This is a genomic window from Cytobacillus stercorigallinarum (assembly GCF_014836495.1).
In the GTDB taxonomy this organism is placed as follows: Bacteria; Bacillota; Bacilli; order Bacillales; family Cytobacillaceae; genus Cytobacillus; species Cytobacillus stercorigallinarum.
On the sequence record NZ_JACSQT010000002.1, the window covers coordinates 115,344 to 173,014 of the forward strand.

Consider the following 57,671-nt stretch of genomic DNA (forward strand, 5'->3'; position numbering starts at 1 on the left):
GTATTTATTTACTTGTAGGCTGTGTTCAGACAAAAACAATTGAAGATCTTCAGATTGCGGAAGGCATCGGTTATGATTCTGCTGACAAAAAAAAATACGAATTAACTTTGGATGTTGCTATTTTCAGTACAGGTAAGGAAAAGAAAGTGACTAACACAACCCTCAGCGATGTGAATTTTACTGGATATGGAGCTGCAAGAAGTGCTCAAAATGAGTCGCCTAAACCTGTTACAGTGGGTAAAGTGTTGGTTGCTGTCTACGGGGAAGAATTAGCGAAAGAAGGTGTTATTAAGATTCTTGATGGTCTTAAAAGACATCCATCTATTGGAAGAATGGTTGACTTTTGTGTAATTGAAGGAAACGCCAAGGAATTATTAGAAGGGACATACGCATTTGAAGAAACACCTTCCCGTTATTTAAAGAATCTTCTTGAACATCATAAAACAGGAAATTTACCTTCAACAAATTATCATGAGTTTATGTACAATTATTCAGCTAAAGGTCAAGATCCCTTTATGGTGCTTGTCCAAAAACAAAACGATAAAATTAAGCTCACTGGTCTAGCCTTATTTAAAGAAGATAAATACATAGATGCTATACGGGGGGATAAGCTTTTCTTATTTAAAATGTTATATGAACATATAGATTATGGGACGTACGAGGCCTCTTTTCCTGAAGAGGATACTTATATAGCATTGGAAACTATAAAATCGAAAGTGGATTATCAAATAAAGAAGGGGATGACCAGTCCAGAAATTGAGATCACTGTTAAAGCTAAAGCTTTTATTAATGAAGTTATCTCTGACATTAAGTTGCAGAATGCAGCTGATGAAATGAAGATTGAAAAAATGTTAGAGGCACAATTAAAGGAAAGAAGTTTACAAATGATTAAAGATTTTCAAGAAAAGGGCATTGATCCACTTGGTTTTGGAGATAGAGTTAGAAGCCAAACAAGGGGATGGAAAGCAGATAAATGGCGGGAACTGTATCCAGATGCCTCCGTAGATGTCAAAATTAAATTCGATATTATAGAAAAGGGCATTACTGAGTAAAAAAACAGAAACGAATAGATTTAAAGTTATTTTTAAATTTTTGTGAGGGGGTATTCATACTTTATTTACCCCCTCTCAGCTTCAATATAAGCCTTTGTAAAATAAACAAGATAGGGATGTAACCATATACAAAAAAGAAAGTAACTTCTCCTGAAAATCTTCTAAGTGCTTCGATACTTGTCCGATCTTCAATTAATCCTGAAGCAGCTACTAAAATGATTATGATCACACTCAAAATAAGTTTTTTGTTAAATGAAAATATCTCTACAATTCCACGGTGTGCTCCCCAGTATGTCAAACAAATATTTGGCAATACAATAAATATCCATGCAGCTATTCCTAAATGTTCAAAACGCTCAAAGAATGGAAATTCGATAATTTTCCAAATTGTGATTGTTCCCCATAATATTTCTTGCAGCTGACCTTGATTATAAAAAACGAAAGTAACTAGGGCTATAAAGACATAAACAAGTGTTGTGACTATGACTGCTAAATGAGCCCATTTTTCAGATTTTTTCGGATGCTTAATAAACGGGTAATACATAAATAATAATTCAAATCCGCTCAAACCTAATGTGGCATTTCTTGCTGAATCAATCAATTCTCTAAAACTATGGTCCATTACAGGAAGCAAGTTACTGAAATGAGCAAATTTCAGCGGGAAAAGAAATGTCAGTAAAATTGGTATCGAGTATAGGGTACTTAAAAAACATATCCCAGTTACAACTCGAAGTCCGTTAATCACAAAATAACCTGCAGCTATTAAAAGTACTAAGCTAAAAAACCATGGAGTTAATTGCGGAAATACCCATAATTGTATGATTTCGATATATGAACGTAATACAGTGAAACAAAGCATTAATAAATATAAAATAAACAGCAGACTAAGAAAACCACCAACCCATTTGCCAAACAACTCCTTGTGAATAGCAATTAAATCTCCTTGTCCTTTGTTTAAAATACGATATAAGATGAAGATTAGAAGATGTATACTTAACCCAGATATTATTATTGAGATCCAAGAATCGTGTCCAGCAGACTTACTTATTCCTCTTAAGTCGAGGACAGAGATACCTGTCTGCATTGAATGAATCAGATAAAAGACAAGGAAGGGTGAAATAAGTAAGTTTTCTTTTAAAAGATTTCGCATAAACCTCACCAAATTTCCATAGTAGTTGTTCAAGATTCATTTGCTGTTAAGTTAAAAAGCTCTATGCTCCTTATTTATTTTTATTCTTATCATGTTTTTGATTTAAGCGAGCTGAGTTTGCACGATTCGAGTCTTCAGGTCTTTGGTAGATTGGACGCTTAGCCTGACGATTGAAAGGCATACGAAAAAAGGCATCTTTTAAATCCGTTAAACGTGGCGGAAATATAGGTTCAATAAATGGCCTACCTAAAGAGGTCAATCCTAATAGGTGGCAAATTGTAATTGCAAATAAAATAGCGATTCCGACAAATCCCCACAAATGTGCAAATAATATAAAAGGAAAGCGAATGAAGCGAATGGTGTTGCTCATTTGGTAGACTGGTGTTGTAAAAGATGCAAGTGCTGCAAGTGCTACAATAATTAGTAATACGCTGCTAGTTAAACCAGCATCTACAGAAGCTGTTCCAATTACAATACCGCCAACGATACCAATTGTCTGTCCGACTTTACTAGGCAATCGAGCACCAGCTTCACGCAATAGTTCGATAACAAATTCCATTATTAGCACCTCTAGCACTGGTGGAAATGGGACATTTCCTCTTGATGAATAAATGGTGGCTAAAAGATTTATCGGTAACATTTCAAAGTGATATGTCAATATCGCGATATAAAAAGGAGTAGAAAAAACTGAAAAAGCTACAGCGAATAGACGAATCAATCGAAAGAAAGATGCCATATGCCAAATAAGAAAATAATCTTCAAATGCCGAGAAAAATTCAACTATTGTTATAGGAGCATATAGGGCATGCGGTGAACCATCAACTAGAATCACAATTTTCCCTTCTGTTAATACTGCACAAACACGATCAGGACGTTCCGTATCGAGCAGCTGTGGAAAAGGTGAATTTTTATTATCAGAAATCATTTGAGTTATATATGAACTATCAATTATATTGTCATATTCAATATCAGATAATCGCTGTATTACTGTATTAACATTTTCCTGATTAGCGATGCCATCAATAAAAAGAACAGCGATTCGTGTATTTGATATTTTTCCAACCTCAATCTCTCTTAAATGTAACTGCGGAAGTGGAAGTCTCTTTCTGATTAAGTTAATATTTATATCAAGTGTTTCCACAAATGCTTCCTTCGGTCCAACTACACTAAACTCTACTTCTGGTATTGTTACTTGTCGCGATTCAACAGTAACAGCAGGTATCAGTAAACAGTTCGAATCATGTTCACTAAATTGAATCATAATTGAACCAGTCATTATTTTCTTTTGGATTTCTTTTACATCATCAGTTATTAATTTCTGTTCTATTGGAAGTAATTTTTCTATTTCTTTTAGGCTAGTAAAGGCGTTCTCTGTTAAATGCGACAAAACATCACGATGTATAAACTCCGGGTTCACTAAAGTATTCATATAGCTAATAATGCAACTAGTACTTTCAGTTTTGAATTCAAACCGTTGAAAGTCTTTCGATGGTTTTAACGCTTTAATTAAATCATCTATCTTAAATTCTGTTTCAGTATCGTCATTATTCTTATTAAATAATGTCTTTTTCGATTGGTTAAGCCATTTTAGCAAGGGTAAAGCCCTCCTTATATATTTGCATTGAAATAGAAGGTTTTTTTCCGATACTGATTCTTTGGTTATTTGTATTTATAGGTTATCCAATAAATTGATTAATATTAGGGGAAGAGCAGAGGAAAAATTAAATTAAAGGGGTAGGTTCTCCAGAAGCGCCTCATGCAGCAATCAAACGTTTACGTATGGAAAATGAGGATGTAAAAAAGAAGTTGGTAAAATTGCCCCAAATATTTTAAATCATTTTTTCACTGCAGATGCCCCAAATGAAAAAAAGATCACAGATATTACTGAATTTAAGTTTTGTGAGAAGCTTTATTTATCGCCTGTATTAAACTTGTTTAACTGAGTAATTATTACGTATAAAATTGGCTCTTGGCCAACTTATTCCCCTCTTGAATCAAAAGGAATTGATAATTATTATTTGAATTCGTATCACTGTCAAATCGAACAGGATTGATATTTTACTTCATCTTGATTATTATAGTCTTTTTTACCCTTATTACATGCTGAAAGAAAACTTACTAGAAGAGGCTGAAAAAATGGTAATTTCCCATTTTGTCTTCCATCCTTAAAACCCCCGAATTTTAGTATCACCCTTTATATGCTGAAGAAACTACTTAATTACAAAAAACACATATATCAAATCTAGTATGTAGGATTTAAAAGTAAAAGTATGTTTAATTTGCTATTTTCCATTTTTAATGGTTCAGCAACTTTGAATGGGTATCCCTTAGAATACATGGTTTCCAAGTAGTAGTTGGAATTTCCATGCTACGCCAACCCTTCAATAGTCACTTTCTCAACTGTTCCTCCCAACAAAACTACAAAGATCAATGTAAGCTTAAAACCATTCAACTAGTCCTCAAATATAACGGAACATCTTCCAGGTGGCTCACACATGAAGAAATATCAGCTGGTACAATTGACAGCATGCAATCAGAGAGGGATTTCACAATCATTGGCTCACTTAAGCCTTGGGATGCGCGACCTTAATTCACCTTTATATAATATAAAAGGATGTTTATTTTTCATAAGGTTCATTTAAAGTGAAATTGATCTAAATGCGTCAATATACCAATGGGACATCTCGATTATTTGTTATAATAACTTTAATCTCAGTAAAAGTGGTGATCCTGTTGTTATCTGAATTATACAAAAGTGAAATAACGACGATTGCTATAAGGTTCTTTCGCCACTATTCTTGTAAGATACATATCTATTTTGAGAATTGTGATAGGCAGAATTCAACCTTTGGTGTCCTTATTGAAGAAAAACTCCGGAAAAATAGGAACCCAATTGGACAATTATTTAAAGAATCGTGTAGCATTTGTACTGACTTATGTACATTAACTAAATACCCTGATGAAGAAATAAGTATGACCCCAATTAGGATAGCGGATCAAATAGTGGCATATCTTGTTATTCAAAGTGGCATGAAAAATGAACAGCGATATGAAACATTAGAACTCATTGACTCTCAATTGGACTTATGTAAATCGACGATCGAAATAAAATTACAAAGTCTAGAACTAGAACGTCTTTATCATGAAACATTAGATGAACTGCAAATCTTTTTACAAACTACAAGCGATGTATTTGTCCTTATTAACAAAGAAGACGTCATTGAAACGACCAGTCAAACATTCTCCTCTATTAATGAGGAAAGATTAAATGTAGTAGGCTTAAATATTTCAACTTTAATGTACAGTAAAGATTGGGAAAGACTCAAAAAAGATAAAGTCATTGAAGAGGTTGAATTATTGGTGAATAAAGGAAAAGCTACGGTTTCTTTAAGAACGATCAAATCAAATGATGTAACAATATCCTATTTAATACAAATATTAATGGATAAAGGAACTGTTAAAAAACCGATTGCTAAACAAACGCTCTATTCTTTTCAACAAATTAAGGGGACTAGCCATAGTATTCAAAAAACGATTGAAAAAGCACAGAGAGTAGCTAATAGTGATTCATCTATTCTATTAAGAGGTGAAAGTGGTACGGGAAAGGAAATATTTGCCCAAGCTATTCACCATGGAAGCAATCGAAGTAAGAGGCCATTTATTGCGCTAAATTGTGCAGCCATACCAGAATCACTATTAGAAAGTGAATTATTTGGTCATGTAAAAGGTGCATTTACTGGTTCACATACTACAAGGGTTGGGCGCTTTGAGCTCGCAAATGGCGGTACGCTTTTTTTAGATGAGATTGGTGATTTGTCTCCTTCTCTTCAAGCGAAGTTATTAAGGGTTGTTCAAGAAAGAAGAATAGAAAAAGTAGGTGATAATCAATCAACCCCAGTAGATGTAAGGATCATTACTGCTACTCATCAAAACTTGGAGCAATTGGTTCAAGTAGGGAAGTTCAGAAAAGATTTATATTACCGTTTAAATGTTATACCGATTGTCATCCCACCTTTAAGAGATAGAAGGGAGGATATCCCTATATTGATTGAATATTTTATGAAAAACTTATCAAAACAAGCTGGAAAAAAACCGAAAAGAATTTCTAAAGAAGTATTGGAGATTTTATTGAATAACAATTGGAGTGGAAATATTAGAGAGTTACAAAATGTCGTTCACCACTTTGTTCAATTAGAAATCGGTGAATTAGTGACTCAAAAAAGTTTGCCAACGTATCTTAAAGATGAAATACAATCTCAAATACAATTACAATCAAATCATAAGCGTATATATAGAACACAACCCAATGAAAACAAAGAGGAAATCCTCCGACTATTAGATGAATTTGGAAGGGATACCATAGGTAAAAAAAGAGTAGCAAAATCCTTGAATATAAGTTTACCAACTTTATACCGCAAACTGAATAAATTAAGAATTAAGTAATTTGAGAATCAAAGAGAAAAGTTGAGAAAAAATGAGAAATCAATGTATTTAACCTGTTTTTCTCAATTATCATTCTCAAGTTTATATTTAAAAATCCTCTCACTTGAGAGGATTTTCACGTTTAACCTAGATACATAAAGTTGCGAGATTCGTGGTTTTTTAAGTTATTATTTTATTTTTTTGAATATTGGTATAGAACTTGCAACTAGTAAAGAAAGGAGAGAAAAAAATGCCTTGGAAAATAACTAAAGAAGACATTCGATTCATTTCCCTTGGTGCAAGGATATTATCTTGTGGAGGTGGTGGTAATACAAGATCAATGGAAGCTTTAATATTGTCGGTGATGAAAGACGATGATGTGATAGAGGTGATACCCATTCATGTAGTGAGGGATGATTGGTGGGTAACTGCTATTGGAATTATGGGTTCCACAGTCCTCTTTAATGAAGATTTACCGACAGGCGAAGAAATGGAAATTGGACTTAGTTTATATGAAAAGGAATATAACAAAAATGTAGATGCCCTCATTTCTATCGAAATAGGTGGTGTGAATGCTTTGGCTCCCCTTTTACTTGCTCTAAAGCGGCGCCTTCCTGTGATTGATGGAGATGGAATGGGAAGAGCATTTCCAGAGCTTTATATGACTACTCTGCATTTAAATGGTATTCCACTTGCCCCTCTTTCACTAGTAACGCAAGATAATATGAAGTTCATTCCTTCTTCATACACTTCCGATCAGGCAGTACATGAAGCTAAATCATTTGCTAATAATAATGGAGGGCATAGTCACGTAGTCGGCTATGGTGCAAGTGGAGATGAGATCAAAACTTCGATGTTGTCAGGGACACTTTATTTAGCATATCGTTTAGGGAAAATTATTACGTCTTATGGCGACGGAATCATCCGATTAAAGCAAATAAAGAACGCATTTGAAAATTCGATCTACGGAGAATTATCTCTCGTTATTAAAGGGTATGTAACAGAGGTCTCTCGTTGGTTTGAAAATGAAGTGATTGTTGGAAAACTATTTATTGAAAGTTATACAAAACAACATAACCAGAAAATTGAAATCCAATTTATGAATGAATTTTTTACCATTCATAATGGCGAAAGCATTTATCGTGTGCCAGATTTAATTGTGTTTCTCCATATAGATTCACTTGAACCAATCAGTGTTGTAGACATTCAAAGGGCTCAATCAGTCATCGTTTTAGTGATACCTGCTCCTAACATATTGCATACTACAGATATGTTAACACTCATACACATGAAAGAATCTTATCAACTTTTAAAGAAAGAGGAAGACCAATGAGGTTAGGAATTGATGTAGGTGGAACAAATACTGATGCAGTTATCATTGATGACTCAGGCAATATAAAAGCCTGGTCAAAGCAATTGACGACAAGTAACTTGGGAGAAACCATCTATGAAACCGCAAAAATAGTATTAAATGAGGCCAATGTAAAGCCAGAATCGATGAAAGGGGTCTTCTTAGGCACTACACATGTACTAAATGAATTGTATTATCCAAAAAATTTAGCCAAGACAGCTTTGATTCGCTTAACCAAGAAACCATCAAAAATCAAACCTGGTTTATTTTGGCCAAGTCATTTAAGTAAATACATTATAAAAGAGTTTCATTTAGAAACAAAATATGATTTTACAAGGCAAATACCTCATTATGATGAAATCGATCATGAAAGTGTATTTAAGATGATTAAGGAATTGGAAAAAGCAAAAGTAGAGTCAGTTTGTATTGTAGGTGCCTTTTCTTCCTTTTATGAGGATGAAGAAAACAACTTAAAAAAAGTGATCGCCTCTCATATGCCTTCTCTTTCTGTCACTGTATCTAATGAAATAGGAAGTATAGGCTTTTTGGATCGTGAGAATGCCTCTTTACTTAACTCAATGTTGTCATTTGTGATGAAGGATGCGTTAAGCTCCATTAATGATATCTTTAAAAACTTAGGTCTGCATTGCCCTTATTGGATAACGCAAAATGATGGATCATTGATGAAAGTAGAAGAAGCGATTAAGTTACCTATTTTCACAATCGGTTCTGGCATAACTAATAGTTTACGTGGCGCTTCCAAACTTACTGGTTTAAAGAACTTCATAGGGATTGATGTTGGAGGCAGCACAATTGATATTGGTATGGTAAGTCATGGTCATCCACAAACAGAAGAAGGACCAGTAAAAGTATTGGATATTCCAGTGAATGTTAGGCTGCCAAAAGTACACTCACTTTCAACAGGTGGAGGCAATTTAGTCAATACTCATAATGGTGATTTATTAATTGAAGATACAATTGCAAGTGATATAACAAAAGATGGGCTTGCATGGGGAGGAGAACTATGGACAATATCCGACTCGTTTTTAAAAATTTTTCCTCATTCATTCAAGGATAAACACATTAAATATGAAAATCTAGAAGGTATTTCAACAGAAGACTGTTTAAAAGTAGTAAATACGGTATCAAGCAGGATAAGAGAAAAAATTAGACAATTACAACCTAAAGATCAATACGTCCCACTCGTTCTAGTTGGAGGTGGAAGTCCTTTACTTCTAAATAATATTTTCACTAAATTTGATAAAGCTATCCAGCCTGTAGGTTATCAAATATGTAATGCCGTAGGAGCTTGTTATGCTCCCCTAAGCTCAAGTCTAGACAAAGTTTTTTGGCTAAATGATCGTACAAAAGAGGAAATTGTAGAAAGAGAGAAAGAGAGGGTAATTACAGAGTTAATTCATAAAGGAGCAAAACCAGAAACGATCAAAATTAATAGAGTGGAGGAATTTCCATTCGATTATTTAAAAGGTGAAATGTTTCGTTTAAAAATAATGGCATTTGGTGATTTATAATCTTATTTTAAAAAAGAGAGGGCGAAATATGAAAATTAAAGTGATTGCACCCATTATCTCAGACACATTTATGGATGAAATGAAAAAAGAATTTACTGGATTTTCCTATCCTCAAACAACCATTGATGTAACAAACCTAGATTACGGGCCTGCTTCTATAGAAAGTGAGTACGATGAAGCCTTATGTGTACCTGATTTTATCGAAAAAGTAAAACAAGCGGAAGCAGACGGATACGACGGTGTGATTAGTAATTGTTTTGGAGATCCAGGAGTGAAGCCAGCTAGAGAGGTCGTTGATATTCCAGTGATAGGACCTTGCGAGGCTTCTATGCTGTTTACAAGCACACTGGCAAAACGTTTCTCTGTTGTAACTGTTCTCCCCAATGTCGTTTCAATGATTAGTAACATTAGTAAAGTAACAGGTGTTTATCATAATCTTGCCTCTATTCGTTATGTAAACATCCCCGTTTTAGAAGTACATGAGAAAGCGAAGTTAAAGAGTGCTCTTTTAGATGAAATGTTAAAAGCGATTAAAGAAGACCAAGCAGAAGCACTAATTTTGGGCTGTACTGGATTTATGGGGGTAGCTAGCGAACTCCAAATGAAGCTAACTGAAAAAGGCTATGACATTCCAGTTGTAGATCCTGGCTTTGCAGCGACAAAATTATTAGAAGCCACAATAAGTATGGGAGTGAAGCAAAGTCGCATTACTTATATGAAGCCGCCAAGTAAACAAAGAGTGATGAATACGAATTGAATGGAGGGATAGGACGTTGGCAAATCATTCTACTATTGGGGACGATTATTCATTAACAAGGGTGCCTCAGGAGGCTAGGCGATCACTGTGGAGTATTACGATCATTCGTGTCGGGGCATTAGCAACCATTTCACAATTTATTTTAGGAGCATCTTTAGGATACGGGATGACTTTTTGGCAGGCATTTTGGGCTACGTTTCTAGGTAGTGTGATTCTTCAAGTGGTTGGTTTCCTTTTAGGGTATGCAGGCGCGAAAGAAGGGTTATCTACAAGTCTTTTAGCTAGGTGGACAGGATTTGGGCGCCATGGTTCGAGCATAATTGGGGCAGTTATAGCTATTTCTTGTATTGGTTGGTTTGGTGTACAAAATTCCGTGTTTGCTGAAGGAATTGTACAATCTACCAATGGAGCGGTTTCTTTACCCTTAGCAGCAACATTAACAGGAATTGGTGTAACCATTTTGGTTATTTTCGGTTTTAAACTTTTAAGTATTACAGCTTCAATCACTGTACCCTTATTTCTAATAGCTGTCAGTATAGGTATTTATCAAACACTAAAAGGACAGAGTTTTTCTGATTTACTAGCAACACAGCCAGCAGGTGAGCCTTTATCATTTGGCGTTGCTGCGACCATGGTTGCGGGTGGATTTATTATAGGTGCGGTGATTACCCCGGATTTTAGTAGGTTTGCTAAGAGTGGAAAAGATGTTTTCTGGATGACTACCATCGGATTATTAGTAGGAGAATTAGGGATTAATATGATTGCTGTCTTAATGGCTTTAGCGGCAAGAACAAATGATGTAGCTAATATTATGATGACAACAGTTGGCTGGTTAGGGGTTATGGTTGTGGTCCTTTCCACTGTTAAAATCAATAATTTAAACTTGTACTCATCATCCCTCGGTTTTACTAATATTTTTGACTCACTATTTCGAATTCAATTAAATCGTGGAATGGTTACGTTACTTATTGGTATTATTGGTACGCTATTATCTGTATTAGGGATATTAGAACGTTTCACTGATTTTCTCGTTTTACTTGGGATACTTGTTCCACCTGTTGCGGGAATTATGGTTATTGACTATTTCATTTTAAAGACACATAGGAAAATACTAGATGAAAGTCGCCAGAAGGGCCAATTGCCTGCAAATACCGAGAAACTTGGCTGGCCTACGATTTTAGCCTGGGGATGCGGAGGATTAGCTGGTTATTTTATTACAATAGGTATACCATCTATTAACTCGTTAGTGATTAGTGCGATCATTTATTATGTTGCAAAAAAAATGGAGCGATTATATAAAACTGATATTCATGCAGATGTAGCATAAATATTTAGAAACTTCAAAGGAGTGTGTCAAATGAGAAAAATAGGAAAACAAGAAATTGAGGATCTGGCAATTGGTGCAGCTTTACTTGGAACGGGCGGAGGTGGAGATCCGTACATCGGTAAGTTAATGGCGCTTCAAGCAATTGAAGAATATGGAGAGGTAATATTATTAGACCCGGAGGAAGTACCTGACGATGCATTGGTTGTCCCATCATCAATGATGGGTGCACCCACTGTTATGTTAGAAAAAGCACCAAGTGGTGAGGAAGCTATTCGTGCTTTTAATCAATTAGAGGAATATTTAGGTGAAAAGATATACGGGACTTTTCCTATTGAAGCGGGTGGTGTAAATAGTATGTTACCTTTTGCATTAGCTGCAAGATTAGGAATTCCAGTAATAGATGCTGATGGGATGGGACGAGCATTTCCAGAACTCCAAATGGTAACCTTTTATTTAGACGGGATATCAGCAACTCCTGCAATAATAGCTGATGAAAAGGGAAATACAGCGCTATTGTCTACAATTGATAATGTATGGACAGAGAGGATTGCTAGATCTGCAACTATACAAATGGGTGGTTCTGTCATGTGTGCGATGTATTCAATGACAGCTAAAGACCTTAAGAAAAGTGGGATTACAAATATTCTTAAGCTTGAAGAGGAAATTGGTAAAAGTATTAGATTAGCCAAAATAAATAATGTGAATCCTATCGAAAAAATTTTAGAAACAGTCAATGGCTTTGAATTATTTAAAGGGAAAGTCATTGATATAGATAGGAAAACTGAATCAGGTTTTGCAAAGGGTGTCGCTACTTTTGAGGGGCTTGAACAAAATAAAGGTGAAAATTTAAAACTCCGCTTTCAAAATGAACATCTTATTGCTCAAACGAATGAAAAGGTTTTATGTATGACGCCGGATTTAATAGCTGTACTCGATTCAGAAACAGGTTTACCTATAACAACAGAAGGCATACGCTATGGATCTAGATGTGTTGTAATTGGCATCCCTTGTCATCCAAAATGGAGAACAGAAAAAGGCATAGCAACAGTAGGGCCAAACTACTTTGGCTATGATATGGCATATACACCTGTAGAGGGACTTGTAAAAAAAGGAGTGACACAATGATGGCAACATATAGAATTGGAATTGATGTAGGTGGTACTCATACTGACGCGGTCTTGTTAAATGACAAGAATGAAGTCATATCAGAAACAAAAGCTTCAACTACTGAAGATGTAGCTACAGGCATATATCATGCAATGCACAAAATTGTTTCTCATGCGAATGTGCCAAAAGAAAATATAAAATATGCAATGTTAGGAACAACTCATTGCACGAATGCGATTGTTGAAAGAAAGAGACTAAATCAAGTGGCGGTAGTACGAATTGGTGCGCCAGCGACACTGGCAGTCAAACCTTTAATAGGTGTCCCAAATGACCTTAGGGAATTACTAGGTGAACATGTCTTCTTAGTGCGAGGGGGTCATGAATTTGATGGAAGAGAAATAGTTGATCTTGATGAAAATCACTTATATGAAATCGCAAATGAATTAAAGGAAAAAGTGGATTCCATAGCAATTACTTCTGTTTTCTCTCCGGTATCAAAGGCACATGAAGAAAGAGCAGCCGAGATTTTTCAAGAAGTATTGGGAGACTCTATCGCATTATCGTTATCTTCTGAGATTGGTTCTGTAGGGCTATTAGAAAGGGAGAATGCGACCATATTAAACGCTTCAGTTATTAATGTCGCAAAGATGGCTGCAGAAGGGTTTATCGATGCATTAAAAAATGAAGGGATTCAAGCGAAAGTATTCTTTGGACAAAATGACGGAACATTGATGTCTGTAAAATATGCAATGAAATACCCTATTTTCACAGTTGCATGCGGACCTACTAATTCTTTGAGAGGTGCTTCATATTTAAGTGAATTATCTGATGCCATAGTCGTAGATGTAGGAGGAACAACATCTGATGTAGGTGTGTTAGTGCAATCATTTCCACGAGAATCTTCTCTTGCAGTTGAGATTGGTGGAGCAAGAACGAACTTCCGTATGCCGGATTTAGTTTCTATAGGCTTAGGGGGAGGAACAATTATAAAGATAGAAGACGAACACTCTTTTACAATCGGTCCTGAAAGTGTGGGATATCGATTACCAGAGAAAGGATTGGTCTTCGGTGGAGATACATTAACTACTACTGATGTTGTTGTGGCACTTGGAAAAAGTAATTTAGGAGACGTTAAAAAAGTGTCACATCTTGATAAAAATTTATTAGAAAAAATATACGTAAGAATGGTTGAGATGGTCGAAGAAGCAATAGACAGAATGAAAACAAGTGCTGATCCAGTTCCCGTTATTCTTGTTGGAGGAGGTAGTATTTTACTACCAGAAACCCTTAAAGGTGCCTCACATGTTATCCGCCCGAACCATTCAGGAGTAGCAAATGCTATTGGCTCAGCCATTGCTCAAGTAAGCGGGCAAGTAGAAAAGATATTTGTACTAGATAAGATTGGCAGAGCTGCTGCGTTACAAAGCGCAAAAGAACAAGCAATAAAAGAAGCTGTGCAAGCTGGGGCTGAACCAAGTAGTATAGAAATTGTAGATATTGAGGATGTCCCATTGGCCTACTTGCCAGGAAATGCAACTAGAGTAAGGGTGAAAGCAGCAGGGGACTTAAAATATCAAAGCGAGGTTGCTATCCATTAATAGCAAAAGTTAGAAATAGTAGGTAAAACACAGACTGATGCTTTTAACAGAGTCAAATTCAAAACCAGTCATCTATAGTGTTGATGACTGGTTTTGTTGATTCTTTATACCCTAATTAGATATGAACTGCAAGTCCCGCTCTAATAGAGCTGAAGTATAATAGTTAAATTCATTGCGGTAAAAAAATTGAGATGATTTAGCTATGCTACCTAATGATATACTGATTAATAGGGGATTCTTAAATGCATTAAGTGAAGTAACCTTAACTACTTTTGTTGTTTCGATTCTACCACAGAACGCTTATTCCCTTTAAATATGAAATATAAGGCTATTAACATAAATAAAAGAGCAAACCATCGTTTAGTATCTAGTGGAATAATTAAACTATTAAACCATCCAAAGTGATCAATTACAACACTAATGACTAATTGCCCGATTATCACCGTAATACTAGTAGCTATAACGCCAATTTTTGTAACAGCAAAAACATTAAAGAGCAAAAATATAACACCTAAGAAAACGGCACTTAGTTGCCAAAGAGGTGCGTCAAATATGGCAAATATATTTCCTTGACCAAAGAATAATATGATAAGGGCCAATAACATACTGCCTGTTATAAATGTTAAAAACGTAGTTTCAATTGTACCTGCTCTACGGCTGAATGATCCATTTATTGCTGATTGTGCACTTAATGTTATACCACCAATTATAGTAAACAAAATCATAATAATTCCCATAATAAAAACCTCTCCTAGTTAACTAATATGAGTGCTATCATCATTGAAATGACAGCTAAAACTTTCTCTCTATTAATTTTCACTTTATTTGTTCCTAACCATCCAAAATGCTCAATTACCATACTCATAATCAATTGGCCAAGGATTACAGCAACCATAGTGATCCCAACTCCAACAAATGGAATACTAATTACTATTGCTGTTAAGTAAACAACACCTAATACTCCTCCTAAAAGGGACCATTTAGGTGCTTTAACTGCGTATGATAAATTACCTTTTCCAAAAAATAACCATAATAGACCAAGAATGATTGCACCTACAATAAAGTTGTAAAAACTAGTCTCTAATTTTCCAATATTTTCACCTAGTTCACCGTAAATAGCTCCTTCAAAGCTAAGTGCCATTCCGGCCAATAATGCAAAAATATATGCAATAAACCGCATGATTAAATCCTCCTGTCATAAATTTAAATATCTAGAATTATCGATATACGCATTAAAAAAAATACGAAAATCATAAAAACTTAGATTTCCGTTTTAAAATATTCAGCAAATTGACTAATAGCTTCCTCATTTCTTCGATAATAAGTCCATTGACCATAACGAACAGATTCTAATAATCCTGCTTTCTGCATCATATTTAAGTAGTGTGACACTGTAGATTGGGAAACTTTAGCCTTTTCTTGTATATCTCCAACACATACTCCGCCTTTGTAACTCACTTCCTTAGGTAGGTGAGCACCCTGTTTTGGAAAGTGCTTCTCTGGATCTTTTAACCACAGTAAGATATTTAGTCTCGTTTCATTAGATAATGCTTTAAAAATATCGATAGGTTCCATATTGCTATTATATCGATACTTCTATATATGTCAAATTGCTAAACTAAACGTTGTTAACAAAGGCAGAAGAAGGGAGGGAGAATTATACGTAAAACTAAAGATATGCAAATTTACTCTATTAACAAAATCACCAGCTGTGTATAAACACATTAACTTAACCGACTAAGTAATTTTAGTTATCACTATGTAAGATTGACTTAATAGTTGATGTTTTTACTTTATATTCACGAGCCAAATTTCTAATTAGTAGGCTTGGATCTTTGATGTAATTAGGGGTATTTTTCAATAAATTGTAAGTAATATTTATCTCTTTCTCATCATAAATAGTTAATTTGGTTGTAACAGGATGAGAAATACCAAATTCAACTAATATTTTACTGATAGTAAGTTTACTCATTTGAAGTATTTTGGAAATATCAAAAATTGTTATATTTTCATGATGATATAAGTGGAGAATTATTTCTAGGTTATCTATTGTTTTGTAAGTAAATCTTGTTCCATTCGGATTAATAATTGCTTCATCAATATTTTTTGAAAACGGAAATTTCTTAAGACAATATTTACAAACCATTTTTTCACACCTCATTATTTATTGGATTATTTGAACAGGAAGACATTCTCTTAATAACTTAAAAAGGTAAGATGATGCACTATGATAAATAATATCTTAATTATTCAAATTTTTATTTTCAAAAAAAGTTATTATACTAGTAATTTCTGAAAAAATATATTAATGAAGTAATATCTGATATTATTTTGCTTAGTGTATAAACCAAAACCACACACGAATTGTAAGTGTTTTATTTTTCATTTTTTTAAATGCTGTATAGTATCCTGTTATAAATATATTCACATTAAGTTAAGTTTCATATATTGAAATAGTCTAATTTGGCATACTCGATGGTTTATATCAAATTTTATTTTAGTAATATTAGTTATCCGTAAATAATATATATCCAAAATCATAAAATAATGTGATATCAACGGTAAAATTTCATCAACTTCGTTAAATCACTTAACAGCTCGACTACGTGTTATAGCATATAGAAATGAACGATTTGTGCCTCCACGATGAGTAAACTTCTACACCCAATTATTGAGTAAATTAGTTTAAACGTCCCCCCTCATTTTTTTACAACATTTTCTATTTCTCCTCATAATTTATATAGACCGTTTCTTCTACTCTTCGAACCCACACTTAGGAGGAGCTTCTATTATGTCCTAATCCTTTTATAAGAAAGAAAACAAGAAGAATTTACCGATTCAAAAAATACTATTCTTTCTCTATGAGCTTCTTATTGACTTATGTACCACATGTCTCATCTGTTTACATTTTGATGATTGTTTGTAGAGCATTTTAGTATTCCTGTTTTATCCACAAGGACATACATCCATAGAGGCGCATAAAATAAAAAAGAAAACGCCCCTTACATAGAAGAAGGTAAATAATTGCATTTTCAAAAATGGTTCTATATTAAGTAAAAGTTGAATGGCAGGTTTCAAGAATATTAGTTTAGAATATTATTATTCAGTTTGAAAATCGAATAAAGGGAAGAGGTGAAAAAAGAAAAAATGAGAAAAAGACGTTTGACAAGTAAGGCAAGAAGAAAAAAAAACTATGTAAGAGCAGGCTTAAGTATATTTATTATTGCTATATTGATAACATCTATGAACATACAAAACTTCTTCACAATTCATTCTGTAAATGCTTCTAATGGTTTACTACTTGAGGTAGAAGAGAAAAAAATTGAACTTCACGAAACTTTCAAAATAACGGTATCAACTACTATTGAGGAAACCAATTCAAAAGCAGTAGTCATTCAACTTCATATTCCCGGTGGATTAAAATATGCACTCGATCAAACAAAACAATCATTAGAAAATATAACCAATCCACCTAAGATTGAATATGACTCTTCTACCAATTTGATTAATATTACATATGATAATTCTCAAATGGGTAGTCAATTATTAGATTTATATTTACTAGCTGAGGATGTGGGACAATTTCCTATAGTTGCTAGTAAAGATGGTCAAACTACTCATATAGTTAATATCAATGTTGAAGAAAGTCAAATTTCTGAAGAAGAGTATGAAAAAAGCAACCAAGAATCCGGAGCAGATAATGACACTGTTGAAGAAAACCAAGATGTTAAAGTCAGTGAAGTTGTAGATGAAGATACAGAAAGTGAGCAAGAAATTATACCGGAAAATGACACTGTTGAAGAAAGTCAAGGTGTTACAGTAGATAAAGATGTAGGAAGCAAACCAAATACAGAAAATGAAGGTGATTATGCTAAAGAAAATTTTAGAATAGAAAACAACAAAGAAGCGGATTATGATCATTTTAATTCTGTAAGCAATTTAGACGTTATAGACCTAGTTGCTAATGAAATAGATGTGAACACTTGGAATGAATTTGTTAACGCAGTGAGAAATCCAGCAATCAACAAAATTAATATTATGGAAAATTTGGATGCATCCACAGAAACATCTGCTAATAGAACTAGATTATCTACTTATCAGGTAAGAAGGGATTTAGAAATTAACGGAAATGGTAACAAAGTGAATTTTGACTACTCTTCTATTTACCTCGGTAATCCTACTAGTGGAGAGGGAAATTTCCATATGCATGATATCACATTAGCTCAAAGATATGCAGGAGCGTATGCAGAGGACATTGTAGGTTCTAGATTAGTTGGGAGTTACACTGGTAAGTGGAAGTATAAGTTTGGAAATATTATAGCTGAACCTACAGTGCAAAGACTTGCAAGAGCTCAGTATGCTGAAGTAACCGTATATGGTGAAATGAATATAAATACACGTGCTGAAAATTTTTATTTAGGTAGTTTTATTATGGAAGAGGGGACCACATATAAAGGAAATGTTAATTATTATAATTTTTCTATTATGTGGTTTAATCTTGCAGCTAGAGAAGGTGATACTGGAGCTTCTCGAGAATTTACAATTGGTCAAAATTGCGCCGTTCAACTTACTCAATCACAAACTTCTGGAACCACCTATCCTGCGATATATCATCATTATGATAGTATCACTGTAGGAGAGGATTCTAAACTAGATATTAATATGCCTGGTTATGCAGTAGCCTTTAGTCGTGATAATTCAATTTTTACAGTTAAATCTGGAGCATACGTGAATCTAACAAGTAAATCAAATGGGTCTGTAATAAACTTTAGGTCAATCGTAAACACTCCCGATAATAGCAAGTTTATTGTTGAGGAAAATGCAGAGCTTTATGTTATTGGTAATAGTTCAACAGGATTAATAAATATGGATGAAGGCTCAGGGCATTCATTTATTCTTAATGAACCAGCTTCTTATGATATAAGAAATGCAGGTACAGGTACTAATTCGACTGCAGTAAGAATGGGAGATGATACAACCTTTCAAATCAGCGATTCCGATATAGATTTATGGAAGAAAAAATCAGAATTACTTGGACCATCAGATTTTAACTATGTAAAAGTCAGCGACTTCTTAATTGAGGCAACTAGATATAATAATATGACAGTTACTTCAACAAATGAAACTATCATGGTTGATTTTAGTTCAACCCAAGATTTTAGAAGAATATCGGGATTAAACAGCCTACCAGATATCATCTATGAAAAGGTACATACAGATGCGGATTATACACTTCAAGCACGAGTGAAAATAGGAGAAGTACCTGATGGTAAAGGTTTGGATGAAAATGGAAACGTAAACTATATTCCGGTATATGCTTCGGAAAAACAGGCATATGTTGATCTTATAGACACATTTGGTGATACACATAAATTATATACGAATCGTGAAGGGTATGTTGAATATACAGATACGAAATTTAATTTAGCAGGAGAAAAAATTTCAGCGATGGCGACAAGGGGGCCCTGGATTCAGGGACAACCTAAAACAACTGAGGTAATGGATGTTACACCTCCCAATCCAGCTAATGTTGATTTGGAAGTAATAGATGAAAAAACAAACAAAATCATAGGAACTGCAGATGAAATTGGTTCGACGGTGATAGTTGAAATAGATGGTGAACCTATAAAGGATACTCAGGGCAACCTGATTACTGCCAGAGTGAATGAAAAGGGTAACTGGTCATTTGAAATACCGGATAACTTATTGCCCTTACAAGTTGGATCTAATCTCCAAATTATATTAAACGATAATAGTGGGCTTTTAGATGTAGAAGGGTTAATTAATCCTCCAACAAATAACCCAATGGGAAATCAAAACCCAAATACGAGCATAAGTTATAAAGATGCTATTTTTAAAGCTGGACCCATTTTTAAGATTGTTGAATATTCAGGTAGTTTATCATTGGTTGCTCCAAATATAATTTCATTTGGAAGTCAATTAGAAATTTCCCCGAATGATCAGTTATATGAAGTTGTTTCTTTAAATGAAAAGCTAGGTGTAATAGATACTCGAAAAGAAAAATCATCATGGAAATTATCAAGTTCACTAGTAGAACCTCTTTATAATCAAGAACGTGATTCAACCTTACCGATTGTATATATAAAAGATGGAGTAGTTACTGAACTGAATAATTTTTCGACAACCATTTTTGAGCATTTAAATACTGATGATGAACCATTCTATATTTCTGATTTGTGGAATGGTAAATTTGAAAATGGTCTATATGTACAAGCCCAATCTGGCGAAGCGAGAATTGGAAAATATGAAGCAGTGATTAAATGGACCTTAGAAGATACTCCATCAAATCAATAGAAGTAAGGGTGAATTCTAATTGAAGAAACAAATTATTATTCTTAGTATACTCATAAGTTTACTCATTTTTTTACCCACTCTCTCAAATGCTGAAAGTAATGGTGAATATAACTCAAAATCAAGAGTTGGCTTTTATGGTGAATATATTTATGAACATGATAAAAATCCTTCACCTGAAACATCGGGGTTAGAAAAGCATAGTAGTCCGTCTACACTAAAAGAGTTTAATCGATTACCACAGACAGGTGAACAAACAGGATTTTTACATGTTTTATTTGGTTTTTGCATAATCTCATTAGCAATTCTTCTATTAAGAATGAATTATAGTCAATAGATAAAATAAACAGAGAAGGAAGTATATTATGAAAAAATCTATTAAAGTACTATCAAGTACAGCCTTAGCGTCAGTTCTTTTAATCGGAGGGGCACTTTCTGCAGTTGCGGATGGTGCTGAGTATGAATCAATAGGTACAGTAAAATTTAAACCTTATACAGGAATAACAGAGCCAGTTGACCCTAATAATCCAGACGAGGAAGTAAAACCAGAAAATCCAGATGGATCTGATCCAAACGCAGGTACGAATGGGCCACTTAGCATAGACTTTGCCTCAAGCATACACTTTGGTGAAAATGAAATTTCAAACATAGACCAAACATATTATGCTGATCCACAAAAAATTAACATCACTGACACTGAGGGAAATGTAACACAAGAATTACGCTCAAATTATGTCCAAATTTCCGATAACCGTGGTAGTAATGCTGGATGGACATTAAAAGTTAAACAAGAAGGTCAATTTACAAATGATAATACCCTAAATGCCACATTAACTGGGGCACAAATTTCCATGATTGATGGGAACGCATTTACAAATATGACTAACGTAACAGCTCCAGTTACAACTGATATTATATTAGATCCAAATGGTGCAGAATCATTAGTAATGACAGCTACATACAAAGCAGGAGCGGGAAAATGGCTAGATGTGTTTGGTCAAGTTGAAGAGGTGAATGGTGAACTGAAAAATACAGCAATTACCCTTTCAATTCCCGGTAGTACACCAAAAGATGCTGTTGAATACAGTACAAAATTAACTTGGATTTTAACTGATTCACCTACAAATTAATTTTAAGAATTATTTATTTATAGAATTATATAGGAGGATAAATATCATGAAAAAACCTTTGAAAATAGTAACAAGTATAGCGTTCACATCTACCTTATTAATAGGAGGATCTCTAATAGCATCAGCTGATGGGGGAGAGTACGATACAACAGGTACAATCAGTTTTACACCATATACCGGTATAACAGATCCTATTGATCCAGATAATCCTGATGAAAAAGTAGAACCAAAAAATCCAGATGGAACCGATCCAATCCCAGGAACTACCGGACCATTAAGTATTGACTTTGCGTCATCTTTTGATTTTGGCGAACAAGCGATTACCTCTGAAGACCAGACCTATTTTGCTACTCCACAAACTATATTAATTGATGGAATAGAGGAAGAAAGAGCAAACTATGTACAGGTGAGTGATAACAGGGGGCTTGAGACAGGATGGACTCTACAAGTAAGGCAAGAAGAGCAATTTAAAACAGAAGAAGCTGAAGAATTGACTGGAGCAGCTATTTTAATTTCAAATGTTAATGTTCAAACTTCATCTGCTTCCTCTCTTCCAAGTACTGTCTCAAGTGAAATAGACTTAACAGCAGGTGTATTATCTGATGTAATGTCTGCTGAAGCAGGTGAAGGAGCCGGTACATATGTGGCTCGCTTTGGTGGAGATGCAGGGGACGAAAATATATCAACTAGTGTATCACTAACTGTTCCTGGTAGCACAACTAAATACGCTAAGGAATATTCCACAAATCTTACTTGGGTCTTAACAGATGCACCTGGAAATAGCTAATAAATTGTGATGTAAATACTAGAATGTAATAAAAAGTAATACATCATTTAAACTTTTGATGTATTACTTTTAATGGAGGTCTGTAAAATGAGAAGACAACGTATGACATTCATCCTTTTATTATCCATGTCTATTCTTTTAATTGATTTCTCTCTTAATGACCCATGGAAAATAACAGCATCAGAATTTAATTTCGCAGTTGAGACAGAGATACCTGAGAATCAAATTAATAAAGACAAAACGTATTTTGATTTAATGATGGATCCTGGAAGTAAACAAGACTTAATTATTAATTTGAGAAATGATACTGATTCAGATGTGAAAATTCATCCCATTATCCAAAGTGCTACGACAAACATAAATGGAGTAGTTGAATATGGGTTAAATGATATTGAAAAAGATCCAACTCTAAAATATAAAATGGATGACATAGTAAAAGTAGAAAATGAAATTATAATTCCTGCAAATGGAACCTATGAATTAAAGTTAACGGTAGAAATGCCTAAAGAAGAATTTGATGGAATTCTAGCAGGAGGAATAACGCTTCAAGAAGTAGTAGAGGAAACCAATACAACAAATAAGAATAATAAAGGCATGTCTATAAAGAATAATTTTGCCTATGTAATTGCTATCCTTTTAAGAGAAAATAATAATGACATTTCACCTAAACTAAAACTAAATGATGTATTTCCTGATCAAGTAAATTCTAGAAACGTTATTATGGCAAATATCCAAAATATAAAATCCATCTATATAAATAAAATGGCTATAAAAGCTACAATTACAGAAAAAGGGAAAGCAGAAGTATTATACGAAGCAAACAAAGAAAACCTGCAAATGGCACCAAACACAAACTTTAACTTTCCGATTGCGCTAAATGGGGAAAGGTTAGCAGCGGGTGATTATATTTTAGATATAACAGTTCAATCCAATGGGGAAAAATGGCACTGGAAAAGGGAATTTAAGATTGATGGAGAAACTGCTAAAAAACTAAACGAAAGTGATGTTACTATTCAAAATGATTTTACATGGTTATATGTTTTATGCGGTGCTCTTATTCTATTATCTACCTTGATTATATTGATTGTATTTTTAAAAAGAAAGAAGAATAAAGTGATAAGGAAATGAAATTGAATGGGCAAATTATTAGAAAGAAGTTCGAGTGAAATTATAAAAAAAAAAGCCAATTGATATAATCATTTATAATTTATTGGTTTTTCTTTTTCTAGTAGGTTTGATTTTAATAATTTCACCTTGGATTAAAGATGAAATTATTAAAATTGAGATAAAAAAATACCAATTAGAAAATTTTTCTCATGAAGAACTAAAGAAAAATTATGAAAGAAGAAAAGAGCTTAATACAAATTCAAGTATAGGAACACCAGATTTTTTAAAAGTTATAAAAAATATTTCATCAGTCAATCGAGAGAATGTTTTAGGCGCTATTATAATAGAAGAGCTAGACCTATCTTTACCTATTATTCATGGTACGACTACAGAAAACCTTTTAGTTGGTGCAACAACAGTTTTGAACGAACAGAAAATGGGGGAAGGTAATTATGTATTAGCAGGGCATCATATGAGGGATGATACCCTTTTATTCAGTCCTTTACTAAAAGCAAAAGAAGGAATGGAAATAAATATTACCGATAAAAAAGATGTCTTCACATATAAAGTAACTGATATTAAATTAGTTCATGAAACAAATCTGAACGTTTTAAATTCAACTGAAGTGCCTACCTTAACATTATTAACATGTGATGTATATAATATGAAAACTCAAAAGAGAATAGTAATAGTTGCAGAATTAGTTAAGAGGCTAGACTATAAAATATTTGATACAACTTTTCATGATGGAGAAAAAATAATAAAACCAACTTATTCTTTTAAAGATTTCCTATGGTTAGGATTTATAATAATTAGTTGTATGTGTTTATTATTAATCTTTACTAAAGAGGACAAATATAAGAGATAATTTCTTTTCATAATTTGTAGATACAAAATAAAACTAATGTTGTCTAAAAACCTAAAACTCAATGCGAGTAAAATAGGTTATTACTACCAGTTTAAAAGGTTTATCATTATTAGTGGGTTAATGTATTAATTGATAAAATTCCCTTGTAATAAATCATTTAAATAGTATTCAAATTTTTTAAATAGAAAATGAACATTTCAAAGGTGGTCATTTTTAATAATACGTCTAAAATGTATGTATGTTTAGTGATAATATTTTCATCTAATTGTTTTAATAATATCAAAACTTAATAGTTACTTTAGTTTGTTAGAAGATATTCTAAATAATGAAAACTGCTGTGAATTAAAAATTGAAAGTTAAACATTTGATAGGTACTTTGGTCATTTTTGTTTAATATTAATGCCAAAGTTAACACACACTCCCTATTTATTTTTATAGGAAATGAGTGTAATTTTTTTAAAAAAAATTCTGGTTAATCGTAAGCCCGTATTCAAACAACGCATATAAAAGTAGCAGCACCTCCGGTACTATTAACTTATCAATTTAAGGAGGTGCTTTTCATATGCCACAACAAAAACTTACAATTGTCCCCGTTTCATTACATCCTAAAAACGATATTACGGCTGCAACAATTCCAGCGCACTTTCCTCAAATCCTACTTGTACGATCAAAACGGGCAACACTGAAATCTCCTTCTTTAACGGCATCGATGAGCGCAGCATTCAAACAGTTATGAGGGAGTTGAAAATTCCGTGAAACACGATTATACAAGCGTAAAAAACATTTACATCATATGCGGTAAAACAGATATGAGAAAAGGCATTGATGGATTAGCCACACTGATTCAAGATTCTTTTGAATTGGATCCATATGGTGATTCCATTTTCTTATTTGCAGGGTGGAGTAAGGATTGTTATAAATGTTTGTATTTCGACGGTGATGGCTTCCCCATGCTCTATAAACGTTTGGATAACGGTAAACTCCAATGGCCCAAAGATGAAAAGGAAGTAAGCAATCTTTCACAACAGGAGCTACGCTGGCTCCTTGAAGGGTTATCAATCCAGCAAGCCAAAGGCGATTCAATTCAAAAGGTACAAATTAAGCGTGGTAAAGCACAACAGCCTCCTATTCAACGCAGCATGGCAAGTCCTAGCGTACTTGCCAAAGTCATCTATGATAAATTAGAAGGCGTTGCCTTCGCGAATTGTTGGGCACATGTTCGTCGTTATTGGCTTAAAGCGGACAGTAAGAATGGGCAAATTGGTGTGAGCTATTGTGACGATTTATATCGACTCGAAAGGAAATTTAAACATTTGTCTCCGAGTAAGCGAAGAAAAAAACGTCAAAAATACTCAAAGCCAATAGTAGATCAATTCCTTGAATGGGTTGAAAAGTCACCATTCTACGGTAAAAATGCGTTAGCGAAAGTAGCTGAATACACATTGAACAGGGCAAATGGACTCAAAGCATTCCTGAATGATGGACGTATTGAAATTGATAATAATCCAGCTGAAAACGCCATCCGTCCCAACGTTTTAGGAAGAAAAAATTGCCTATTTAGTGTTAGTGAAGCCGGAGCAAAAGCAAATGCCATATGTTAGAGTATTGCAGAAACTGCCAAAAGTAACGGCGTTGATTTCTACGAATACTTAAAGAAATTTCTGACGGATCTACCGAATTTGGGAATCCATCAGAACCCTAAATTCTAGATCAGTACATGCCCTGGTCAAAATTGATTCAGGAGGAATGTAGAAAATAAATGAAATAAGCCGTAATTCAATTAAAAAAAATTGAATTTATGGCTCTTTGTGATGCGTACCGGAAAGTACGCTTATTTTTATCTAATTCGGGCTTACGGTTAATCAAAAGCAGGTTCCATCTTATGGCCACCGGAGTCTTTAATAAAAAGGTCTACAGAAACATGTAAACTTTCGGGGGTAAGTGGGATTTTTCCTTTTTCTTGGACTTTGTTCCATTGTTTCAGATTCTTTTTATAGAGTCTATTTGATAAGTTATATATATCAATATCACTTTCTAATGCAGTGTTAAAGGTTTTTAGGATGTCCTGTTTTATCACTTCTTCTCCTTTTTGCTTAATTTTATTCAATTGCAGATCAGTTCCCATATGGGTAATAGATCCCTTTGCTTTCACCTCTATTTCAAAACTTGGAGAATTATTTTTTATGTTTGAATTAGGTTTGACTTTAACCTTCATGTCGTTGATTAACAACCCTATATTCTCTGGACCACTTGGTTGAACGATTAATTCTTGATTCGTAAATTCCTCCTTCACCCATCTGTATCCAGCAATTTCATGATTATTGAAAATCCTTTTCATTTCTTTCTCCGACAATACTGCTAGCCCATCGAATTTTATCACAGAATCTTCCCCTTCATTAGATTCCCAAGTATCGTTTGAATAAGTGATTAAGGGAACAAGCGCTCGATATGGTGGTTCGTCCAGAGCAATGGATAAATTGCGTAGGTCCACTGGTGCCACATTAAAGTTTTTATTGGTTGTAACAGAGGGGTTGCTTAATCTTGTAAATTCCATAGACATTCCGAGGATAGAGGTTGTTTTAAGGATTTTTTCTAATGGTTCGTTACAAACATACATCCATACGCGGTAATGCGCTTCAAAATAACGTTCAATATAATCAACTACTGGCTTTAAAGAATCCTGATCAATGAGAGACGTTGTAAATACAATATAATTCAAGTGTCCCCAGAATACTTTTGATTGTGTAGAACGATAAAGCTTAATAATTGCTTCTTCGACTGAGTTTCCTGAAGCTTTACCAAGTTCATATTTAATTTTTTTATCGCCACCACTTGATTCAGATTTTGCCAATAATGACAAGTTTATAATCTGAACATAAACGGTATATTTATTATCCTTATAATCAACACCTAATCCATGAGCATACATTTGCCTCTCAGGCTCGTGGCTGTCCCAGCATGCCGTAAGCAAAGGAGTAATCATTATGATAAGTATACATATTTTTTTAATCATTTCTTTTTCCGCCTTCTGTATCATCTAAGGGAGACAGGATCTTGGGCCTTGTTTTTTTCTTTTGTGCAGGTAATCTAAAAAGAGTTTTAAGTAATTCTATGGCACTTGAACTACTTAAATTTGATGTGTATGGCACACCAAATGTTTCGATTTTAGTAATATAAGTTAAGAGAACTAAGAAAGAAACCATAAAGCCAAAGAAGCCAAAGATTGTTGAAAATAATAAAATAAAGAATCTTGATAATGCGATATTGCCAATCAGCGATTGATCACCTAATGTAAATGTGGCAACAGTGGACGTTGCGATGACTACAAGCAGAGTTGGACTGGATAATCCAGCGCTAATAGCGGCATCGCCAATAATTAATCCACCAACTACACTCAATATTTGGCCAATAGGGGAAGGAAGCCTACTTCCGGCTTCTTTAAAGAGTTCAAACAATAAAAGCATAAAGAATGCTCCTAGAGATGACGGAAAAGGCACTCCTTTTCTTGCTTCAACAATAGTAGCTAACAAACTTATTGGTAATTGGTCCTGATGAAAGGTAGTCATTGTAATATAGAATCCAGGGAGAAGTGTTGATACTATAATGCTAAAAACTCTAAAGATACGTTCGAGAGAGTTGTATAAATATGGATTCTCTTTGTCTTCACTTGACTTGAATAAATAGTAAAAGTTAACTGGTGTCAGATAGGCGTATGGTACACCATCAATAAGAATGACAAAGCGAGCATCTAATAAGGACTGTACGGCAAAATCCGGCTTGCCGGTATATCGATAGCGAGGAAAGAGTGCGTATGGATTATCATTTATCAGTTCCTCTAGTTGTGTACCACTTAAGAGTCCATCTATATCAATATTGTTTAATTTTTGCTTTATTTTGTCCAGAATTTCTTTGTTCGCCACATCATCTATATATAAAAGCGCCACTTTCGTTTTTGACCTTCGTCCTATTTCTAGCATTTCGGTGATTAAGGATGTTGTCTTGAGCCTTTTTCTAATAAGTGCTATATTGACAGATATTTCTTCAATAAAATTATCTCTAGGGCCCTTTATAGTAACCTCTGTCCTAGTTTCTTCCGGTTGACGTTTAGGAAAATCAGGTATATTCACTTCGAAGAAAATGTTATCAAAACCAAAATCAAGTAATACCATTCCAGAAAAAACATCAGAAATGAGCTGGTCATTCTCAGTAACGACCTTGAAGGAGGGGAGATGTAAACCTGATAGAATTTCTTCAACCGTCCCTACTTGATCACGGTTGGAAAAATATTTCTCCAATGCTCCATACACATCTTTAAATAGCATTTCATTATTAATCATCCCTGGAGAGTAAACCATTATTACTTGATTATTGTTGAAATAGGCGCTCTCAAACTTAACATCTGCACTATTCTTAAACATATCTTTTAATTTGTTGTTTGATGGAGGATTTTCATTTACACCTTTATTATGACTAGACATAATTTTTCTCCTGTTTTCTAAATGGTTTTATAACTACAAGCAAGTACAAAACAAACGAAAATATAAAAATGAGGATACATGTACTTGGGAAATAATAGAAATGCAAAAAATGGATATAAATACTATCGTTTATTGGCAACAAGGCTAGACAGCTAATAACCAAAACAGGTATGAATAACCATTTGCTAGTATGTTTCTTTTTTAAATTCAATTCACGAATAATAAATAAATGAGTGGATATGCGAATAAATGCGCCAGACAACCACTGATATAAAGACAAAAAGTCAAGATGCTCAATAAAATCACCAATGGCAACAAGTCCCCATTGTTCATAAGCTGGAAACCTTTGTCTTCCTGCCTCTATTGGGCCAAATTCTATGATTGATCCTATTAATGGTCCTAATGTTAGCCCTGTTAAAATAATGGATATGTATACAAAATGTTTGAATTGATAGGGCTTGGATACTTTATGTTGAAGCAAAATAAAGAAAATAACCTCTCCCATACCTGATAACTGATATAAGGTACCATTCAAAACAGGTTGAATGCCATTTTCAAGAAAGGGTTGTAATAAGCTAATATCTTTTTCTGGTGTATTTGCTATGGAAACAAAAATACCAAATGCAACAATAAAGATAAGTATGAATACATTTAATGATGCTAAAGAAGAAATATTTGTAGTGGATGTATACCAACAAGCAAGAATTAATATGACAACCAAAAGGAATTTCGGTGTTTCAGGTAAAAATGAAATACTTGTCCACGTTATTGTTTCTCTTAAAGTTACAGCAGCAGTCACGGTACTAAAAAAAGAGATGAAAATATAAATTGCCATACTCATACTTTTACTTATATACTTATCTATCCATTTAATTATATTCATGCCGTTAGTTTTTCGATGAAGAGTAAGCAATAGCCAACTCCAAAGAAGAGTAATGACTAACGCAATGAATATACTTAACCAAGCATCCCTACCTGCTGTTTGTATAAGAGGGGGGATTAATAGTACATGAACAGACAAGCCTATATTAGTAATAGCAATAAATATCAATTGAATGATAGGAATTTTTGTTTGATTCAAAAACAAGACCTCCTAGCCTAGAAGGCGCAATTTTTAGCTTCGAATGTAGCTTATGGTAATTATGGATTAATATACATTGATGAAACAAAGAAAAATGGGTATTGAAAATGTTAAAAACCTAGAGGGTAGATAGTGGTTTAAAATTAAATGTAATAAGTATGCCAAAAAAATTTTTAATGTATGATAGGAAATATATTGAGGAGTAGAATTGTAAAGTATTATAAAGCAAATAAAACTTAATATATATGAACAAACCTAATAAGAATTTTCGGAGGTTTTTTTGCTAATTATAGTTATAAATTAAATGAAAAATGTTTAGAAGATAAACAAAAAAGGGAAGAATCCATAGGTACAAAGGCTTAATTTTTGAAAAATACATAGATTAATCGTATTTAGGTAAAGGGAGATGAAAAATAAAATGTATAACTTTTTGGACAGATCTATTTATCAAAAAGTACGTGTGCTCCTATTTCTATATAACAGTAGAAATAATTGTTCAATAACTGAAATCTCTGAGTATGTAAATATTTCAGAGAAGACAGTTATAAAGTTTCTCGAAGAACTATCGAAAGATTTTGTTGAAATAAATATAGGAGCTGAGATTGAATACAAGAATAATAAAAGTGTTCAATTAAATACAAAAGATAATTTTTCTATCAAAAAGATGGAACGTTTTTATTTAGTACAATCATTGACTTACAAAGCATGTGATGAAATCTTTTATAATACTTTTGATAATATTGGCACTTTTGCTGAAAAAAATTATACTAGCTATGCAACGATGTATAGAAGAATAAATAAAATTAAACCTTTATTAGATCAATTTAATCTTAAATATTCTACTCAAGATATGTCATCTTTTCACGGAACTGAAACACAGTTTCGTTACTTTTATTTTTTATTTTATTGGAATTCATGTTGGGGGGAAGTGTGGCCATTTACATTTGTAACACGTGAACAAATGCTAGAAATACTTTCAAAAGAAAATAAGACGATAACAGAACCTATGCTTTATTGGCTTGCAATTACAATCACAAGAGCAAAATTGGGTTATATAATAGAAAACGATGTATCATACAAATCGTTCACAAAACACAATTATTTGTATCAGTCTTTTTTCTAGTTTAGCTAAACCTTTATTTGATGAACTTACCACGTTAAATGAAGAAGAAATCAATTTGGAAATGATGTTTTCGTTTACAGTTATAAGTTGTTATGAGTTTTATCATCCCAAAGATCAAAATATCGGACATATTTTAAATTTCTCCCATTATCATTATCAAGATTTATTTGTTCAGACAACTATCTATTGGTTAGATACTTTTATGAATTATTTTTCGATCAATATAAGCGGGGAAGAATACAGTGCACTATTTGTTAATCTGATGTACTTACATTATTCTATACAAATATTTAATGGCCCAGCATTCTTATTTAAAGAAGATCTTTTTAAAGTAGCATTTGAGCAAGAACCTACCTATTATGTGAAACTGATGAATGAATTTTATGATGAATTACAAAAAAACACCCAATACTCCACAATATTAAACCAACGTGAAAAGTTAATAGGGAGGTACCACAGTATTCTAAAACAAATTATTAGTTTTAATCCGGACCCGGAACCAATTAAGATAAAATTATTTTCTATTCTTAATGATAACTTTAGACAATTAATCATTGAAAAACTTAATGCATCAGACTTACATATTAAATTATGTAATGATACAGAATCTCCGGATCTAATTATTACAGATCGTCTTTATTTAGATTTAAAAAAATATAATACAAAAATATTTGTATGGAACTCTATTCCAAATAATAAGGACTATGAAAGATTAAAAACCTGTATAGAATATTTACATATGGATCATATAAATTAACCTCATTGCGATTTTTCGGATAGACGGTGGTGTTGTAGACGGAAAATCGCAATAGAATTGATTGATTGACATAAAAGTATTGTCAATTTAATTTTTGGAATTAGAAAAAAATTCAAATGTTATACAGGAAAATCTTGTTACATGATGTAGAGTTACAAAGAGTTAAGCCTTAAAAGGGATCCATACATGTAATAAATATAACTTTAATTTAACGTTGCGATTCAATAATTTGGTATGATTATGCAACTCTTTATAATTTTATTTATAATAAATAGCATGAACCGCGAAACCAATTTCTTGAAGAAAATGAAACTGATTAAAATCAAATGCTAGAGTGCCAGAAAAATTCGCTTATGCCTTAGTCGACTTTATGGTTAAGTACTTACTTTGATTAACTAATATACCATAGATAGGATAAGAAAGAGGGCTATGGAGACGGGAGATAGGACTTTTGAAAAATATTATCCTTTCTATTCCAATACTAACAATAGTAGTACTATTGTTATATTTACCACTAATTGAAAGGAATATTGATGTTGGATTTAGATGTGTTTACGAAGCTTAGGAATGAGGGAGGAAAAAGGTGAATAAATCATTTTATTATTTATGGGCCAGTATCTCTTTTGGAAAGCTTTCCCTATCACTATATACAATGACCGCAACCTTAATCATCTTTTCATTGACTCATTCCGCTACTCTTGCTGCTATGGTAATGCTAATACATGTAATTGGGAAATTTCTTAGTGGATTTGTATTCCCACTAGTTACAGAAAGTACTTCATTGAAGAAAATTTTAAGTATGTCACAACTTACTCAATTCCTTATTATTGCATGCATATTAGGTGTTGTAAGTATGGATATCAATCAGGTTGTGCAATTAACATTTATTTATTCTTTAATCGGACTAGCAGCATTTATGGATGGGTTTATCTCCCCATCTCGCATGTCACTAATACCTGAGCTGGTGGAAGACACAAAGATAGGTAAAGCAAATAGCCTGATTAGTACAACTGATCAATCATTTGCTTTACTTGGATGGTCTGTAGGAACAATAGCTATTAATTATTATGGTGAAAGTAGGGTTTTATTAGTAAGTTTAACTCTTTTGATGCTTTCTTTTTTCTCATCATTACGATTAAAAATTAAAAAGATAAAGGAAGCAAAAAAACTGCCGAAATGGGAAATCATCAAAGCTGGTTGGTTCATTCTTTTTAGTAAAAAAAATCATATGAGAACCATTACAACTATGGATATATTGGAAGGAATTGCTTCTGGAATTTGGATAGGCGGTATAACATTGGTATTCGTAATTGAAGTACTGAATAAAGGGGAACAATGGTGGGGCTTCATTAATACAAGTTATTATGTAGGAAGTATTTTAGGTGGAATCCTGATAACTATTTTCTCCAGAAAGCTTCAAAAACATTTAATAAAAGGGATTATCGTAAGTTCATTTTTAGTGAGTATGTTGATATTTTTTTATGCAGCTAACAGTACTGCCTGGATAGCTCTTGTTTTAGTAGTCATAATGGGCCCTTTTTACCAATTAAGAGATATTTCTCAACAAACCTATATCCAAAAAGTTACTTTAGATGACTCATTATCTAAATTGTATGCCGCAAAGGATAATCTTTATTATTTGGTATTTGCGCTTTCAGTGTTTATTACAGGCCTGATTTCGGACTATATGGGTGTTGTTTATGTCTACTTTTTGGCATTTCTACTGTATTTGATTTCTTCAATTTTTGCCTTAATTACATTCCGAAAGGGAAATCAAAGTCCACAGATTGATAAAGTAATTAATGAGTACCAGTAAAGTCTAGAAAAAAATAAGGATTTTCTTAACATCTAATACTAAAATATGTGGAAAAACTTTTACAGTAAAATTTAAAAAGCCGTTGATTCCTTAGCGTATGTTTTCCACGTTTTGTTGGTAGGACCCCATAATGAAGTTGTTTTTACGGCGATTCATCAAATAAAAGTTTAGACTTTTTCCTTTCAAAAATCGTATAGAGGAAGAAGTTTAGACTTTTTTGTCCTATTAGTTTTGGCATCCTTATGTTTGTACAATTAAACAGGAATGAGGGAGACCTTTAGTAATATAAATTTTTATTAGTTTACATAATATATATTATAGGAAGTTAAATAATCATAATCATTTCTGTCTCAATATCTAAGTATACTTAAAATAATGAGACGGAATAAAATTTTATGATCTTAATCTTTTTTGTTGTCAATAATTAATAATAGCAAATCCATATGGAATCTTTTGAACAACTATAATTTGCATGTTTGTTCAAGTTTTAGTTCGATTCATGAATTTATATTTCACTTTGTTAAAAATAATCCAATTGAAATAACGTAACTCAATGATTTGATTCCATTTGTTTTCGTTCTTTTACTTTTGCTAGTTTATACCATATAATTAATTATCTTTTTAGGCCATGACCATTAATAATATTGTCTCGTTATGATTTTTTAATACTTTTCAATACATCATAATTGGAAAAAGTTATAAACCATTCTTCGATTTATAACTTTTAGTTTACATAATAATATTATTGTCTCTGTAAAGCTTTACTTAAGAACTGTCTTACGTTTCCATAGTATTGTATCTTATTAAACTCAGTATAATCAGATTGAAACTGTACGTAGATTGGTGAATCGAGCAACCAAGGATAATGCTGTAAAAATTGTTGATCCCCATAAACAAGCGCTATTAACCAATTATTGATCTCTCTTTCATAAATAAGGAATCTTATCTTAGCATAAGGTTCAGTGTATTCCCCTTTACTAATTTGAAAACGGCAGAACAATACATATTGCCCCATTTGCGGTATCCACTTCGCTTGGAGCGCATCAGAATGATTGTACTCATTGTCTTGTACGTCCTCAATGGAAATGCTCAAATAAGCTTGTTCATCTCCATAAGGCTGTCGAAAGTAATAATTTCTATATTCAACTGGCTTTACATCTGTTGCAGGAGCAAGAATATCAACCTTTAATTTTGTTAAATCTAACTCTTCATTCATTGTATCCTTCCCCTTCATTATAAAGTGGTGACTTCTATACATCATATGCCTATTAGCTAAAGTTGTGCTAGTTAGACATTTATCCCTTATCCTTTACTACAAGTTAACAAACTTGATGAATATATCATAAAAAATACCTATAGTTTATCTTTACTTTTTTAAGCGAAGATAAACTATAGGCTATAACGGCTTATTTGTTTCTTACATCCAAAATTTCTACGTTCATTAATTGCCATTTTTCATCTTCTCTTATCCAAAAAGATTGCAAAAAAGCAATAGTATCATTATGGTCTATACCTGTGACCCTTTGCATGCCCTTCAAACCCTTTTCTCCCTTTGTATTTTCAAAAGGAGTCAGCATACTGTAAGAGTTAACAGTTAGTTCAAATGGTTCGTTTAACTTCCCTTTATGATATATACCGAGCTTTTCATACGCTTTTGCATTTCCAGCTAAATCAAACGTTACTTCTCTATTTTCGTTTTCTACTGCGATAACAGCTTCGTAATTATCCTCTAATTGCGCAGTAGAAATGACTGGATCAGGCACTCCTAAGTTAATTAGTTTCCCATCTTGATAACTATAAAGATAGTATGCAGCATTTTCTCCACTATCTTCTGTATTGATTTTCACTAGTAATTCCTTTTTACCATCATCATTAAAATCAATGATTTTTAATCGTGGGTCAAACCCTGCTTCTAAATCTACTTTGACAGATTTTTTTAGATTATCTTCTACTTCTAATGATAATTCTTTAAAAAAACCAGCTTCTTCTTCATAGCGGATCCCTTTAATCTTTATCGTCTCTTTTAACGCTTTACCAGAAAGCTCTGCTTCTTGGGTAATGACTGTTTTTTGCTCTTCATTCTTATCTGCACCAGCATATACAGCGGTCATGGTGGATAAACTCATCAAGAAAAAGGCAGTTAATGCGACAAGCACTTCTTTCTTCATTGTAAAGACCCTCCTAACATTATTATTAGGATGTCCCTTATTGGAAGAAAAATGCAAAAAAGACATGAAAAATTTATTTTCTTTTTATCGGTCCATAATGATCACTCATGGCTTGATTAAGCAGTCCTAAACAACGGTCAAGCTCCACTTTCATTTGCTTTCTATACAGCTCGTATTCTTGTTTTCCCTTTTCCGTAAAATGATAAATGATAATTTCTTGAAAATCTACGCCAGGTTCTCCAAGTAACTTTTTTTCTCTTCTCACCCACCCCTCTCTCGTTAATTCATGTAATGTTTTATAGATTTCGGAATGAGTAGGATGATATCCATATGGTTTAAATTCGGTTCTTAAATCATCTAAAAACTGAGTACCATAACGTTTATTCGCTTCAATCATTTTGAGTAAATACAATTTCAAAAATGCTCTTTGTCTGACAAGAAAGCCCCTCTTTAATTCTGTTTCCATCGTTCTCCCCTACCTTTGCTATGATGAATCATGTTATTTTTTAATCATTGACTGAATATATCGTTTATTTGCTTTATAACTAAAGAATAAATAGGATAGAATAGACAGTGGAATGAATGTCCAAGCTGCCCCTCTGAACAAGGCAAAAGGTGTCTCAAAAATAAACGAAAACCAAAATGAGGTTCCACTTTTGTCCCATAGCCCCGGGGTTAAGTAAAGTTCTCTTGGTCGAATGAGATAAACTGGATCAATGATGCCTGTAAAATAAAGACAAATTAAAAGTGGAAAGTTACTGATGGCAAGTATTAGAGAAGAATGGGCATAGCGCTTATACCTTTTTGCTTTTGAATCATTATCTGAAAAAATGTCGTCTATTGCTCGGTCATCGACTTTCTCAAAATATTGGATTCCTGAATATTTTGATCCAGCTAAATGTCTCCAACCACTATCCTCGAACAGTGTAATATAATCCCAAAAGTCTGTTGAATGACGAAACTTTCTGAAATCTATTTTGATTTTTTTCGCTTTTGGCTCAGCTAAACGAAATTTGTAGCCGAAATTAGTGCTATCTAACTGGTATCCTTTACTCGCCATTTCTTCTAACCATTGTTCCTCTTTATCAAAGTCAATAAAAAGCTTAAATTTACGCATCTTCTCCCCCTCCATTATTTATCGGTTTTAGAGAACAAGTTGTCAGTAATGTGAATCATATGGCTCATCCTCTTGTAATCTTGTTTTAGTACCTCGATGCCTTTCTCTGTGATTACATACGTTTTCCTACGCTTATCATCACTTTGCACAGATTTTATTAACCGATGTTTGACTAGATTTTCAATGGCTCCGTACATCGTTCCTGCCGCTATTTTCACCTTGTGGTCACTTAATTGCTCCACTTTTTGCATCATGACATATCCATGTGAAGGTTCAATTAATGATAATAAAATATAATAGGTTGTTTCGGTTAATGGCGAATATTTGTTTATGTCCATTGAATCACTCCAACACAAAATATACAGTTAAACTATATAGTTCAATTATATACAGTCTAACTGTATATTTCAATAAGCCCCTTATTAATTTTCTTTTTTACTTACTTAATGACTTTTTTGTTTTTTCTTTATCTATTGAATATTTGGAACATGGTTCTAATAGAATTATTTTCACTAATTTTTGTATGCTTGTAAATTCGGGCATTAAAAAAAGCCACCTAAAAGGCGGCCAAGAGGATTCATTGATCACGTAAATTGTTTGCTATGGGCGAACAAGTCGGCTTGGGCTTGTTGATATTGCTGTTTTAGTTTTTTGACGTAATCAGCAGTAGTTGTGACTGCGGAAATAGCAGCAATACCTTGTCCACTTCCCCAAACATCTTTCCATGCTTTTACTCGATTTTCCCCGAAATTCATTTTGCTTGGATCACTATCTGGTAAATGATCAGGATCCAATCCAGCAGCTTTTATTGACGGTTTTAAATAGTTACCATGAACCCCAGTGAATAGATTACTATAAACAATATCATCTGATGAACCATCCACAATGGCTTGTTTATACTCTTCTGAGGCTCTAGCTTCCTCTGTAGCGATAAATGGCGAGCCAATATAGGCTAAGTCTGCACCCATTGCTTGCGCCGCTAATATGGCTCGTCCGTTCGCGATAGAGCCAGACAGTGCTAAAGTTCCATCAAACCATTGTCTAATTTCTTGAATAAGCGCAAACGGACTTTTATCTCCAGCATGGCCACCCGCTCCTGCAGCAACAGCAATTAAACCATCTGCACCTTTTTCTATCGCTTTATGCGCAAAAGTGTTATTAATTACATCATGTAGTGCAATACCTCCATAACTATGAGTAGCAGAGAACACTTCCTCTCTCGCTCCTAGAGAGGTGATAATAATGGGTACTTTATATTTCACGCATAGCTCCATATCTTTTTCTAATCTTGTATTTGATTTATGTACGATTTGATTAATCGCAAATGGTGCAGCTGGTTTTTCGGGATTTTGTGCATTATAATCATTAAGCTCTTCTGTAATTTGCGCTAACCACTCATCTAACTGTGAAGAAGGTCTGGCATTTAATGCTGGCATCGATCCAACGATACCAGCTTTACATTGTTCAATCACTAGCTTTGGGTTACTAATAATAAAAAGCGGTGATCCGATGACCGGTAACTGTAATTGCTGAAATTGTTTTGGCAAACGAGACATTTTTCTTTTCTCCCTTCAAAGAACGAATGAAAACGGTAACACCTATTTACAGCTGTTTTCTATATGTCCAATTTAACCCATATTTCTGTTACCCGTCAATTAAATATCAGATATTTCTAAATTAACAATATTTTTTCTGCGAAAATGAGCTGCGATTCAATCACGCAGCTCATTCTTTTTATTTCATGATTTTCACTTTTGGGTTAAGCGCTTTCTTTAATGCTTGTATATAGTTGTGAATGGCTGTACTTCCCAAATCAGAAGTTGGATTCAATAATTCAAAGCCATGATAAGCGCCAGGATAAATCTGAAACTCTACATCGACCCCATCTTTCGCTAGCCTCGAGACATATTCAATTGTTTCATCTCTAAATGGATCCAATTGACCCACACAAGTATAGGTTGGTGGCAAGCCAGAATAATTTTTTGCTCTTGCTGGAGCAGCATACGGTGAAATCTCGCCATTGATATTTTTACCTAAATACATTCTCCATGCTTCTAGGTTATTGCCACGATTCCATATCGCTCTTTCATCGGTGATTTCATAGCTTGATGGACTCGTATTGCGATCATCTATCATTGGATAAAGTGGCATTTGGAAGGCAATTTTTGGACCGTTTCGATCTCGTGCTAACAGTGAGAGCGCAGCTGTTAATCCCCCGCCCGCACTCTGACCAGCTACTGCGATTCTACTTCTATCAATCTTTAATTCTTCATAACTTTCATGCATCCATAACAAGGCAGCATAGCAATCTTCTATTGCACATGGATAGCGATGCTCTGGAGCTAACCGGTAATCCACTGACACAACCACACATTCAGCTTCTTTTACAAACGCTTGACAAATAGCATCACTACCATCTGGATGACCAGTTACATAACCTCCTCCATGTATGAAAAGAACAGCTGGTAGTGCCTCTTCATTTCTATTAGAAGGTTCATAGATCTTCACTAACATTCTTTGTTTATCTCCACCTTGAATGGATAATTGATTAATCCTTACATAAGGGGAGGTTTCCACTGGAACGAATGCGGCCTGCCTTGCTGCTTCTAACCCCTCAGGTAACTTAAATGGTGGAAAAACCTCACAGATTTCTCTTATTTCTTCCGCTACTCTACTCATAAAATCCATTAATAACACTCCTTTACATACTTTTTGTGATAGAAGAATATTGGTCAAATCCGCTATACTCACTAGTAGCGCAGTTCTCGAGGATTTTTCCGTATGGTCCTAGTCCTCCTAGATAAATTAAAAATGCTTCAGGCTTTCCTTCTACATTTGCCCCTGAGTACCATGAAGGGGTCTTGCTATATAATGTTTTTCTATATACTTCTTCACAGTGGATACGCCATTCCTCTTCTTGTTGCGCATTCGCTTCTACCATTTCAAGCCCTTCTGCCTCTATATAAGCAATAAAGCGGTCAATCCAATCCACATGCTGTTCAATACTTGTCGGCATATTTGTTGCAACAGATGGACTTTGTGGTCCAGTAATCATAAACATATTCGGGAAGAGGTTAGTCGCAACACCTAAGTAAGTTGATACATTGGCGCCATGTTCCCATTTTTCTTTTAGTGATTCTCCTCCACGTCCTTTAATATCCATATTTAATAATGGTCCGGTCATGCCGTCATAACCTGTAGCGAACACGACCATATCTAAGGGGTACTCTTTGTCTGCTGTGCAAATGCCGTTTTCACTAAATTGTGTTATAGGCGCAGTTTTTACATTGACAAAGTGGACGTGTGGCAAATTAAATGTTTCGTAATAATTTGTATCAAGAACTAATCGTTTAGTGGCAATGGGGTAGGTGGGTAATAATTTTTCTGCCAACGTTTGATCCTTAACAACTTGTTTAATCTTGTCTTTAACAAATTGACTAAGTGTTTCATTAGAGGATTCATTAAGTAATAAATCATTATAAGTGGCACTAATCTCAAATCCGCCTTTATTCCATGCTGTTTCATAAACTTCCTGCCTTTTGAATTGATTTTCTTCTAAGGCAGAAATCGGTCGGGAAAAAAACGGATAACCAGTATGAGATTGAAACATTTTATTTCTTGTATCTAATCTATTTGCTTTATATTCTTTAATTTCTTCTTCTGTGTAAGGGTGATTTTGTGCGGGAATCGCATATTGAGGAGTTCTTTGGAAGCTATATACTTCCGCTGCTGTTTCTGCAATAACCGGTAAGCTTTGAATGCCGCTTGAGCCATTGCCAATAATTCCAACTTTCTTGCCACGAAAATCTACTTCGCCATGGGGCCAAGTACCTGTGTGATAGCTTTCACCTTTATACTGGTTATAGCCTGATATTTGCGGTATATTCTTCGCATGTGCTGAGAGACAACCGACAGCTGTAATAAAATATTTGCATGTCAATTGTCGACCATCTTGTAAATACACTCGCCATTGTGACACTTCTTCATCAAAATGAGCCGCACTTATTTCTGTTTGTAACTCGATATCCTCTCTCAGTTGTAAGCGATCCGCTACAAAGTTTAAGTATTCGAGAATTTCTGGTTGTGTCGGATAACGAGAACGCCAAGACCATTCTTCATATAGCGTTTCTGAGAAAGTAAAATTATACGTATGGCTCTCTGAGTCACACCTCGCACCAGGATAGCGGCTCCAATACCAAGCTCCGCCTACACCAGCACCTTTTTCAAAAACCCGCACCCGTAAGCCACGTTCTCGTAATCTGTAGAGCATATACATGCCAGAAAACCCAGCACCAACAATGATTGCATCATAGGAAGGGATATCTTGATGATTGTGATTGGCCATCAATTACTCACACCTTTCTACTTGAATGATTGCGCTTACATTTTAAAGATTACGTCGATTTACATGCTGACTTTTAATAATATTATACTTACCTAAGTAAAATTCCTTTCAATTCAAGAAATTTTTTAAAAAAAATAAGAGATACCCTTATAAAGAGCATCTCTCATTTTTATTCTAGCACGATGTTTAATCGTTCTTTTCAGTCCATAAATGAATAATGGAACCATTTTCTTCTTCATCCAAAATGAACGATCCATTGGAGTAGCGATCATTGAATCGAAGTTCATTTATTGCGATAGACTCTATTGCTCCTTTTTCACTTTCAACAAATGCCGTTTCATGGTTATTTGTTATCACCATACCGACAATGCGATGCGGATGTTTTTTCAATTCCCGTAACATCACTACACCTCGTTTTGCCCTTGATGTTTGCTCAAACTCTTGCAGTTTCATTTTTTTCACTGCCCCGCGCTGGGTTGCTATGACAATTGCTTCATCTTTTTCATTTTTAATCATTTTTCCAGAAACAACATAATCATCATCTTTTAGATTAATTCCTTTTACACCCGCAGCTCTTGGACCTACTAAGTTTACTTCTTCCTCATGGAATCTGAGGCCATAACCTAAATGAGTCGTGAGAAACACATCATATTCTCCATGTGTTAAGTGAACATCGACAACCTCGTCTTCACCTTTTAAGTTAAGAGCAACAAGCGCTTTAGAGAAACGTTGTGCCTTATATGATTTTAATTCGGTTTTCTTCACCATACCGTTTTTCGTAATAAATAGTAATGTCGCGTTCTCTTGTTCAAAATCAGTAATAGGGATGGCATGAATGATACATTCATCACGATCAATAGCAATGATATTGGCAATATGTTGACCCATGTCCTTCCAACGGATATCAGGTAATTGGTGAACAGGACAATATAAGTAGCTGCCCTTATTCGTAAATAGAAGGAGAACATCGGTTGTATTCATCTCTAGCTTTGTTAATAAACGGTCGGATTCTTTCATCGCTAAATCTTGTCCATTTGAAGCAGAATAAGAACGCTGGCTTGTCCGTTTAATATACCCATCTCTTGTGACAGTAACAATCACATCTTCATTTGCTACAAGAACTTCTAGGTTAATTTTAATTTCTTCTATTTCTGCTTGAATTACTGTTCTTCGATTGTCTTCAAATCGCTTCTTCACTTCACGAAGCTCTTTTTTTATCACTGATGCGAGTTTCTTGTCACTGGCAAGAATCGATGTGAGTTCCTCTACTTTGGCCGCTAGTTCTTCTGCTTCTGCACGCAAAGCTGTAATATCCGTATTCGTCAAACGATAAAGTTGTAATGAGACGATCGCTTCTGCTTGTGGCTCTGTAAATTGATACTCTCTCATCAAGTTCTCTTTCGCATCACGCTTATCTTTTGAAGCACGAATCGTCGCGATGACTTCATCCAATATAGATAACGCCTTTATGAGTCCTTCAACGATATGCTGACGTGTTTGCGCTTTTTCTAAATCGAATTGTGTTCTACGTGTGACAACCTCTTTTCGATGGTCAATATAGGCATCTAATAAGGGAACTAAACCCATCGTTTTCGGATGACGGTTATGAATCGCCACCATATTAAAATTATATGGGATTTGCAGATCAGTATATTTATATAAATAGTGTAAAACACCTTGTGGGTCAGCATCTTTCTTTAATTCAACGACAATTCTCAGCCCAGTACGATCCGTTTCATCACGGACTTCAGCGATTCCTTCGATTTTACGATCGAATCGAAATTCATCCATTTTCTTCACTAAGTTCGCTTTATTGACTTCATAAGGAATTTCAGTAATGACAATTTGCTTTCTACCACCACGAATATCCTCGAAATCTACTTTACCACGGATAATAACCTTACCTTTGCCCGTTTCATAGGCTTTCTTAATACCTTCCACACCTTGTATCATTCCACCGGTAGGAAAATCAGGTCCTTTTATATACTGCATTAAGTCATCGACAGTACTTTGTGGACGATCCATACGATGAATAACAGCATCAATCACTTCTCCGAGGTGATGAGGTGGAATTTCCGTTGCATACCCGGCAGAAATGCCTGTTGATCCATTGACAAGTAAGTTAGGATAACTCGCTGGTAAAACTGTTGGCTCATTCGAAGTATCATCAAAGTTCGGGATAAAATCAACCGTTCTTTTTTCAATATCATTTAAGAGTGCAGAAGAAATAGAAGATAATCTCGCCTCTGTATACCGCATCGCAGCAGGCGGATCATTATCGATACTACCATTATTACCGTGCATTTCAATAAGAAGCTTGCGCAACTTCCAATCTTGACTCATACGCACCATGGCATCATATACAGACGTATCACCATGTGGGTGATAATTACCAATCACATTACCGACCGTTTTTGCCGATTTTCTAAAACCTTTATCATGCGTATTTCCTTCTACATGCATGGCATATAAAATACGACGCTGTACGGGCTTTAGCCCGTCTCTCGCATCAGGTAATGCTCTATCTTGTATAATATATTTACTATATCTGCCAAATCGGTCCCCAAGGACATCTTCTAACGGCAGATCACGAAATTGTTCTGCTTTGTTCATGAATCTAACTCCTCAAGCGTAGAAATGTTTTCATTTTCTAAAATGCTGCCATCTTCTTCTAAGCCAAATGCAACATTGGTTTCAATCCATTTTCTACGCGGTTCAACTTTATCACCCATTAATGTGGTAATTCTACGTTCCGCTCTCGCAGCGTCATCAATTTTCACACGGATGAGCGTTCTCGTTTCCGGATCCATTGTTGTTTCCCATAATTGGTCAGCATTCATTTCACCAAGTCCTTTATAACGCTGAATAATATAGCCTTTACCGACCTTCTTAATCGTATCCGGAAGCTCTTCATCACTCCATGCATACTCTATTACTTCTTTCTTTCCTGAACCTTTACTCACTTTATACAATGGTGGTAAAGCAATATAGACTTTACCTGCTTCAAGTAACGGCTTCATATAGCGGTAAAAGAAGGTCAATAAGAGCACTTGAATATGGGCGCCATCAGTATCAGCATCCGTCATAATAATCACTTTATCGTAATTAATATCTTCAATCGTGAAGTCACCACCGACACCCGCTCCAACAGCGTGTATAATCGTGTTTATTTCTTCATTTTTAAAGATATCTGCGAGTTTCGCCTTCTCAGTATTTATTACCTTACCCCTTAAGGGCAATACCGCTTGAAACCTTCTATCGCGCCCTTGCTTTGCTGAACCACCTGCAGAGTCACCCTCTACTAAATATAATTCGTTTCTTTCTGGGTTACGTGATTGAGCAGGTGTCAGCTTCCCTGATAAAACCGCTTCAGCGCGTTTCTTCTTTTTCCCGCCTCTAGCGTCTTCTCTCGCTTTACGTGCTGCTTCTCTTGCTTGAAAAGCTCTAATTGCTTTCTTAATTAATAAAGAGCTTGTCTCTGGATTTTCTTCAAGGAAATAGGAGAGGTGCTCTGATACAACGGCATCGACTGCTGAACGTGCTTCACTTGTGCCGAGCTTACCCTTTGTTTGTCCTTCAAATTGTAAAAGTCCTTCGGGTACACGTACGGAGACAATCGCTGCGAAACCTTCTCTTAAATCGGTTCCTTCTAAGTTCTTATCTTTCTCTTTTAACAGCTGGACTTTGCGGGCATATTCATTGAACACCCTGGTCATCGCTGTTTTAGCTCCAGCTTCGTGCGTCCCTCCATCTTTCGTACGAACATTATTCACAAAAGAAAAGACATTTTCTGAAAAACCATCATTAAATTGGAAGGCAAAATCAACTTCAATGCCGTTATGCTCGCCTTCAAAACTAACTACTGGATGGAGCGTGTCTTTTTCTTCATTTAGGTACTGAACGAAAGCTTCAATTCCGTTTTCATAATGGTAAATCTCTTTAAGATCATGACGTTCATCCGTTATTTCGATTTTCATCCCTTTTAAAAGAAAAGCGGATTCTCGTAATCGTTCACTTAACACTTCAAAATTATATGTAGTTGTTGAAAAAATCGTGGGATCTGGTTTAAAGTGGATCGTTGTCCCGACTTGATTCGTTTTGCCAACTTTCTCAAGCGTTGTTACTGCCTTTCCACCGTTTTCAAATCGCTGTTCATAAACAAGTCCATCACGTTTAATTTTTACAACTAGCCATTGGGATAAGGCATTAACAACTGATGCACCCACACCATGAAGTCCACCACTTGTTTTGTATCCACCTTGGCCAAACTTCCCTCCAGCGTGCAACACAGTCAATATGACTTCGGTTGTAGGCTTGCCCATTTTGTGCATTCCGGTCGGCATTCCCCGACCTTTATCTTGAACACTAATTGAATTGTCTTTATGTATTTTGACAATGATATGATCGCCGAAACCTGCGAGTGCTTCATCTACAGCGTTATCGACTATTTCGTATACAAGGTGGTGTAACCCTCTTGCATCCGTACTTCCAATGTACATTCCGGGACGTTTTCTAACAGCTTCTAATCCCTCAAGTACTTGTATGGCATCATCATTATAGTCAAATACTTCCTGATTTTTTGCCACAAGCATTCCCCTTTCATCTCTTCAAAAACCGTCTATTGTCTATCAATCCGAGTTGGCAATAGAGTTTGATTATATCATAACCGCCTCTTTATGCACCTCTCTACATTAGATATCGGTTTATTATTCCATTCTTATTCACTATATTCCTTCTTAATCATGCGAGTAGTATGCATATATGTTCCTCATTGTAACATGCTTTAAAGATAGATATACTGTTGCAACAAGGAATAAGAACAAACGTTCTAATCATTATATCATATTTTCTCTACTAATCCGCTTATGAAAGAAAAAGCATGAAATCAAATTCATGATCCCATGCTACAAATGTTATTTTGTTAGCGCATGCTCTACTTTAATGCATCGATCCATGATCACGGTATAACCAGCATCACTTAATTGCTGAAATACACCTTCATCTACAACACCTAGCTGAGTCCAAAAAATGGGACAATCAATATTTTGAAATTCACTTGCAAGACTTGGCAAATATTCTGAACGTCTAAAGACATTAACAATATCCACTTTGCCTTCTATTTCAGCTAATGATGCAACCGCTTTTACACCTAATACTTCCTTAATTTTCGGGTTAACAGGAATAATTTCGTAACCACTTTTTTGCATCGCTTCACTTACCATATAGGATGTGCGATTAGGGTTATCACTTAATCCTACGACGGCAATCCTCTTTGCTTGTTTTAACAACTTTCCAATTTCAGTTCTTGTTGGGTTTTCTATACTCAATACATTCACCTCTTATTTTGAACTCTACACTATTTTATCTGAATTAAAGTATAAATGCGAATAGATCGCAATTCTGTTCTTTCTAACATAATATCGTCATCTCTTTTATACAGCTTTCTTTCTCGCTAAATTTACGCCATACCGCTTAACAAAAATGTTCTTTTCTACTAATTTTACTCATATATCTATTTAACATTCGTTTCATAATAAAGGAATCAATCTTGGCACTTGAAAAGATAATTTAAATGCAACATAGTACATTCACTTATTTACATGGTACAATATAAGAACTGTATTTTTATTCCGTGGGGGAGAGTTTATGACATTTGAAGTAATCATCGTTTTTCTTATTGCTTATTTAATTGGTTCCATTCCATCTGGATTAATCATTGGTAAAGTGTTTTATGGCATTGATATCCGTGAGCATGGTAGTGGTAACCTTGGTGGGACAAACACTTTCCGAACGCTAGGGAAAAAAGCAGGGTTTACCGTTACACTTGCAGATATCCTAAAAGGTACAATAGCTGCTGGAGTATTACCTATCTTCTTTGATATTGATATACATACAGTGATTATAGGGATTTTTGCTGTTATTGGACATATGTATCCGATATTTGCAGGATTCAAAGGTGGTAAAGCTGTTGCTACATCTGCAGGTGTTGTGCTGGCGTTCGTGCCTGTTATGTTTGCGGTCATATTAGTTGTATTTTTCATCTCGCTTCTCACTACTAAATATGTTTCATTATCATCAATGATTGCTGGTATTGCAGGATTGATTTATTCAATTATTCTCGGTGATCCAATTTTAATCATAGTGATTGCCTTAATGACATCGTTCATCATTTATCGACATCGTACAAATATTAAAAGGATTGTCAATAAAACCGAACCAAAGGTCAATTTATTCAAAAAGAAAAGATAGACATCCAAAAGACAGCGTTAAGGAATGCTGTCTTTTTCTTATCTATCCATTTCTTTACTAGGTAGAATGACGTGAGTCTTTTCTCTAATCAATCCTAAAAAATCCCTTTAACGAATGAAAACGGTGATTGAAAGCCATTGAATGACTTTGGTATGATAAGATTAATCATTCCAACTTTGCTATTTATTTAAAAATATGACATTTTAACTCAAGTACATAACAAAATATGTAGAGAAGTTTCGTGTTTTTTTCTCAATATACATCTTTTTCTAACATATATTGCAATTTCTTCTAATAGAATAAAAGAGCATGACATTAAATACTACTTCCACATGACAAACAATGGTAAGGATGATAAGAAATGAAATTAACTGAGATTGTCTTAAAAGAACTACCATTTCCATACTTCTTAATTGACAACAATAATCACGTGGTTTCAACATCTATAGTTAATCAACATACAATCATTGGTACCCCATTCACACAATTAATGAATTACGAAGATGTCGAACAATTTAATGTAATACGCAAGAAAAAAGCAGTTCTTAATTTACAGCTATTTTTCGGTAACGGGTATCACAATTATCGCGTCTATACGATTCCAGAGGAAGAATCATGTCATTTATTTTGCTATCCCTTATTTCATTCATTATCTGCTGACCATAACTATCAAACACAACAATTGGAACAGAAACTTCTCAGATTTAGTTTAGAACTGAATGAAAAAAAGAAAATCATTCATGAAACAGCTTCTCAGATTAATGAAGCAAATTTCACAAATGAATACGCACAAAATTTAAGTACACTTGCAGCATCTATGGCACACGAAATCCGCAATCCACTTACAACAGTTAAAGGTTTTTTACAATTGTTAAAACCCTATCTCAATGAGTCAGGGAAAAATCAATATGTTGATATTGCTCTAGATGAGATTAATCGTGCCAATGACATTATCCATGAGTTTTTAAATGCAGCAAAACCAACAGACAATATTAAAGAACGTATTTCTATTAATAAACTTGTCCACGATACTTTCCTGTTGTTTCAAAGTGAAGCGATTTTAAAAAATACAGCACTCACATTCCAATTATCAAAAGATGACCCGTATATAAATGGAAACGCCAAGCAATTAAAACAAGTATTAGTCAATCTAATTAAAAATGCACTCGAATCATTTGATACAGTGGAGCAACACCAAGAAAATACGATTAAAATCTCTGTTAGAAGTACAGATGAAACCTGTATAATCGTTATAAAAGATACGGGTTATGGGATGAATGAAGAGACATTAGAAAAGCTTTTTCAACCTTTTTATTCTACTAAAACAACGGGCACAGGCATTGGGTTATCCATCTGCAAAAGAATTATTGAACAACATAATGGGTGGATTAACATTTCATCTGAAATGAATGTAGGTACAACCATTACAATTACATTACCGCTTGATTAAGATCATACATACAGAGTTGAGAGATGAACTTAACATATCTGAATAATCAGCATTGTCCTTATATCAATAAAAGAAGCCTCCATTTTAGTCGGAGGCTTCTTTTTCTCTTTAAATGACTTGTTCTTTTTCATCCTCAACTTTTTTCCGTTGAAATAAGCCAATAATCATTCCTATAACAGCGCCTATAAATGCAGGTAATAACCAACCTAGCCCTACATCATATAATGGAAGAATACTAGAGAAAAGATTATCTACTGAGGCAATCGTATATCCTGCTGCTTTAAAGCCATCAAAGACACCAATAATAAATGTAAATAACATACTCATTTGATAAACCGTTTTCTTGCCATTAAACAATGGGTGTAAGAATGTAAGAATTAATAATACAATCGCTAATGGATAAATAGCTGTCAATACCGGTACTGAAATAGCGATCAATTGACTTAAACCAAAATTAGCAATGGCTGCACTAAATACTGAGAAAATAATAACAAATGTATTATAAGAGACTTTAGGCATGATTTTACTAAAATAAGCTGCACATGAGGAGATTAAACCAATACTAGTCGTTAAACAGGCTGCAATAACAATTACACTTAGTATAACTCCTCCATATGAACCAAAATAATGTGCTGAAACTTCAGATAAAACCGCACCACCATTTCCTAAAATACCTAATTGCGAAACACTACTTGCACCAATGTAAGAAAGTGAGCCGTATATCAAGGCAAGCAATCCGGCTGAGATTAAACCTGCTTTAATAACTGAAAGCATCACCACTTTATTTGATTGAACGCCTTTAGAACGTATCGCATCAATTACAATGATTCCGAATACGAAAGCAGCAAGAGCATCCATTGTTAAGTAGCCTTCAGTGAAACCGTTAAAGAAAGAGTTAACAGTATATGCCTCACTTGGTGCTTGTAGAGACCCTAGTGGATTAACAAATGCTACTACAATTAAAATTAAGATAAATAATAGTAGAATAGGTGTTAAAACTTTCCCTACGATATCAACAATTTTCGATGCATTTAGAGAGAAAAATGCGGTAATTCCAAAGAAAATGATGGAGAAAACAACTAATCCAATCGTACTCCATTCATCAGAAATGAAAGGTCTAATACCAATTTCATAAGAGACTGTACCAGTTCGCGGGATCGCAAATAATGGTCCGATAGATAAATATAATACAACTGTGAAAACTAGACCAAACAATGGATTTACACGACTTGCAAGCGATTGCAAGTCACTCTTACCAGAATAGCCCAGAGCGATTACACCCAATAAAGGAAGGCCAACACCTGTAATAATAAAGCCCGCTACCGCTGCCCATACGTTCGTTCCTGCTTCTTGACCCATCATGACTGGAAAAATTAAGTTCCCAGCTCCAAAAAATAATGAAAATAACATAAACCCTACTGCAATAATATAAGAAGATGGAACCTTTTGATTCATATCTTCTACCCCCTTCTGCACCTACTGTTGTAGTTAACAATCATAAATACTATAATTTACTAATTCTTCAGAAAGTTCATATTTAAATATAATATTGTATGAATTACAATCTCTGAAAAAATTCAAGCAATATATTGCATTCTTAAAGTAACATATCCTTGTGTTGAATGCAATATATTATTTTAAAAAAATATAGTCATATGTAATATATTAATAGAATTATTCTTAGTTTTATTTATCTTCCATGCTCATTTACTAGAACCACGATAATAGAATATATGTGATTACTTACGTTTTTGATTGGAGTGGCTTAGAATAATCCGTCTAGATATCAAAAATATTTTTATCGTTCACATAAAAAAACCCTTACAAAAGTAAAGTCTTTTGTAAGGGTAAAGAAACAGTTAAACTAATTCTTCATTCTCTTTTATCTTTGTCTTCCTTTTAAATAGATCAATAACAATACCTACAATCACACCGATGATAGCTGGTACAATCCAACCTAATCCCACCTCATACAGCGGAAGAATGTTTGTGAATAAATTATAAACAGGCTCAATTTGAACACCAGCTTCTTTTAAACCATCAAAAACACTAACAATAAACGTTAAAATCATACTCACTTGATATACAGACTTCTTGCCATTAAAAAACGGATGGAAAAATGTTAAAATTAACAATAAAATCGCCAAAGGATAAATCGCTGTTAGTACGGGAACAGAAATAGCAATTAGCTCTGTTAAACCAAAGTTAGCAACAGCGGTACTGAAAATAGCAAATGCAATTACATATGTCTTATAGGAAAATTTAGGCATGATCTTATTAAAATAGCTAGCACATGAACTGATCAAACCTACGCTTGTTGTCATACAGGCAATGATCATAACAGCACTTAGAACGATCCCACCATAAGAGCCAAAATATGCATAGGCTACACCTGAAAGAACAGCTCCACCATTTTCGAGAACGCCTAATTCTGCAACACTACTAGCACCCATGTAAGCCATTGCACTATAAAAGAATGCTAATAAAATTGCAGCAATCAAACCAGCCTTCATAGTAGCAAACATAATAGAGCGGTTTGACTCTATACCTTTTGCACGCAGTGCATTTATAACAATTACCCCAAAGACAAATGCAGCCAGTACATCCATTGTTAAGTAGCCTTCTGAGAAGCCATTAAAGAATGAGTGTTGTGAATAAGCTTCTGTTGGCTCCGCAAAAGATCCAAGAGGATTAAAGACAGCAACAAGAATTAATAATAGTATAAAGCTAATTTTAATAGGCGTTAAATATTTACCTACGATATCAACAATCTTTGATGAATTTAATGATAATATCGTTGCAACTCCAAAGAAACAGATTGAGAATATTAATAATCCAATCGTTAGTGAAGATTCTGGCAATAATGGTCGGATTCCAATTTCAAATGAAACACTTCCTGCTCTCGGGATGGCAAATAATGGACCAATAGCTAAATATAAGATAATAGCGAAAATCAGACCAAATGTTGGATTAACTCGACTTGCAAGCGATTGCAAATCACTCTTACCTGAAAAGCCAAGAGCAACAACAGCTAATAATGGAAGCCCCACACCAGTTATAATAAACCCAGCTGTTGCTATCCAAACATTTGTACCCGCTTCTTGCCCCATCATAATCGGGAATATTAAATTACCCGCTCCAAAGAACAAAGAGAATAACATTAAACCTAGTACAACTACATAAGAATTTGAAGATTTTTGATTCATATTACAAGTTTACCCCTCTCAAATACTAATAGCATGTGATATTCACACCGCCAGTATTTTCAGAATATTAATTCTTATAAGAATTAAATATTTCTGAAATAATATTAATAATTTCTTCCACCCATAGAACCTCTTTAATATATTGCATTTATAAGATAACATATCACTAAAATGAACACAATAAATTATGCTAATAAAAAGAATGCTAAAGGTGATATATTGCATTAAAAACTATATTATTATATAATTTTTTCTATATATTACTAATACGGATAGAATTTTTTCTGTATTTCTTAGAGCAATTTAAAAAATCACACCATACTAACAGAATAATGAACAGATATTTGATACGACAAAGGTGGTTTATTATGCCAATTCCAAGTAATTTTTCAACTCCACAACGACTTTCGGCCAAAAAACGCGCATTCTTGCAAATTCAAGAATGGATTATTGATGGCACGTTAAAACCAAAAGAAAAATTGAATGATGCTGATCTTGCGGATGCTTTAGGAGTCAGCAGAACACCTATTAGAGAAGCATTACAATTATTAAATTCCCAAGGGTTTGTAGAAATGTATCCTGGAGTCGGGACACAAGTTACTGCAGTAAACCACGAAGATATAACGAAAATCCTCCCTCCATTAAGTGTTCTGCAAGCATTGTCTTCTGAATTAGTAGCAGGCAATCTGAATCAAGAGGTGATTCATCGTTTAAAAGAAATTAATCAAAAGTTTGCTGAAGCTATTAAAACTGAGGATTCATTCTCTGCTCTTAAATATGACGAAGAGTTCCATCAATTAATTGTAGATGAAACTAAAAATCCTTATATTACTCAGGCAATTGAAGGTCTCCAACCTCACGTGATGAGACTTTACTATTATAAAGCCATTATCTTAACAGAATCATCTATCGACGAGCATGAACGGATTATTCAAGCGCTAGAAACAGGTGACAAACAAACAGCCTCTGATGTAACAAGAATCAATTGGATTCGTGCCATCAACGAATATTTCTCTGAGCATAAATAAGGTTCCTTTCTCTTAGCAATCAAAATCTTAGCAGTGCGATTCGCTTTCGGATACAATAGGCTTATAAAGATAGAAGGAGATGGGAACTTGGACATTCGATTGAGTGAAAAAGCCATTAGTTGGTTCAAAGATGAGATGCTTTTGACAGATGGAGATTACGTTCGTTTTTTTGCCCGTTATGGAGGTTCAAGCCCGATACAACAAGGCTTTTCTTTAGGTATTTCTAATGAAGAACCGATTAATCCTGTTGTTATAAAAGAATCAGAGGGTATCCAGTTTTTTATCGAAGAAAAAGACTTATGGTACTTTGATGATCACCATTTAATTGTTAATTATGATGAGGACTTAAACGAACCGCAGTATAAATATGAAAAATAAAACATCACCCCTAGTGCACTAGGGGTGATGTTTTTTAACGCCAAATATGCTCTTCTTTTCCCTCTAACCTCATAATTTCGATTTGTTTATCGCCTAATAAATCATAATGAGAGTAACCATCCTTACGGTGATGAATCCACTCCGGCTTCAATCCGTACTGTTTCCCCCATAAAATGAGCTGATTCAAGTCGGACGCTCCCACCTTCGTCACCGTTTTACACGCGGGGAAACGATCATCTAGCCAATAATGAGTAAGAAAGGCGATCTTTCCTGCATCTATATCAGATTTCCACTTTCTTATAACCGCCTTCGTAATACCGAACGCCATACTACAGCCTTCTTTCTTTATTTCTTTGCATTTTCATATGCTTCATGCCAATCAGGAAACTTCCTTCGAAGTGAAATTGGTCGAAAACTATCCTTCTTCACACAAGTGTGTAATGACGACCCACTAACAGCAAGAATGCCTTCTTGGTTATATATTTCATATCCGTAAGTTGTCCTTAAACCATCATAAGCCTCCACCCATGTCTTGACTGTGGCTGTTTCCCCATAATGGAGCGGTTTTTTATAAGATGCTTGTATGTCGAGTACAGGTGATAGTACACCTTGTTCTTCTAATGCCGCATAATTAAAACCTAAGTCTTTTACGAATTGCGTTCGACCTAGTTCCATCCAAATAATATAATTGGCATGATAGACCACACCCATTTGATCTGTTTCTGCATATCTAACTTCTATCTCTTTCGTTGAAACTAGCACTTGTCTTGTCTTCCTTTCTATTTACACCTAATGTATTCATAAAATCTGTCTCTGTTAATGTAGATAACGAAGACTCACTTGTATGTGACTCTTCCATAATTCTTCTAGCTTGATTTTGAATGGCCCCTTCAGCAAGATTCACAACTAATCGGCCATTCCCTTCTGTTACTGTTTTTGTAAAATACTCCAGTAGTAATTGTTCAGCAGTCTTCGTTAAACTCATTTCATATCTTGCTAAAAATGCTTTCATCATCTTCAGCATCTCTTCAGCAGTATAATCCGGAAAATGTAAAAACTTTTTAAAACGTGACCTGAGTCCAGGATTACTTACCAATAGCTTTTCCATCTCCTCAGGGTAACCTGCTAAAATCACAACCAAGTTTTCATTATGTTTAGTCATTTCATCTACAAGCGTATCTATCACTTCTTTTCCATAATCAGCATTGATGTCTGATAACAGGGAATACGCTTCATCAATAAACAACACACCCCCTAATGCTTGGCGAATAAGTTTTCTTGTTTTTAATGCTGTCTGGCCAATATAACCAGCAACAAAGTCTGCTCTACTCGAAACGATCAAATGACCCCGTTTAAGCAAGCCGCATTCTTTTAATAATTGCGCGAAAATTTTCGCTATCGTCGTTTTTCCAGTACCTGGATTCCCTGTAAAAACTGAGTGTAGCTGTACAGGAATGGTCGGTAATCCTTGTTTCCCGCGCATATGCTGTACTTGTACAAATGACACTAAAGTTTTTACCTCTTCTTTAACATGTTCCAAGCCAATCATTTCATCCAGTTGCTTCTGCGGTTGATCAACGGACTCTTCCTCATCGATGGTAAAATCATCTTCATCTAAGATTGTTAGTTCTCTAATATCCGCTTCCTCACCCTTTATACCTTTAGAAAAGATCGCATCGAGAATGACATCATGTACAGCTCTTGCATTACCAAAAGTGTCATCAACACGCTCTCTTTCTATTCTCTTTAACAACGCCCTTTCTCCCGAACTAGTTAGCACATAATCATTATTTAAAGCGATTCGCTTACCGATCTCTAACAACTCATAGTCAGTGTAATCTTGAAGATGGAGATGATTGGCTTGCGGGAAACGACTGCGTAATCCTGGATTTACTTCAAGAAACTGTCGCATTTCATCAGGATAGCCTGCCAATATTACTGCCAATCGCCCACTATACTTTTCACTTGTCATTAACGAAACAAGGGTATCAATAGCGAGTTGTCCATAATCGTCCTTTGATTGAGCTGAGCGATTCAATGTATAAGCCTCATCGATAAATAATACTCCACCCTGCGCTTTTTCGACTAATTGCGCAACATTCTCTTCCGTTTGCCCAACATATGCACCGACTAATTGTGAACGATTGGTTTCTATGACATTCTCCCTTGGTAAGACACCTAAATGATGGTATATACGGGCAAGTGTTCTCGCTAAAGTTGTTTTACCTGTCCCAGGATTCCCCGTAATCACCATATTCAAACTAAGTTGATCTCGCTGGTTAAAACCTAAAGTACGACGTCTATTTTGATACTGTAAAAATTGATAATAAGCTTTAATTCTCTTTTTTACATTCATCATACCTATCATTTCATCAAGTTCATTTAAAGGAGTCACATGTTGCTTTTTCTGTATTTCATAGTTTTCGATTTTTTGTTGCCACTTTTCTTTCACTTTCAAAAGTAGCTCAATTTTTCGCTTTACTTCATCATAATGTATTGCTGTATGAAATACGCCGGATATTGACTGCTCATATGCTTCTGCAACCTCAACTAATTGATTGCCAATGGAAAGTGCTTCTTCAAGGATAGCATATAAATCGTCTACAAAAGGACTCAGTTGATCATGCTGATAATGGCTTAGTTCCTCTTTTTGTCCTTTTAAATGTTCTTTTGCTTTAATCGTTTGTTGCATAAAACGGTTTGTGATGGCGATCATTTCTTCTGCAGCATATTTTTTTGTAGCTCGATTATCAGTTTCACGAATAATAGGATATTGAAGTTGATCCATGAATTCTTTGTTAATCATCCATTTTGTTTCTGCAAGCGCTTCTTTTGCTCTGAAATTCTGCGGTGATAATTCAATCGCCTTTTGTAACCATGCAACTGGCAATTGAACATCTGTTTTTTCTCTTATAGCAGACAATTGCGATGCTTCTGTTAGCAACTTTGATAATTGTTCAGCATCAGACTTTTCATCTAAACGAGAAATTTGTTCAAATATATTTCTTTCTGTATGTACTTGCTGGGAACCATTTTTGTCAACATCTGTTTTCTTTTGTTTCATTCTATTCACATCACTTTATTCAATGGTTTAAACTAACTATACCATATTTTTTTCTTCACATTGAAGTAAAGCCGCTTACAGACAAAAGGATGCTTAGGTACGGTTTACCTAAGCATCCTTTTATCATTTATTCACCTTTTGTTTGAATCACATCTGGTTGCTTGCCTGATTTATCCTGCATTTGTTTTCCTTTATTGCCACCAAACCCCCTTGATTGGGTACCAAGGTGATTGGGTACAAAATTTTTACTATTTCTTTTTGGATTACCCATCACTTATCCCTCCTTCATTTTTTTATTATGTTCGGAAGTTAAGTGAACTAATCAGGTAAAAATCTACTCTGCCTTCAAGTGACTAGCATGTTTTTCTTCTAATCGCATCTCTATTTTATCCATTGCAGACTGATCTTTCATTAATTGCAGCTTATTCTCCAATACTAAATCAGCAAATGTTCTTCTTTTTGGTTTTCTCATAAAATTCTTCACCCACCATTTCTTTCTATTTACAAACAGTATGCCCTATTCAATAGAAAGTTATTACAAATTTTAGAAAATTTAATAATGGGTTTCTCTATTGGAAAAATGTAAAAATAAAAGAGTTAAATTAAAACTGTTTTAACTTTTCTTCAATTAATGATAAAGGCATAGCACTATAGTACTTATCTCTTATGACACCCTCTTCATCAATGAAATAAGTTGTTGGTATTACGAGCACTTGATAAATCTCATTTATATGATCATTCTCGTCTAATAAAACCGGAAAAGTAATACCTAAGCGTTCAATATATTTGCCTACATTACTTTTTGTATCAATGTTTACCGCAATGATTTCTATATTAGCATCCTTTTTATTTTGATAAAATAATTGGAAATCACGCATTTCTTGTTTGCATGGTGCACACCAAGTAGCCCA

General features: G+C 34.4%; 50 protein-coding genes and 3 pseudogenes (2 of these 53 cut by a window edge). 25 read left to right on the forward strand and 28 right to left on the reverse strand.

The window, feature by feature from the left end; all coding sequences use genetic code 11:
* Positions 1 to 1,052 carry the 3' portion of a Ger(x)C family spore germination protein gene (locus tag H9655_RS05170; protein WP_191811628.1) on the forward strand. 34 nt of this gene lie to the left of the window's left edge, so the window shows 1,052 of its 1,086 coding nt (coding positions 35–1,086); its start codon lies beyond the left edge, outside the window; it ends in the stop codon at positions 1,050 to 1,052.
* Between the two features lie 61 nt (positions 1,053 to 1,113).
* Here H9655_RS05170 and H9655_RS05175 read toward each other — a convergent pair whose 3' ends face one another.
* Together H9655_RS05175 and H9655_RS05180 are read right to left on the reverse strand one after the other, a co-directional pair.
* Positions 1,114 to 2,202 (reverse strand): GerAB/ArcD/ProY family transporter, encoded by a 1,089-nt coding sequence (locus H9655_RS05175; RefSeq protein ID WP_191811630.1) that lies wholly within the window; start codon positions 2,200 to 2,202, stop codon positions 1,114 to 1,116.
* A 70-nt stretch (positions 2,203 to 2,272) separates the two neighbouring features.
* The gene (locus H9655_RS05180) at positions 2,273 to 3,796 is read right to left on the reverse strand and encodes a spore germination protein (protein ID WP_225230452.1); all 1,524 of its coding nucleotides are present in this window, start codon (positions 3,794 to 3,796) and stop codon (positions 2,273 to 2,275) included.
* A 202-nt stretch (positions 3,797 to 3,998) separates the two neighbouring features.
* On the opposite strand from H9655_RS05180, the pseudogene H9655_RS05185 reads away from it, so the two are divergent.
* The 8 genes and pseudogenes from H9655_RS05185 to H9655_RS05220 all read left to right on the forward strand — a co-directional run.
* Positions 3,999 to 4,142, forward strand: a pseudogene (locus tag H9655_RS05185) (IS3 family transposase); the annotation flags it as partial.
* Between the two features lie 793 nt (positions 4,143 to 4,935).
* Positions 4,936 to 6,645, forward strand: a complete 1,710-nt coding sequence (locus tag H9655_RS05190) for a sigma-54 interaction domain-containing protein (RefSeq protein ID WP_191811632.1) — start codon at positions 4,936 to 4,938, stop codon at positions 6,643 to 6,645.
* Between the two features lie 229 nt (positions 6,646 to 6,874).
* Complete coding sequence (locus H9655_RS05195) at positions 6,875 to 7,957, forward strand: DUF917 domain-containing protein (protein ID WP_191811635.1); 1,083 nt, start codon at positions 6,875 to 6,877, stop codon at positions 7,955 to 7,957.
* Positions 7,954 to 9,507 carry a hydantoinase/oxoprolinase N-terminal domain-containing protein gene (locus H9655_RS05200; protein ID WP_191811637.1) on the forward strand — a complete coding sequence of 518 codons (1,554 nt, stop codon included), beginning with the start codon at positions 7,954 to 7,956 and terminating at the stop codon, positions 9,505 to 9,507. The genes H9655_RS05195 and H9655_RS05200 overlap by 4 nt, the downstream gene beginning before the upstream one ends.
* Before the next feature lie 28 nt (positions 9,508 to 9,535).
* Entirely contained in the window at positions 9,536 to 10,264 is a 729-nt protein-coding gene (locus H9655_RS05205) for an aspartate/glutamate racemase family protein (RefSeq protein ID WP_191811639.1), read from the forward strand.
* 16 nt (positions 10,265 to 10,280) lie between these two features.
* Entirely contained in the window at positions 10,281 to 11,591 is a 1,311-nt protein-coding gene (locus H9655_RS05210; RefSeq protein WP_191811641.1) for a purine-cytosine permease family protein, read from the forward strand.
* A 30-nt stretch (positions 11,592 to 11,621) separates the two neighbouring features.
* A complete protein-coding gene (locus H9655_RS05215; RefSeq protein WP_191811643.1) occupies positions 11,622 to 12,716 on the forward strand; it encodes a DUF917 domain-containing protein in 1,095 nt (364 codons plus the stop codon).
* A complete protein-coding gene (locus H9655_RS05220; protein ID WP_191811644.1) occupies positions 12,716 to 14,296 on the forward strand; it encodes a hydantoinase/oxoprolinase N-terminal domain-containing protein in 1,581 nt (526 codons plus the stop codon). Before H9655_RS05215 ends, H9655_RS05220 begins: the two co-directional genes overlap by 1 nt.
* Positions 14,297 to 14,562: 266 nt before the next feature.
* Here the strand turns inward: H9655_RS05220 and H9655_RS05225 are convergent, their stop codons facing one another.
* The 4 genes from H9655_RS05225 to H9655_RS05240 form a co-directional block, all read right to left on the reverse strand.
* On the reverse strand, positions 14,563 to 15,033 hold the full coding sequence (locus H9655_RS05225; RefSeq protein ID WP_191811646.1) for a DMT family transporter: 471 nt from the start codon (positions 15,031 to 15,033) through the stop codon (positions 14,563 to 14,565).
* 14 nt (positions 15,034 to 15,047) lie between these two features.
* Positions 15,048 to 15,476, reverse strand: a complete 429-nt coding sequence (locus H9655_RS05230) for a DMT family transporter (protein ID WP_191811648.1) — start codon at positions 15,474 to 15,476, stop codon at positions 15,048 to 15,050.
* 80 nt (positions 15,477 to 15,556) lie between these two features.
* Positions 15,557 to 15,871: an ArsR/SmtB family transcription factor gene (locus H9655_RS05235; protein ID WP_191811650.1), complete on the reverse strand. Its 315-nt coding sequence runs from the start codon at positions 15,869 to 15,871 to the stop codon at positions 15,557 to 15,559.
* A gap of 172 nt (positions 15,872 to 16,043) precedes the next feature.
* A complete protein-coding gene (locus tag H9655_RS05240) occupies positions 16,044 to 16,442 on the reverse strand; it encodes a MarR family transcriptional regulator (RefSeq protein WP_191811652.1) in 399 nt (132 codons plus the stop codon).
* A gap of 1,001 nt (positions 16,443 to 17,443) precedes the next feature.
* Between H9655_RS05240 and H9655_RS05245 the strand changes: the two genes are divergently transcribed.
* The 9 genes and pseudogenes from H9655_RS05245 to H9655_RS22975 form a co-directional block, all read left to right on the forward strand.
* Positions 17,444 to 20,611 carry a pectate lyase-like adhesive domain-containing protein gene (locus H9655_RS05245; RefSeq protein ID WP_225230453.1) on the forward strand — a complete coding sequence of 1,056 codons (3,168 nt, stop codon included), beginning with the start codon at positions 17,444 to 17,446 and terminating at the stop codon, positions 20,609 to 20,611.
* 19 nt (positions 20,612 to 20,630) lie between these two features.
* Entirely contained in the window at positions 20,631 to 20,945 is a 315-nt protein-coding gene (locus tag H9655_RS05250; protein ID WP_191811656.1) for an LPXTG cell wall anchor domain-containing protein, read from the forward strand.
* A 28-nt stretch (positions 20,946 to 20,973) separates the two neighbouring features.
* Entirely contained in the window at positions 20,974 to 21,738 is a 765-nt protein-coding gene (locus tag H9655_RS05255; RefSeq protein ID WP_191811657.1) for a WxL domain-containing protein, read from the forward strand.
* A 46-nt stretch (positions 21,739 to 21,784) separates the two neighbouring features.
* Positions 21,785 to 22,525, forward strand: coding sequence for a WxL domain-containing protein (locus tag H9655_RS05260; RefSeq protein ID WP_191811659.1), 741 nt, complete (start codon positions 21,785 to 21,787; stop codon positions 22,523 to 22,525).
* Between the two features lie 87 nt (positions 22,526 to 22,612).
* Positions 22,613 to 23,653 carry a DUF916 and DUF3324 domain-containing protein gene (locus H9655_RS05265; RefSeq protein ID WP_225230454.1) on the forward strand — a complete coding sequence of 347 codons (1,041 nt, stop codon included), beginning with the start codon at positions 22,613 to 22,615 and terminating at the stop codon, positions 23,651 to 23,653.
* Between the two features lie 106 nt (positions 23,654 to 23,759).
* Positions 23,760 to 24,500, forward strand: a complete 741-nt coding sequence (locus H9655_RS05270) for a class A sortase (protein ID WP_191811662.1) — start codon at positions 23,760 to 23,762, stop codon at positions 24,498 to 24,500.
* A gap of 562 nt (positions 24,501 to 25,062) precedes the next feature.
* Positions 25,063 to 25,236 (forward strand): hypothetical protein, encoded by a 174-nt coding sequence (locus H9655_RS05275; protein ID WP_225230455.1) that lies wholly within the window; start codon positions 25,063 to 25,065, stop codon positions 25,234 to 25,236.
* A gap of 16 nt (positions 25,237 to 25,252) precedes the next feature.
* A pseudogene (gene tnpB / locus H9655_RS22970) lies at positions 25,253 to 25,561 on the forward strand (IS66 family insertion sequence element accessory protein TnpB); the annotation flags it as partial.
* 111 nt (positions 25,562 to 25,672) lie between these two features.
* Positions 25,673 to 26,259 (forward strand): annotated as a pseudogene (locus tag H9655_RS22975) (IS66 family transposase); the annotation flags it as partial.
* 99 nt (positions 26,260 to 26,358) lie between these two features.
* Here H9655_RS22975 and H9655_RS05285 read toward each other — a convergent pair.
* Genes H9655_RS05285 through H9655_RS05295 form a run of 3 tightly spaced genes read right to left on the reverse strand, consistent with a single transcriptional unit; the run spans position 26,359 to position 30,059 of the window.
* On the reverse strand, positions 26,359 to 27,513 hold the full coding sequence (locus tag H9655_RS05285; RefSeq protein ID WP_191811664.1) for a Ger(x)C family spore germination protein: 1,155 nt from the start codon (positions 27,511 to 27,513) through the stop codon (positions 26,359 to 26,361).
* The gene (locus H9655_RS05290) at positions 27,506 to 28,978 is read right to left on the reverse strand and encodes a spore germination protein (RefSeq protein WP_191811666.1); all 1,473 of its coding nucleotides are present in this window, start codon (positions 28,976 to 28,978) and stop codon (positions 27,506 to 27,508) included. Before H9655_RS05290 ends, H9655_RS05285 begins: the two co-directional genes overlap by 8 nt.
* Positions 28,971 to 30,059 carry a GerAB/ArcD/ProY family transporter gene (locus H9655_RS05295; RefSeq protein WP_191811668.1) on the reverse strand — a complete coding sequence of 363 codons (1,089 nt, stop codon included), beginning with the start codon at positions 30,057 to 30,059 and terminating at the stop codon, positions 28,971 to 28,973. Before H9655_RS05295 ends, H9655_RS05290 begins: the two co-directional genes overlap by 8 nt.
* A 406-nt stretch (positions 30,060 to 30,465) precedes the next feature.
* Here H9655_RS05295 and H9655_RS05300 point away from each other — a divergent pair, with 406 nt between their 5' ends.
* From H9655_RS05300 to H9655_RS05310, 3 genes are all read left to right on the forward strand, one after another.
* On the forward strand, positions 30,466 to 31,182 hold the full coding sequence (locus tag H9655_RS05300; RefSeq protein ID WP_191811670.1) for a helix-turn-helix domain-containing protein: 717 nt from the start codon (positions 30,466 to 30,468) through the stop codon (positions 31,180 to 31,182).
* Positions 31,127 to 31,939, forward strand: a complete 813-nt coding sequence (locus H9655_RS05305; RefSeq protein ID WP_225230456.1) for a hypothetical protein — start codon at positions 31,127 to 31,129, stop codon at positions 31,937 to 31,939. Before H9655_RS05300 ends, H9655_RS05305 begins: the two co-directional genes overlap by 56 nt.
* A gap of 583 nt (positions 31,940 to 32,522) precedes the next feature.
* Positions 32,523 to 33,755 (forward strand): MFS transporter, encoded by a 1,233-nt coding sequence (locus H9655_RS05310; protein ID WP_191811674.1) that lies wholly within the window; start codon positions 32,523 to 32,525, stop codon positions 33,753 to 33,755.
* A gap of 742 nt (positions 33,756 to 34,497) precedes the next feature.
* On the opposite strand, the gene H9655_RS05315 is transcribed toward H9655_RS05310, so the two are convergent.
* The 11 genes from H9655_RS05315 to H9655_RS05365 form a co-directional block, all read right to left on the reverse strand.
* Positions 34,498 to 34,971, reverse strand: a complete 474-nt coding sequence (locus tag H9655_RS05315) for a staygreen family protein (RefSeq protein WP_191811676.1) — start codon at positions 34,969 to 34,971, stop codon at positions 34,498 to 34,500.
* Positions 34,972 to 35,161: 190 nt separating this feature from the next.
* Positions 35,162 to 35,923: a hypothetical protein gene (locus H9655_RS05320; RefSeq protein ID WP_191811678.1), complete on the reverse strand. Its 762-nt coding sequence runs from the start codon at positions 35,921 to 35,923 to the stop codon at positions 35,162 to 35,164.
* Positions 35,924 to 35,996: 73 nt separating this feature from the next.
* Entirely contained in the window at positions 35,997 to 36,389 is a 393-nt protein-coding gene (locus H9655_RS05325) for a helix-turn-helix transcriptional regulator (protein WP_191811680.1), read from the reverse strand.
* Between the two features lie 33 nt (positions 36,390 to 36,422).
* Positions 36,423 to 37,040 (reverse strand): DUF2812 domain-containing protein, encoded by a 618-nt coding sequence (locus H9655_RS05330; protein ID WP_191811682.1) that lies wholly within the window; start codon positions 37,038 to 37,040, stop codon positions 36,423 to 36,425.
* Positions 37,041 to 37,054: 14 nt separating this feature from the next.
* Complete coding sequence (locus H9655_RS05335; RefSeq protein WP_191811683.1) at positions 37,055 to 37,378, reverse strand: PadR family transcriptional regulator; 324 nt, start codon at positions 37,376 to 37,378, stop codon at positions 37,055 to 37,057.
* Between the two features lie 246 nt (positions 37,379 to 37,624).
* Positions 37,625 to 38,596 (reverse strand): NAD(P)H-dependent flavin oxidoreductase, encoded by a 972-nt coding sequence (locus H9655_RS05340; protein ID WP_191811685.1) that lies wholly within the window; start codon positions 38,594 to 38,596, stop codon positions 37,625 to 37,627.
* Positions 38,597 to 38,774: 178 nt separating this feature from the next.
* A complete protein-coding gene (locus H9655_RS05345) occupies positions 38,775 to 39,728 on the reverse strand; it encodes an alpha/beta hydrolase (RefSeq protein ID WP_191811687.1) in 954 nt (317 codons plus the stop codon).
* A gap of 13 nt (positions 39,729 to 39,741) precedes the next feature.
* The gene (locus H9655_RS05350; protein ID WP_225230457.1) at positions 39,742 to 41,385 is read right to left on the reverse strand and encodes a flavin-containing monooxygenase; all 1,644 of its coding nucleotides are present in this window, start codon (positions 41,383 to 41,385) and stop codon (positions 39,742 to 39,744) included.
* Positions 41,386 to 41,571: 186 nt separating this feature from the next.
* Positions 41,572 to 43,998, reverse strand: coding sequence for a DNA topoisomerase IV subunit A (gene parC, locus H9655_RS05355; protein ID WP_191811689.1), 2,427 nt, complete (start codon positions 43,996 to 43,998; stop codon positions 41,572 to 41,574).
* Entirely contained in the window at positions 43,995 to 45,971 is a 1,977-nt protein-coding gene (parE, locus tag H9655_RS05360; RefSeq protein ID WP_191811692.1) for a DNA topoisomerase IV subunit B, read from the reverse strand. Before parE ends, parC begins: the two co-directional genes overlap by 4 nt.
* Positions 45,972 to 46,298: 327 nt before the next feature.
* Entirely contained in the window at positions 46,299 to 46,712 is a 414-nt protein-coding gene (locus H9655_RS05365; RefSeq protein ID WP_191811694.1) for a CoA-binding protein, read from the reverse strand.
* A gap of 319 nt (positions 46,713 to 47,031) precedes the next feature.
* Between H9655_RS05365 and plsY the strand changes: the two genes are divergently transcribed.
* On the forward strand, positions 47,032 to 47,634 hold the full coding sequence (gene plsY / locus H9655_RS05370; protein ID WP_191811696.1) for a glycerol-3-phosphate 1-O-acyltransferase PlsY: 603 nt from the start codon (positions 47,032 to 47,034) through the stop codon (positions 47,632 to 47,634).
* A gap of 361 nt (positions 47,635 to 47,995) precedes the next feature.
* Positions 47,996 to 49,084 carry a sensor histidine kinase gene (locus H9655_RS05375; protein ID WP_191811698.1) on the forward strand — a complete coding sequence of 363 codons (1,089 nt, stop codon included), beginning with the start codon at positions 47,996 to 47,998 and terminating at the stop codon, positions 49,082 to 49,084.
* Between the two features lie 108 nt (positions 49,085 to 49,192).
* Here the strand turns inward: H9655_RS05375 and brnQ (H9655_RS05380) are convergent, their stop codons facing one another.
* Positions 49,193 to 50,539, reverse strand: coding sequence for a branched-chain amino acid transport system II carrier protein (brnQ, locus tag H9655_RS05380; RefSeq protein ID WP_191811700.1), 1,347 nt, complete (start codon positions 50,537 to 50,539; stop codon positions 49,193 to 49,195).
* A 404-nt stretch (positions 50,540 to 50,943) separates the two neighbouring features.
* Entirely contained in the window at positions 50,944 to 52,290 is a 1,347-nt protein-coding gene (gene brnQ, locus H9655_RS05385; RefSeq protein ID WP_191811702.1) for a branched-chain amino acid transport system II carrier protein, read from the reverse strand.
* 368 nt (positions 52,291 to 52,658) lie between these two features.
* On the opposite strand from brnQ (H9655_RS05385), the gene H9655_RS05390 reads away from it, so the two are divergent.
* A complete protein-coding gene (locus H9655_RS05390) occupies positions 52,659 to 53,318 on the forward strand; it encodes a GntR family transcriptional regulator (protein ID WP_191811704.1) in 660 nt (219 codons plus the stop codon).
* Between the two features lie 87 nt (positions 53,319 to 53,405).
* Complete coding sequence (locus tag H9655_RS05395; protein WP_191811706.1) at positions 53,406 to 53,696, forward strand: HesB/YadR/YfhF family protein; 291 nt, start codon at positions 53,406 to 53,408, stop codon at positions 53,694 to 53,696.
* 34 nt (positions 53,697 to 53,730) lie between these two features.
* Here the strand turns inward: H9655_RS05395 and H9655_RS05400 are convergent, their stop codons facing one another.
* The 6 genes from H9655_RS05400 to H9655_RS05425 form a co-directional block, all read right to left on the reverse strand.
* A complete protein-coding gene (locus tag H9655_RS05400; protein ID WP_191811708.1) occupies positions 53,731 to 54,024 on the reverse strand; it encodes a hypothetical protein in 294 nt (97 codons plus the stop codon).
* Positions 54,025 to 54,041: 17 nt separating this feature from the next.
* Positions 54,042 to 54,458, reverse strand: coding sequence for an acyl-CoA thioesterase (locus tag H9655_RS05405; RefSeq protein ID WP_191811710.1), 417 nt, complete (start codon positions 54,456 to 54,458; stop codon positions 54,042 to 54,044).
* Positions 54,427 to 56,760, reverse strand: coding sequence for an AAA family ATPase (locus H9655_RS05410; protein WP_191811712.1), 2,334 nt, complete (start codon positions 56,758 to 56,760; stop codon positions 54,427 to 54,429). The genes H9655_RS05405 and H9655_RS05410 overlap by 32 nt, the downstream gene beginning before the upstream one ends.
* A gap of 127 nt (positions 56,761 to 56,887) precedes the next feature.
* Positions 56,888 to 57,031: an acid-soluble spore protein N gene (locus H9655_RS05415; RefSeq protein WP_191811713.1), complete on the reverse strand. Its 144-nt coding sequence runs from the start codon at positions 57,029 to 57,031 to the stop codon at positions 56,888 to 56,890.
* Between the two features lie 63 nt (positions 57,032 to 57,094).
* Positions 57,095 to 57,232 carry an FbpB family small basic protein gene (locus tag H9655_RS05420; RefSeq protein WP_095373332.1) on the reverse strand — a complete coding sequence of 46 codons (138 nt, stop codon included), beginning with the start codon at positions 57,230 to 57,232 and terminating at the stop codon, positions 57,095 to 57,097.
* A 130-nt stretch (positions 57,233 to 57,362) separates the two neighbouring features.
* Positions 57,363 to 57,671, reverse strand: the 3' portion of a protein-coding gene (locus H9655_RS05425) for a peroxiredoxin family protein (protein ID WP_404826072.1). The gene runs 192 nt beyond the window's last position; the window shows 309 of its 501 coding nt (coding positions 193–501); the start codon falls outside the window, past its right edge — the gene reads right to left on this strand; the stop codon is at positions 57,363 to 57,365.

Coding starts and splice junctions, on each gene's coding strand:
- H9655_RS05175 (WP_191811630.1), bottom strand. CDS start 2,202: ATGCGAAATCTTTTAAAAGAAAACTTACTTATTTCACCCTTCCTTGTC.
- H9655_RS05195 (WP_191811635.1), top strand. CDS start 6,875: ATGCCTTGGAAAATAACTAAAGAAGACATTCGATTCATTTCCCTTGGT.
- H9655_RS05200 (WP_191811637.1), top strand. CDS start 7,954: ATGAGGTTAGGAATTGATGTAGGTGGAACAAATACTGATGCAGTTATC.
- H9655_RS05205 (WP_191811639.1), top strand. CDS start 9,536: ATGAAAATTAAAGTGATTGCACCCATTATCTCAGACACATTTATGGAT.
- H9655_RS05215 (WP_191811643.1), top strand. CDS start 11,622: ATGAGAAAAATAGGAAAACAAGAAATTGAGGATCTGGCAATTGGTGCA.
- H9655_RS05220 (WP_191811644.1), top strand. CDS start 12,716: ATGGCAACATATAGAATTGGAATTGATGTAGGTGGTACTCATACTGAC.
- H9655_RS05225 (WP_191811646.1), bottom strand. CDS start 15,033: ATGGGAATTATTATGATTTTGTTTACTATAATTGGTGGTATAACATTA.
- H9655_RS05230 (WP_191811648.1), bottom strand. CDS start 15,476: ATGCGGTTTATTGCATATATTTTTGCATTATTGGCCGGAATGGCACTT.
- H9655_RS05235 (WP_191811650.1), bottom strand. CDS start 15,871: ATGGAACCTATCGATATTTTTAAAGCATTATCTAATGAAACGAGACTA.
- H9655_RS05240 (WP_191811652.1), bottom strand. CDS start 16,442: ATGGTTTGTAAATATTGTCTTAAGAAATTTCCGTTTTCAAAAAATATT.
- H9655_RS05245 (WP_225230453.1), top strand. CDS start 17,444: ATGAGAAAAAGACGTTTGACAAGTAAGGCAAGAAGAAAAAAAAACTAT.
- H9655_RS05255 (WP_191811657.1), top strand. CDS start 20,974: ATGAAAAAATCTATTAAAGTACTATCAAGTACAGCCTTAGCGTCAGTT.
- H9655_RS05260 (WP_191811659.1), top strand. CDS start 21,785: ATGAAAAAACCTTTGAAAATAGTAACAAGTATAGCGTTCACATCTACC.
- H9655_RS05265 (WP_225230454.1), top strand. CDS start 22,613: ATGAGAAGACAACGTATGACATTCATCCTTTTATTATCCATGTCTATT.
- H9655_RS05275 (WP_225230455.1), top strand. CDS start 25,063: ATGCCACAACAAAAACTTACAATTGTCCCCGTTTCATTACATCCTAAA.
- H9655_RS05285 (WP_191811664.1), bottom strand. CDS start 27,513: ATGATTAAAAAAATATGTATACTTATCATAATGATTACTCCTTTGCTT.
- H9655_RS05290 (WP_191811666.1), bottom strand. CDS start 28,978: ATGTCTAGTCATAATAAAGGTGTAAATGAAAATCCTCCATCAAACAAC.
- H9655_RS05300 (WP_191811670.1), top strand. CDS start 30,466: ATGAAAAATAAAATGTATAACTTTTTGGACAGATCTATTTATCAAAAA.
- H9655_RS05305 (WP_225230456.1), top strand. CDS start 31,127: ATGTATCATACAAATCGTTCACAAAACACAATTATTTGTATCAGTCTT.
- H9655_RS05315 (WP_191811676.1), bottom strand. CDS start 34,971: ATGAATGAAGAGTTAGATTTAACAAAATTAAAGGTTGATATTCTTGCT.
- H9655_RS05320 (WP_191811678.1), bottom strand. CDS start 35,923: ATGAAGAAAGAAGTGCTTGTCGCATTAACTGCCTTTTTCTTGATGAGT.
- H9655_RS05325 (WP_191811680.1), bottom strand. CDS start 36,389: ATGGAAACAGAATTAAAGAGGGGCTTTCTTGTCAGACAAAGAGCATTT.
- H9655_RS05330 (WP_191811682.1), bottom strand. CDS start 37,040: ATGCGTAAATTTAAGCTTTTTATTGACTTTGATAAAGAGGAACAATGG.
- H9655_RS05335 (WP_191811683.1), bottom strand. CDS start 37,378: ATGGACATAAACAAATATTCGCCATTAACCGAAACAACCTATTATATT.
- H9655_RS05340 (WP_191811685.1), bottom strand. CDS start 38,596: ATGTCTCGTTTGCCAAAACAATTTCAGCAATTACAGTTACCGGTCATC.
- H9655_RS05345 (WP_191811687.1), bottom strand. CDS start 39,728: ATGGATTTTATGAGTAGAGTAGCGGAAGAAATAAGAGAAATCTGTGAG.
- H9655_RS05350 (WP_225230457.1), bottom strand. CDS start 41,385: ATGGCCAATCACAATCATCAAGATATCCCTTCCTATGATGCAATCATT.
- parC (WP_191811689.1), bottom strand. CDS start 43,998: ATGAACAAAGCAGAACAATTTCGTGATCTGCCGTTAGAAGATGTCCTT.
- plsY (WP_191811696.1), top strand. CDS start 47,032: ATGACATTTGAAGTAATCATCGTTTTTCTTATTGCTTATTTAATTGGT.
- H9655_RS05375 (WP_191811698.1), top strand. CDS start 47,996: ATGAAATTAACTGAGATTGTCTTAAAAGAACTACCATTTCCATACTTC.
- brnQ (WP_191811700.1), bottom strand. CDS start 50,539: ATGAATCAAAAGGTTCCATCTTCTTATATTATTGCAGTAGGGTTTATG.
- brnQ (WP_191811702.1), bottom strand. CDS start 52,290: ATGAATCAAAAATCTTCAAATTCTTATGTAGTTGTACTAGGTTTAATG.
- H9655_RS05390 (WP_191811704.1), top strand. CDS start 52,659: ATGCCAATTCCAAGTAATTTTTCAACTCCACAACGACTTTCGGCCAAA.
- H9655_RS05400 (WP_191811708.1), bottom strand. CDS start 54,024: ATGGCGTTCGGTATTACGAAGGCGGTTATAAGAAAGTGGAAATCTGAT.
- H9655_RS05410 (WP_191811712.1), bottom strand. CDS start 56,760: ATGAAACAAAAGAAAACAGATGTTGACAAAAATGGTTCCCAGCAAGTA.
- H9655_RS05415 (WP_191811713.1), bottom strand. CDS start 57,031: ATGGGTAATCCAAAAAGAAATAGTAAAAATTTTGTACCCAATCACCTT.
- H9655_RS05420 (WP_095373332.1), bottom strand. CDS start 57,232: ATGAGAAAACCAAAAAGAAGAACATTTGCTGATTTAGTATTGGAGAAT.